This window comes from Streptomyces sp. NPDC000880, from assembly GCF_053599675.1.
Window position 1 is genome coordinate 1 of sequence record NZ_JBSFMS010000029.1, and the last position, 54947, is coordinate 54947.

The window sequence follows — 54947 nt, forward strand, 5'->3', positions numbered from 1 at the left end:
TGACCGGCGAGTCCGCGTGGTTCGCGCTGCTGGGGCGGGCGGCGGAGTTCGAACTGCCGCATGCGGCGCCGCTGCCGGATCTGATCGAGTCGATCAGTCGCGGGCCTCCGCCAGCAGCTTCTGCACCCGCGACACACCCTCGACCAGGTCCTCGTCGCCCAGGGCGTACGACAGTCGCAGATAGCCCGGCGTACCGAACGCCTCGCCCGGTACGACCGCCACCTCGGCCTCGTCCAGGATCAACGCCGCCAGCTCCACCGAGGTCTGCGGGCGCGTGCCGCGGATCTCCTTGCCGAGCAGCGCCTTCACCGAGGGGTACGCGTAGAACGCGCCCTCGGGCTCCGGGCACAGCACGCCGTCGATCTCGTTGAGCATCCGCACGATTGTCTGGCGGCGGCGGTCGAAGGCGGTGCGCATCTCGGCGACCGCGTCCAGCGAACCGGAGACGGCGGCCAGCGCGGCCACCTGCGCCACGTTCGACACATTGGACGTGGCGTGCGACTGCAGGTTGGTCGCGGCCTTCACCACATCCTTCGGGCCGACGATCCACCCCACACGCCAACCGGTCATCGCATAGGTCTTGGCCACACCGTTGACCACGATGCACTTGCCGCGAAGCTCGGGCACGAGCGCCGGCAGCGAGGTGAAGGTGGCGTCGCCGTACACAAGGTGCTCGTAGATCTCATCCGTCAGGACCCACAGCCCGTGCTCGACGGCCCAGCGTCCGATCGCCTCCGCGTCGGCCCGGTTGTAGACCGCGCCGGTCGGGTTGGACGGGGAGACGAAGAGCACGACCTTCGTACGCTCCGTGCGCGCCGCCTCCAGCTGCTCCACGGAGACCCGGTAGCCGGTGGTCTCGTCGGCCACGACCTCGACCGGGACACCGCCCGCGAGGCGGATCGACTCGGGGTACGTCGTCCAGTACGGCGCCGGGACGATGACCTCGTCGCCCGGGTCGAGGATCGCCGCGAACGCCTCGTAGATCGCCTGCTTGCCGCCGTTGGTGACCAGGATCTGGGCGGCATCGACCTCGTAGCCGGAGTCGCGCAGCGTCTTCGCGGCGATGGCGGCCTTGAGTTCGGGGAGCCCGCCGGCCGGGGTGTAGCGGTGGTACTTCGGGGTGCGGCAGGCCTCGATCGCGGCCTCGACGATGTAGTCGGGCGTCGGGAAGTCCGGCTCACCCGCGCCGAAGCCGATCACCGGGCGCCCGGCGGCCTTGAGAGCCTTCGCCTTGGCGTCGACGGCGAGGGTAGCGGACTCGGAGATCGCGCCGATGCGGGCGGAGACCCGGCGCTCGGTGGGAGGGGTTGCAGCGCTCATACCGCCCATGGTCCCAGACGGCTGACGCACCCGGCACACAGGTTTCGAGTAGCGGACAGGAACCGTCCGGGAGCTATCTGTTCGACGCCGGGCCTGCAACCACGTACACTCACTCGTCGTTGGCCCCTCACCAACCACATCTGCGGATGCGGTAGGTTGGGGAAACCACAAAGGGTCGTAGCTCAATTGGTAGAGCACTGGTCTCCAAAACCAGCGGTTGGGGGTTCAAGTCCCTCCGGCCCTGCTACACACACCTTCGCCAGGATGTGTGCGCATGTATGTACGTACTTCATTGCACAGCCGTGCGGCTCAACCGGGCGCGGCACGGCCACGACCCGGAATCAGGTGAGAGATCGTGACGGACGCCGTGGGCTCCATCGACATGCCTGATGCCGATGACGAGGCGCCGGAGTCGAAGAAGAAGACTCGTAAGGGCGGCAAGCGCGGAAAGAAGGGCCCTCTGGGCCGTCTCGCGCTCTTCTACCGCCAGATCATCGCCGAGCTGCGCAAGGTCGTCTGGCCGACTCGCAGTCAGCTGACGACTTACACGACAGTGGTGATTGTCTTCGTAGTCGTCATGATTGGTCTTGTGACCGTGATTGACTATGGGTTCCAGGAAGCCGTCAAGTACGTCTTCGGATGATCCCGCGGAGGGCGTCGGCAGCGGCGCCCCTTTCGCATGTTCCACCCCATCTGTATCCAGGAAGAAGCAGCCACCGTGTCTGACCCGAACCTGAACGACGCCGTCGAGCCCGTGGAGGGCGAAGAGGCTGCGGCGACGGCCGAGGCGGCCGAGGCTGCGCCGGACACGGTCGACGAAGACGCGCTCGACGACGACGCGCTCGACATCATCGAAGGGGCCGACGAGGTCGACCTCGCCGAGGCCGCCGACGCCGCCGTGGGCGAGCCGGCCGAGGAGGCCGCCATCCACATCGAGGACGAGGCCACCGCCCTCGCCGAGGTGGAAGAGGACGAGACCGCCGCGGCCGACGTCGACGAAGTCGAAGAGGCTGCCGACGCCGAGCCGGCCGAGCCCGAGGCCCCGGCCGACCCGATCGCGGCCCTCCGCGAGGAGCTGCGCGGCCTGCCCGGCGAGTGGTACGTCATCCACACGTACGCCGGATACGAGAAGCGCGTGAAGGCCAACCTTGAGCAGCGCGCCGTCTCGCTGAACGTCGAGGACTTCATCTACCAGGCCGAAGTGCCCGAGGAAGAGATCGTCCAGATCAAGAACGGCGAGCGCAAGAACGTCCGCCAGAACAAGCTTCCCGGGTACGTCCTGGTCCGTATGGACCTGACGAACGAGTCCTGGGGCGTCGTCCGCAACACCCCTGGCGTCACCGGCTTCGTGGGCAACGCCTACGACCCGTACCCGCTGACCCTGGACGAGATCGTCAAGATGCTCGCCCCCGAGGCCGAGGAGAAGGCCGCGCGCGAGGCCGCCGAGGCCGAGGGTAAGCCGGCTCCGTCGCGCAAGGTCGAGGTCCAGGTGCTGGACTTCGAGGTCGGCGACTCGGTCACCGTCACCGACGGCCCGTTCGCGACACTGCAGGCGACGATCAACGAGATCAACGCCGACTCGAAGAAGGTCAAGGGCCTCGTCGAGATCTTCGGCCGCGAGACCCCGGTCGAGCTGAGCTTCGACCAGATCCAGAAGAACTGAAGCCTTCTGGAACATACGCCTCCGACCAGGTCAGACCGGCTCTCTCGGCCGCTCTGACCTGCTCGGTTTTTGGCCGCGCAGCTATACCCGTTATCGTTGTGCGGTATGCCTCCATCCGGATGACCGGCTGGAGTGCTGAAAACTCTCACTAGGACCCGGAGAGAGCAATGCCTCCCAAGAAGAAGAAGGTCACGGGGCTTATCAAGCTCCAGATCCAGGCCGGCGCGGCCAACCCGGCTCCGCCGGTCGGCCCCGCGCTCGGTCAGCACGGCGTCAACATCATGGAGTTCTGCAAGGCCTACAACGCCGCGACCGAGTCGCAGCGTGGCATGGTCGTGCCGGTGGAGATCACGGTCTACGAGGACCGTTCCTTCACCTTCGTCACCAAGACTCCGCCGGCCGCCAAGCTGATCCTCAAGGCCGCGGGTGTGGACAAGGGCTCCGGCGAGCCGCACAAGACCAAGGTTGCCAAGCTCACCGGCGCCCAGGTCCGCGAGATCGCCACGGTCAAGATGCCCGACCTGAACGCCAACGACCTGGACGCCGCGTCGAAGATCATCGCCGGCACCGCCCGTTCGATGGGCATCACGGTCGAGGGCTGATCAGTCCCCGCGAGACCTCAGTGGTAGGACCAAGCGCTGGTCCGCACCACGACTCCATACCTGAAACCACACAGGAGCAGAAGTGAAGCGCAGCAAGACTCTCCGCGCTGCGGACGCCAAGATCGACCGGGAGCGCAACTACGCCCCGCTCGAGGCCGTCCGTCTCGCCAAGGACACCACCGCCACCAAGTTCGACGGCACCGTCGAGGTCGCCATGCGTCTGGGTGTTGACCCGCGCAAGGCCGACCAGATGGTCCGTGGCACCGTGAACCTTCCGCACGGCACCGGTAAGACCGCCCGGGTCCTGGTCTTCGCGACCGGTGACCGTGCCGAGGCCGCGCGTGCCGCGGGCGCCGACATCGTCGGCGCCGACGAGCTCATCGACGAGGTTGCGAAGGGCCGTCTGGACTTCGACGCCGTTGTCGCCACCCCGGACCTCATGGGCAAGGTCGGCCGCCTCGGCCGCGTGCTCGGTCCGCGTGGTCTGATGCCGAACCCGAAGACCGGCACCGTCACCCCCGATGTCACCAAGGCTGTGAACGACATCAAGGGCGGCAAGATCGAGTTCCGCGTCGACAAGCACTCGAACCTGCACTTCATCATCGGCAAGGTCTCCTTCGACGAGACGAAGCTGGTCGAGAACTACGCCGCGGCGCTGGAGGAGATCCTCCGTCTGAAGCCGTCCGCCGCGAAGGGCCGCTACATCAAGAAGGCGACCCTGACGACGACGATGGGCCCCGGCATCCCGCTGGACGCCAACCGCACCCGCAACCTCCTCGTCGAGGAGGACCCGGCCGCCGCCTGAATCTGACGGCAGCCGCGGGTCTCGCGTGCTGAGCCGGCCCCCGCACCTCTTCGGAGATGCGGGGGCCGGTTTTCGTTGTCCCTGTGTCGTAGGCGTGCGTTACGGTTCGAGCGTTCGCAACACAACAAGGGGTGGGGAATGACCATGTCCGCATGGACGCGCGCCGGCGTCTCGGTGACGGCTGTGGCCGTCATAGCAGGCTGTCAGGGTGGCACCGCGGAGAAGAAGGCTGCCGGGACGGCCAGGGAGACCGGGACGCAGTCCCGCGCGGCGGTGACCCAGGTCCTCACGGCGGCGTACAAGAAGACCTCGGCCGCGAAGTCGGCGAAGGTCCGTATGACGATGGCGATGCCGGCCGCCATGGACGGCGGCACCATGGAGATGTCCGGAGTCATGGGGTGGGACCCCACGGTGATGGACATGACCATGAAGGGTTCCATGTTCAAGGCTGACCCGGACGCCCCGGAGCAGATCCGCATGGTGTGGCTGAACAACGCCATGTACATGGACATGGGTGCCAAGGCCGCCGAAAACATGGACGGCAAGCGCTGGATGAAGCTCGACCTGGGGGCCGCCGCCGAGGCGTCGGGGGACAAGGCGCTGCAGAAGCAGATGACCGGCAGCCTGGAGAGCATGAACCAGGACCCGGCCCAGCAACTCGCGCTGCTGCTCGAGTCGCCGAACCTCAAGCACATCGGCGCGGAGAAGATCGACGGGGTCGAGGCCCAGCACTACAAGGGCACGCTGACGCTCGACGAGATGGTGGCGTCGAACAAATCGCTCAAGACGCTCAGCGAGAAGGAGCGGGGGGGCCTCCTCGCCAATATGAAGAAGTCCGGCATCAAGGGGTACGACACCGAGGTCTGGGTCAACCAGGACAACTATCCGGTGAAGATGGACATCGGCATGGACAGCCCCGAGGGCAAGGTGAAGATCGTCGCCAACTACTCGGACTACGGCGCCAAGGCCACCGTGCAGGCGCCGCCGGCCGGGGACACCTTCGACCTCATGGAGATGATGATGAAGCTCGGCGAGGGCATGGAGTCCGCGGGACAGAGCTGACGCCGCCCGATTTGCCTGACCGGGACCCGCTCCCGTACTCTTCCCCAGAAGCCAAAGACCGCTGGTCGTTGCCGTGCTCTCGCAAGAGGGTGCGGTGGCCGAAGGATCCGCTAGCTGCGGACGTCCTGCGCAGGTGACTGTGGATAGTTCCCGGATTCGTTCCGGTCGAGCTACGCCCCGTGCGCCTGCGCCGGGGCGTTTCGTTTTGTTCAGCCCCTTCTGAGCGGTCCTCATCACCCGGAAGGAGGCCGACGCTCTATGGCAAGGCCCGACAAGGCTGCCGCGGTAGCCGAGCTCGCGGACCAGTTCCGCAGCTCGAACGCCGCCGTGCTGACCGAGTACCGGGGTCTCACCGTGGCTCAGCTCAAGGAGCTGCGCCGTTCGCTCGGTGAGAACGCCCAGTACGCCGTGGTGAAGAACACGCTGACCAAGATTGCGGCCAACGAGGCCGGGATCAACGCGCTCGACGACCTGTTCGCGGGTCCGACGGCGGTTGCCTTCGTCACCGGTGACCCGGTGGAGTCGGCGAAGGGTCTTCGTGACTTCGCCAAGGACAACCCCAACCTCATCATCAAGGGCGGTGTCCTTGATGGTAAGGCGCTCACCGCTGATGAGATCAAGAAGCTTGCGGACCTCGAGTCCCGCGAGGTTCTGCTCGCCAAGCTGGCGGGCGCCATGAAGGGCAAGCAGTCCCAGGCTGCCGCGCTCTTCCAGGCGCTTCCCTCGAAGTTCGTCCGCACCGCGGAGGCGCTTCGTGCCAAGAAGGCCGAGCAGGGCGGTGCCGAGTAATTCGGCTCGCGCATTGACCGTCGCCGCGTAGTGCGGCCGGTCGCAGCGGGCCGTTGTACGCCCGCCGACACAGACAACCGGCACCAGCCGAATTAGTGGAAGGACCGCCATCATGGCGAAGCTCAGCCAGGACGACCTGCTTGCGCAGTTCGAGGAGATGACCCTCATCGAGCTCTCCGAGTTCGTGAAGGCCTTCGAGGAGAAGTTCGACGTCACCGCCGCGGCCCCCGTTGCCGCTGCAGCCCCCGGCGCCCCCGGTGCCCCGGCCGAGGCCGAGGCCGAGCAGGACGAGTTCGACGTCATCCTCACCGGCGCCGGCGACAAGAAGATCCAGGTCATCAAGGTCGTGCGCGAGCTGACCTCCCTGGGTCTGAAGGAGGCCAAGGACCTCGTCGACGGCGCTCCGAAGCCGGTCCTCGAGAAGGTCGCCAAGGAGGCCGCTGAGAAGGCCGCCGAGTCCCTCAAGGGCGCCGGCGCGTCCGTCGAGGTCAAGTGACTTTCTGAGTCTCTGACTCGTGGTTCCGCAAGGGACCGCTGAAGGCACAGCAGAAGGGCGATCACCCATACGGGTGGTCGCCCTTCGGCGTTGCCGTGGCGGCTGCCTTGCTCTTCCGCCCGCGGCGAGTATCGTGATCTTCGTCGTACGCCTCGCTGTGTCCCAGCAGCCCCGTTTGGCTGGGGGGCCTTGACGAACCGCACGTAGCGCGCAATTCTCAGGACGCGTCGTCACAACGATCCGGATCCGAGGCATGGATCGACGACCGAACGGGCAGTATCGATGTGCGCCACACGGCGCGAGGGTGTCGCGGAGTTGAGAACAACGAGGGTCTCGAAAACCCGCACTGGACATCAGTGTGCCAAATGGCTACACTGACCCTTTGCGCTGCCTGTTAGCTGCCCCCTGCCCGTCACCAGGGGCATCCCCGCGTATGAGCACCGTAGATTGAATCATCCCTGACCTGGGATTTCTATCTCCGTGCCCAACATGGGACCGGTACGCGCGTAGTGAGTCCGAGCCCTCGGAAGGACCCCCTCTTGGCCGCCTCGCGCAACGCCTCGACCGCGAATACGAACAACGGCGCCAGCACCGCACCGCTGCGCATCTCCTTTGCAAAGATCAAGGAGCCCCTCGAGGTTCCGAACCTCCTCGCGCTGCAGACTGAGAGCTTTGACTGGCTGCTCGGCAATGCCGCCTGGAAGGCTCGTGTCGAGGCGGCTCTGGACAGCGGACAGGACGTCCCCACCAAGTCCGGCCTGGAGGAGATCTTCGAGGAGATCTCACCGATCGAGGACTTCTCCGGGTCGATGTCGCTGACCTTCCGCGACCACCGCTTCGAGCCTCCGAAGAACTCCATCGACGAGTGCAAGGAGCGCGACTTCACGTACGCTGCCCCGCTCTTCGTCACTGCCGAGTTCACCAACAACGAGACCGGCGAGATCAAGTCCCAGACGGTCTTCATGGGCGACTTCCCGCTCATGACCAACAAGGGCACCTTCGTCATCAACGGCACCGAGCGTGTCGTGGTGTCGCAGCTGGTCCGCTCGCCGGGTGTCTACTTCGACTCCTCCATCGACAAGACGTCCGACAAGGACATCTTCACGGCCAAGATCATCCCGTCCCGGGGTGCCTGGCTCGAGATGGAGATCGACAAGCGCGACATGGTCGGTGTCCGCATCGACCGCAAGCGCAAGCAGTCCGTCACCGTCCTGCTCAAGGCTCTCGGCTGGACCACCGAGCAGATCCTCGAGGAGTTCGGCGAGTACGAGTCGATGCGCGCCACCCTGGAGAAGGACCACACCCAGGGCCAGGACGACGCACTGCTCGACATCTACCGCAAGCTGCGCCCGGGCGAGCCCCCGACACGCGAGGCTGCTCAGACGCTGCTCGAGAACCTCTACTTCAACCCCAAGCGCTACGACCTCGCCAAGGTCGGCCGCTACAAGGTGAACAAGAAGCTCGGCGCCGACGAGCCGCTGGACGCCGGCGTGCTCACCACCGACGACGTCATCGCGACCATCAAGTACCTGGTCAAGCTGCACGCCGGTGAGACCGAGACGGTCGGCGAGAGCGGCACCCAGATCGTCGTCGAGACCGACGACATCGACCACTTCGGCAACCGTCGTCTGCGTAACGTCGGCGAGCTCATCCAGAACCAGGTCCGCACGGGTCTGGCTCGTATGGAGCGCGTCGTGCGTGAGCGCATGACGACCCAGGACGTCGAGGCGATCACGCCGCAGACCCTGATCAACATCCGGCCGGTCGTCGCCTCCATCAAGGAGTTCTTCGGCACCAGCCAGCTGTCGCAGTTCATGGACCAGAACAACCCGCTGTCGGGTCTCACCCACAAGCGCCGTCTGTCGGCTCTTGGCCCGGGTGGTCTCTCCCGTGAGCGGGCCGGCTTCGAGGTCCGTGACGTTCACCCGTCCCACTACGGCCGCATGTGCCCGATCGAGACCCCTGAAGGCCCGAACATCGGCCTGATCGGCTCGCTCGCCTCGTACGGCCGGGTCAACGCGTTCGGCTTCGTCGAGACGCCGTACCGCAAGGTCCTCGACGACCAGGTGACCGACGAGGTCGACTACCTGACCGCCGACGAGGAGGACCGGTTCGTCATCGCGCAGGCGAACGCCGCGCTCACCGAGGACATGCGGTTCGCCGAGAACCGCGTGCTGGTTCGCCGCCGTGGCGGCGAGGTCGACTACGTGCCCGGCACGGACGTCGACTACATGGACGTCTCGCCGCGCCAGATGGTGTCGGTCGCGACCGCCATGATCCCGTTCCTCGAGCACGACGACGCCAACCGTGCCCTGATGGGCGCGAACATGATGCGCCAGGCCGTTCCGCTGATCACGGCCGAGGCGCCGCTGGTCGGCACCGGCATGGAGTACCGCTGCGCGGTCGACGCCGGTGACGTCATCAAGGCGGAGAAGGAGGGTGTTGTCCAGGAGGTCTCCGCGGACTACATCACCGTCGCCAACGACGACGGCACGTACACCACGTACCGCATCGCCAAGTTCTCCCGGTCGAACCAGGGCACCTCGGTCAACCAGAAGGTTGTCGTGGACGAGGGCGCCCGGGTCGTCGAGGGCCAGGTCCTCGCCGACGGTCCGGCCACCGAGCAGGGCGAGATGGCGCTCGGCAAGAACCTGCTGGTCGCGTTCATGCCATGGGAGGGTCACAACTACGAGGACGCGATCATCCTGTCGCAGCGCCTCGTGCAGGACGACGTCCTCTCCTCGATCCACATCGAGGAGCACGAGGTCGACGCCCGTGACACCAAGCTCGGCCCCGAGGAGATCACCCGGGACATCCCGAACGTCTCCGAGGAGGTCCTCGCGGACCTCGACGAGCGCGGCATCATCCGCATCGGCGCCGAGGTCGTCGCCGGTGACATCCTGGTCGGCAAGGTCACGCCCAAGGGTGAGACCGAGCTGACCCCGGAGGAGCGGCTGCTCCGCGCGATCTTCGGTGAGAAGGCGCGTGAGGTCCGTGACACCTCGCTGAAGGTGCCGCACGGCGAGACCGGCAAGGTCATCGGCGTACGCGTCTTCGACCGCGAAGAGGGCGACGAGCTGCCGCCGGGCGTGAACCAGCTGGTTCGCGTGTACGTCGCGCAGAAGCGCAAGATCACTGATGGTGACAAGCTCGCCGGCCGTCACGGCAACAAGGGCGTCATCTCGAAGATCCTGCCGATCGAGGACATGCCGTTCCTGGAGGACGGCACCCCGGTCGACATCATCCTCAACCCGCTGGGTGTCCCGTCCCGAATGAACCCGGGTCAGGTCCTCGAGATCCACCTCGGCTGGCTCGCCAGCCAGGGCTGGAAGGTCGAGGGCAGCGAGGAGTGGATGGAGCGGCTGAAGACCATCGGCGCGGACGAGGTCCAGCCCGGTACGAATGTCGCCACCCCGGTCTTCGACGGTGCCCGCGAGGACGAGATCGCCGGTCTCTTCGAGTCCACGATCCCGAACCGCGACGGCAACCGGATGGTGCAGCCGTCCGGCAAGGCCAACATGTTCGACGGCCGCTCCGGTGAGCCGTTCCCGGACCCGATCTCGGTCGGGTACATGTACATCCTCAAGCTCCACCACCTGGTCGACGACAAGCTCCACGCCCGTTCGACCGGTCCGTACTCGATGATCACCCAGCAGCCGCTGGGTGGTAAGGCCCAGTTCGGTGGCCAGCGATTCGGCGAGATGGAGGTGTGGGCGCTGGAGGCTTACGGCGCCGCGTACGCCCTCCAGGAGCTGCTGACCATCAAGTCCGACGACGTCACCGGCCGCGTGAAGGTCTACGAGGCCATCGTCAAGGGCGAGAACATCCCGGAGCCCGGCATTCCGGAGTCCTTCAAGGTGCTCATCAAGGAAATGCAGTCGCTCTGTCTCAACGTGGAGGTGCTGTCCTCGGACGGCATGTCCATCGAGATGCGCGACACGGACGAGGACGTCTTCCGCGCTGCGGAGGAGCTCGGTATCGACCTGTCCCGGCGCGAGCCGAGCAGCGTCGAAGAGGTCTGACGGGTCTGGCCGGGACCTCCTTGTGAGGTCCCGGCCCTGCCCCGGACCCGTACAGACCATGATTGAGACACGACCCCGAAAGAGGGATTGACGACAAGTGCTCGACGTCAACTTCTTCGACGAGCTGCGGATCGGCCTGGCCACCGCGGACGACATCCGACAGTGGTCGCACGGCGAGGTCAAGAAGCCGGAGACCATCAACTACCGCACGCTCAAGCCCGAAAAGGACGGACTCTTCTGCGAGAAGATCTTCGGTCCGACCCGGGACTGGGAGTGCTACTGCGGTAAGTACAAGCGTGTCCGCTTCAAGGGCATCATCTGTGAGCGCTGTGGCGTCGAAGTCACCCGCGCCAAGGTGCGCCGTGAGCGGATGGGCCACATTGAGCTGGCCGCGCCTGTCACGCACATCTGGTACTTCAAGGGCGTCCCTTCGCGCCTTGGGTACCTGCTCGACCTCGCGCCGAAGGACCTCGAGAAGGTCATCTACTTCGCCGCGTACATGATCACGTTCGTGGACGAGGAGCGCCGTACGCGCGACCTGCCCTCGCTGGAGGCGCATGTCTCCGTCGAGCGCCAGCAGGTCGAGAACCGCCGCGACGCCGACCTCGAGGCCCGCGCCAAGAAGCTCGAGACCGACCTGGCCGAGCTCGAGGCCGAGGGCGCCAAGGCCGACGTGCGCCGCAAGGTGCGCGAAGGCGCCGAGCGTGAGATGAAGCAGCTGCGCGACCGTGCACAGCGCGAGATCGACCGTCTCGACGAGGTGTGGAACCGCTTCAAGAACCTCAAGGTCCAGGACCTGGAGGGCGACGAGCTGCTCTACCGCGAGCTGCGTGACCGCTTCGGCACGTACTTCGACGGCTCGATGGGTGCCGCGGCGCTGCAGAAGCGCCTGGAGTCCTTCGACCTCGAGGAGGAGGCCGAGCGCCTTCGCGAGATCATCCGTACCGGCAAGGGCCAGAAGAAGACCCGTGCGCTCAAGCGCCTCAAGGTCGTCTCCGCGTTCCTGCAGACCAGCAACAGCCCCAAGGGCATGGTGCTCGACTGCGTGCCGGTCATCCCGCCGGACCTGCGTCCGATGGTGCAGCTGGACGGTGGCCGCTTCGCGACCTCCGACCTGAACGACCTGTACCGCCGTGTGATCAACCGCAACAACCGCCTCAAGCGTCTCCTTGACCTCGGTGCTCCCGAGATCATCGTGAACAACGAGAAGCGGATGCTGCAGGAGGCCGTCGACGCGCTGTTCGACAACGGCCGCCGTGGTCGCCCGGTGACCGGTCCCGGTAACCGCCCGCTGAAGTCCCTGAGCGACATGCTCAAGGGCAAGCAGGGTCGTTTCCGTCAGAACCTGCTCGGTAAGCGAGTCGACTACTCGGCCCGTTCTGTCATCGTCGTCGGCCCGCAGCTCAAGCTGCACCAGTGCGGTCTGCCGAAGGCCATGGCGCTGGAGCTCTTCAAGCCGTTCGTGATGAAGCGTCTGGTCGATCTGAACCACGCGCAGAACATCAAGTCGGCGAAGCGCATGGTCGAGCGCGGCCGCACGGTCGTGTACGACGTGCTGGAAGAGGTCATCGCCGAGCACCCGGTTCTGCTGAACCGTGCGCCGACGCTGCACCGCCTCGGCATCCAGGCCTTCGAGCCGCAGTTGGTCGAGGGCAAGGCCATCCAGATCCACCCGCTCGTCTGCACCGCGTTCAACGCGGACTTCGACGGCGACCAGATGGCCGTCCACCTGCCGCTCTCCGCGGAGGCGCAGGCCGAGGCGCGCATCCTGATGCTGTCCTCGAACAACATCCTGAAGCCGGCCGACGGCCGTCCGGTGACCATGCCGACCCAGGACATGGTGCTGGGCCTGTTCTTCCTCACGACCGATGAGGAAGAGCGCAAGGTCATCGGAGAGGGCCGGTCCTTCGGCTCCACGGCCGAGGCGATCATGGCGTTCGACGCCCGCGAGCTCTCGCTCCAGGCGAAGGTCGACATCCGCTTCCCCGTCGGCACCATTCCGCCGCGCGGCTGGGTTCCCCCCGTCGCCGAGCAGGGTGCTGCAGACATCAGCGGCTCCGCGGGGGAGTGGCAGCAGGGTGACACCTTCCGGCTGCGTACGACTCTGGGCCGCGCGCTCTTCAACGAGCTGCTGCCCGAGGACTACCCCTTCGTCGACTACACGGTGGGCAAGAAGCAGCTCTCCGAGATCGTCAACGACCTGGCCGAGCGCTACCCCAAGGTCATCGTGGCGGCGACGCTCGACAACCTGAAGGCGGCTGGCTTCTACTGGGCGACCCGTTCCGGTGTCACCGTGGCCATCTCGGACATCGTGGTCCCCGACGCCAAGAAGGCGATCGTCGCGGGCTACGAGGCGCAGGACGAGAAGGTCCAGAAGCAGTACGAGCGCGGTCTGATCACCAAGGAAGAGCGCACCCAGGAGCTCATCGCGATCTGGACCAAGGCGACCAACGAGGTTGCCGAGGCGATGAACGCGAACTTCCCGAAGACCAACCCGGTCTCCATGATGGTCAACTCGGGTGCTCGCGGAAACATGATGCAGATGCGCCAGATCGCGGGTATGCGTGGTCTGGTGTCCAACGCCAAGAACGAGACCATCCCGCGTCCGATCAAGGCGTCGTTCCGTGAGGGTCTGTCCGTGCTGGAGTACTTCATCTCCACGCACGGTGCCCGTAAGGGTCTGGCCGACACCGCCCTGCGTACCGCCGACTCGGGTTACCTGACCCGTCGTCTGGTGGACGTCTCGCAGGACGTCATCATCCGCGAAGAGGACTGCGGCACCGACCGCGGCCTCAAGCTGCGGATCGCCGAGCGCGGCGCCGACGGTGTGCTGCGCAAGGCGGAGGACGTCGAGACGTCCGTGTACGCGCGGATGCTCGCCGAGGACGTCGTCGTCGACGGCAAGGTCATCGCGCCGGCCAATGTCGACCTGGGCGATGTGCTCATCGACGCGGTCGTCGCCGCGGGCGTCGAGGAGGTCAAGACCCGTTCGGTCCTGACCTGTGAGTCCGCGGTCGGCACGTGTGCGTACTGCTACGGCCGTTCGCTCGCCACCGGCAAGCTGGTGGACATCGGTGAGGCGGTCGGCATCATCGCCGCCCAGTCCATCGGTGAGCCCGGTACCCAGCTGACGATGCGTACCTTCCACACCGGTGGTGTGGCCGGTGACGACATCACCCAGGGTCTGCCCCGTGTCGTCGAGCTCTTCGAGGCTCGTACGCCCAAGGGTGTCGCCCCGATCTCGGAGGCGGCCGGCCGCGTCCGTATCGAGGAGACCGAGAAGACCAAGAAGATCGTCGTCACCCCGGACGACGGCAGCGACGAGACGGCGTTCCCGATCTCGAAGCGTGCCCGTCTGCTGGTGAGCGAGGGCGACCACGTCGAGGTGGGCCAGAAGCTCACCGTGGGTGCCACCAACCCGCACGACGTGCTGCGGATCCTCGGTCAGCGCGCGGTCCAGGTCCACCTGGTCGGCGAGGTTCAGAAGGTCTACAACTCGCAGGGCGTGTCGATCCACGACAAGCACATCGAGATCATCATCCGGCAGATGCTGCGCCGCGTGACGATCATCGAGTCCGGCGACGCGGAGCTGCTGCCGGGCGAGCTTGTCGAGCGCTCGAAGTTCGAGACCGAGAACCGTCGTGTGGTCACCGAGGGCGGTCACCCCGCCTCCGGCCGTCCGCAGCTGATGGGTATCACCAAGGCCTCGCTCGCCACCGAGTCGTGGCTGTCGGCGGCGTCCTTCCAGGAGACGACCAGGGTTCTGACCGACGCGGCGATCAACGCCAAGTCGGACTCCCTGATCGGCCTCAAGGAGAACGTCATCATCGGTAAGCTCATCCCGGCCGGTACGGGTCTGTCCCGCTACCGCAACATCCGGGTGGAGCCCACCGAGGAGGCCAAGGCCGCGATGTACTCGGCCGTCGGCTACGACGACATCGATTACTCGCCGTTCGGCACCGGCTCCGGCCAGGCCGTTCCGCTGGAGGACTACGACTACGGTCCGTACAACCAGTAAGCGATAGCAACGACCACAGGGCGGTCATCCCTCGCGGGGTGGCCGCCCTGTGCCGTATGTTGCAGGCTGGTGTGTCCTGCGCGTGTGCATTTGTTTTGACCGGAGCCGATGCGGTAGGTACGCTCTGACCTTGTGCCTGGGGTGTGCCTGGGCTCGTGTGCGTGTCCTCAACCGCATGGCGAGTCTGAAAATCGGCCACCGTAATCTGCGCTCTCTTTGCTTTGCGGCGGGAGCCTGCAGTATTCGACACACCCGACCGCGTGGGTCGGCGACGTTCCAGGTTAGCTTCACGAACGGCACACAGAAACCGGAGAAGTAGTGCCTACGATCCAGCAGCTGGTCCGGAAGGGCCGGCAGGACAAGGTCGAGAAGAACAAGACGCCCGCACTCGAGGGTTCCCCTCAGCGTCGTGGTGTCTGCACGCGTGTGTTCACGACCACCCCGAAGAAGCCGAACTCGGCCCTGCGGAAGGTCGCGCGTGTGCGTCTGACCTCCGGCATCGAGGTCACGGCCTACATTCCGGGTGAGGGACACAACCTGCAGGAGCACTCCATCGTGCTCGTGCGTGGTGGCCGTGTGAAGGACCTGCCGGGTGTTCGCTACAAGATCATCCGCGGTTCCCTCGACACCCAGGGTGTCAAGAACCGCAAGCAGGCCCGCAGCCGCTACGGCGCCAAGAAGGAGAAGTAAGAATGCCTCGTAAGGGCCCCGCCCCGAAGCGCCCGGTCATCATCGACCCGGTCTACGGTTCTCCTCTTGTCACGTCGCTGATCAACAAGATCCTGCTCAACGGCAAGCGTTCCACTGCCGAGCGGATCGTCTACGGCGCCATGGAAGGCCTCCGCGAGAAGACCGGCGCTGACCCGGTCATCACGCTGAAGCGCGCTCTCGAGAACGTCAAGCCGTCTCTCGAGGTCAAGTCCCGCCGTGTCGGTGGCGCCACCTACCAGGTGCCGATCGAGGTCAAGCCCGGTCGCGCCTCCACCCTCGCGCTCCGCTGGGTCGTGGGTTACTCCCGCGCCCGTCGCGAGAAGACCATGACCGAGCGCCTCATGAACGAACTGCTCGACGCCTCCAACGGCCTCGGCGCTGCGGTCAAGAAGCGTGAGGACACGCACAAGATGGCCGAGTCCAACAAGGCCTTCGCGCACTACCGCTGGTAGTCGCTACCCACATCGAGACCGAGAGAAGACTGAGCCATATGGCCACCACTTCGCTTGACCTGGCCAAGGTCCGCAACATTGGGATCATGGCCCACATCGACGCGGGCAAGACGACGACCACCGAGCGCATCCTGTTTTACACCGGTGTGAGCTACAAGATCGGTGAGGTCCACGACGGCGCTGCCACGATGGACTGGATGGAGCAGGAGCAGGAGCGCGGCATCACGATTACGTCCGCCGCGACGACCTGTCACTGGCCGCTCGAGGACGTCGATCACACCATCAACATCATCGACACTCCGGGCCACGTCGACTTCACGGTCGAGGTGGAGCGTTCGCTCCGCGTGCTCGACGGTGCCGTCACGGTGTTCGACGGTGTCGCCGGCGTTGAGCCGCAGTCCGAGACCGTGTGGCGTCAGGCGGACCGCTATGGCGTTCCGCGTATCTGCTTCGTCAACAAGCTCGACCGCACCGGCGCGGAGTTCCACCGCTGCGTCGACATGATCGTGGACCGCCTTGGCGCGACCCCGATCGTGATGCAGCTGCCGATCGGTGCCGAGGCGGACTTCAAGGGCGTCGTCGACCTCGTTCGCATGAAGGCTCTTGTCTGGTCCGCCGAGGCCACCAAGGGCGAGATGTACGACGTCGTCGACATCCCGGCCACGCACACCGAGGCCGCCGAGGAGTGGCGCGGCAAGCTGGTCGAGACCGTGGCGGAGAACGACGAAGAGGTCATGGAGCTGTACCTGGAGGGCGTCGAGCCCACCGAGGAGCAGCTGTACGCCGCGATCCGTCGTATCACCATCGCGTCCGGCAAGGGCGGCGGCACCACGGTCACCCCGGTGTTCTGCGGTACCGCCTTCAAGAACAAGGGTGTTCAGCCGCTGCTCGACGCGGTCGTGCGCTACCTGCCTTCTCCCCTGGACGTCGAGGCCATCGAGGGCCACGACGTGAAGGACCCGGAGACGGTTGTCAAGCGCAAGCCGTCCGACGACGAGCCGCTGTCCGCCCTGGCCTTCAAGATCGCGAGCGACCCGCACCTGGGCAAGCTCACCTTCATCCGGGTCTACTCGGGTCGCCTGGAGTCCGGCACCGCTGTGCTGAACCCCACCAAGGGCAAGAAGGAGCGCATCGGCAAGATCTACCGTATGCACGCGAACAAGCGTGAGGAGATCGACTCGGTGGGCGCCGGCGACATCGTCGCCGTCATGGGCCTGAAGCAGACCACCACCGGTGAGACGCTGTGCGACGACAAGAACCCGGTGATCCTGGAGTCCATGGACTTCCCGGCGCCGGTCATCCAGGTCGCGATCGAGCCCAAGTCCAAGGGTGACCAGGAGAAGCTGGGTGTCGCCATCCAGCGTCTCGCGGAGGAGGACCCCTCCTTCCAGGTCCACTCTGACGAGGAGACCGGCCAGACCATCATCGGTGGTATGGGCGAGCTTCACCTCGAGGTGCTCGTCGACCGCATGCGGCGCGAGTTCCGCGTCGAGGCGAACGTCGGCAAGCCGCAGGTCGCGTACCGCGAGACGATCCGCAAGGCCGTCGAGCGTATCGACTACACGCACAAGAAGCAGACCGGTGGTACCGGTCAGTTCGCGAAGGTGCAGATCGCGCTGGAGCCCATCGAGGGCGGCGACGCGACCTACGAGTTCGTGAACAAGGTCACCGGTGGCCGCATCCCCCGTGAGTACATCCCCTCGGTGGACGCGGGCGCGCAGGAAGCCATGCAGTTCGGCATCCTGGCCGGATACGAGATGGTGGGCGTCCGCGTCACCCTTCTCGACGGTGGCTACCACGAGGTCGACTCCTCCGAACTCGCGTTCAAGATCGCCGGTTCGCAGGCGTTCAAGGAGGGTGCTCGCAAGGCGTCCCCCGTGCTTCTCGAGCCGATGATGGCCGTCGAGGTCACCACGCCCGAGGACTACATGGGCGATGTCATCGGCGACCTCAACTCCCGCCGTGGCCAGATTCAGGCCATGGAGGAGCGCAGTGGTGCCCGGGTCGTCAAGGGCCTGGTTCCGCTGTCGGAGATGTTCGGCTACGTCGGAGACCTCCGCAGCAAGACCTCGGGTCGCGCAAGCTACTCGATGCAGTTCGACTCCTACGCCGAGGTTCCGCGGAACGTCGCCGAGGAGATCATCGCGAAGGCCAAGGGCGAGTAACTCTCCCGAGTACACGCTTTAGGCTTGTCACCGGAGCCTGCTGGGGCATTCCATCCGAATCCCGGATGGAATGCCCCGGGCCCCGGCATCCCAGCAAAGATCACCTGGCGCCGATGAGTAAGGCGTACAGAACCACTCCACAGGAGGACCCCAGTGGCGAAGGCGAAGTTCGAGCGGACTAAGCCGCACGTCAACATCGGCACCATCGGTCACATCGACCACGGTAAGACGACCCTCACGGCCGCCATTACCAAGGTGCTGCATGACGCGTACCCGGACCTGAACGAGGCCTCGGCCTTCGACCAGATCGACAAGGCTCCTGAGGAGCGCCAGCGCGGTATCACCATCTCCATCGCGCACGTCGAGTACCAGACGGAGTCGCGCCACTACGCGCACGTCGACTGCCCCGGTCACGCGGACTACATCAAGAACATGATCACGGGTGCGGCGCAGATGGACGGCGCCATCCTCGTGGTCGCCGCCACCGACGGCCCGATGCCGCAGACCAAGGAGCACGTGCTCCTGGCCCGCCAGGTCGGCGTCCCGTACATCGTTGTCGCCCTGAACAAGGCCGACATGGTGGACGACGAGGAGATCATGGAGCTCGTCGAGCTCGAGGTTCGTGAGCTTCTCTCCGAGTACGAGTTCCCGGGCGACGACCTTCCGGTCGTGCGTGTCTCGGCGCTCAAGGCTCTCGAGGGCGACAAGGAATGGGGCCAGTCGGTCCTGAACCTGATGGCCGCCGTCGACGAGGCGATCCCGCAGCCCGAGCGTGACGTCGACAAGCCGTTCCTGATGCCGATCGAGGACGTCTTCACGATCACCGGTCGTGGCACCGTCGTCACCGGTCGTATCGAGCGTGGTGTCCTCAAGGTCAACGAGACCGTCGACATCGTCGGCATCAAGACCGAGAAGACCACCACCACGGTCACCGGCATCGAGATGTTCCGCAAGCTGCTCGACGAGGGCCAGGCAGGTGAGAACGTCGGTCTGCTCCTCCGTGGCATCAAGCGTGAGGACGTCGAGCGCGGCCAGGTCATCATCAAGCCCGGTTCGGTCACGCCGCACACCGAGTTCGAGGCCCAGGCCTACATCCTGTCGAAGGACGAGGGTGGTCGTCACACCCCCTTCTTCAACAACTACCGCCCGCAGTTCTACTTCCGTACCACGGACGTGACCGGCGTTGTGACCCTCCCCGAGGGCACCGAGATGGTCATGCCGGGCGACAACACCACCATGACGGTCTCGCTGATTCAGCCGGTCGCCATGGAGGAGGGCCTGAAGTTCGCCATCCGTGAGGGTGGCCGGACCGTCGGCGCCGGCCAGGTCATCAAGATCAACAAGTAATTGCTGATCTGATCTGGTTGCTCCCCGGAGCATCAGCAAGGGCCCCGCACCATCGGTGCGGGGCCCTTGTTCGCGTCTTGTTCGCGTCTCGCCGGTCTCAGTCGGCCGTTTCCTGCCTCGGGCAGCCAGGTCCAGGGGTGCGCGTCGGCCCCCAGGCCCACGACGGTGGCGCCCGAGCGGCCTATGTGAAGGGCGGGCGCGTCCAGCGACGCGATGCCATGAGTGCGCGTCAGAAGCCGTCTGAGGGTGGGAGTTGGATCCGGCGGTGTCCTTGCCGAGCAGCACGAGGCCGCCGGGGGCCGCGGCCACGCTGAGTGGGCCATAACCGTCGAAGCCCTCCCGGACGCGTCGGTGGCGACGGTGGCGCGGGCGCCGGGGTAGCGGTGGTGAGTGGCGCGGACCCAGCCCTTCCTGTTCTTGAGCGGGCGGATGCCGCCGACGTTGTAGTCGCCGCAGCCGGCCGGGTTGCCGCACTCCCAGTCCGGGGCGCCGCCGTACGGGACCAGGCCCGCGGCCTTCTCCTGGAGCACCGCGGCCGGGAGGTTCTGGCAATGGCGGACAGGCTGCTGGTCAGAGCCGTTCCGCGGGCAGCAAGACGGCTGATGGACACGCGGGGTTGCTTCACCATCGGAAGCTTGTGCGTGAGGCGGAGCGGTGGGGTACTCTCTCCGGCTGCGATTGGCGCGGGCTGCACCCCATATGGCACACTGACCAGGTTGCTCGGTTGAGTGCCGATGCTGCGCGCCTCCCGCCGGGAGGACCGGAAGCGAGTCCCACAGTACTCGTCGCCCCATCTGCCGTAAGGCAGCGCTGGAGCGGACGTACGGGAATCTTCCGGGAAGTGTCAGCGGGGTACCAGCCAGGCACTCGGTGGGTGTTCTTCCCCCGACGCGTGGTCTTTGGCCCGCACCCCCTTGGTTGGGAAATCCTTCGGGAGATCTTCGTAGAGGGAGTGCGACACGCCCGACCGCGGGGGTCGGAGAAAGATCGCAGGACCGACCGAGTTCCAGAGCGTTTCTAGAGACAGGACTACTGAGTAGCCATGGCGGGACAGAAGATCCGCATCCGGCTCAAGGCCTACGACCACGAGGTCATCGACTCATCGGCGAAGAAGATCGTCGAGACGGTGACTCGCACTGGTGCGTCGGTCGCGGGCCCGGTGCCGCTGCCCACTGAGAAGAACGTGTACTGCGTCATCAAGTCGCCGCACAAGTACAAGGACTCGCGCGAGCACTTCGAGATGCGCACTCACAAGCGCCTGATCGACATCCTCGACCCGACGCCCAAGACCGTTGACTCGCTGATGCGCCTGGACCTTCCGGCCGGCGTTGACATCGAGATCAAGCTCTGAGAGGCGCGGAAGAGATGGCTAAGCAGATCAAGGGCATCCTGGGCGAGAAGCTCGGCATGACCCAGGTCTGGGACGAGAACAACCGTGTCGTCCCGGTCACCGTGGTCAAGGCCGGTCCGAACGTTGTGACCCAGGTCCGTACGAATGACTCCGACGGCTACGAGTCGGTCCAGATCGCCTTCGGCGAGATCGACCCGCGCAAGGTGAACAAGCCCCTCAAGGGTCACTTCGCCAAGGCGGACGTGACCCCGCGCCGCCACCTGGTGGAGCTCCGCACCCCTGACGCCAGCGAGTACACGCTGGGCCAGGAGATCACTGCCGAGGTGTTCGAGTCCGGCGTCAAGGTTGACGTCACGGGCAAGAGCAAGGGCAAGGGCTTCGCCGGTGTCATGAAGCGTCACAACTTCAAGGGCCTCGGCGCCGGTCACGGCACCCAGCGCAAGCACCGCTCTCCCGGCTCCATCGGTGGCTGCGCCACCCCGGGCCGTGTGTTCAAGGGCCTCCGTATGGCGGGCCGCATGGGCAACGAGCGGGTCACCACCCAGAACCTGACCGTTCACGCCGTTGACGCGGAGAAGGGCCTGCTCCTGATCAAGGGCGCGGTTCCTGGTCCGAACGGCGGCCTGGTCCTGGTCCGCACTGCGGCCAAGGGGGCCTGAGGACTATGAGCACCATTGACATTCTGTCGCCCGCGGGCGACAAGTCCGGGACCGTTGAGCTCCCGGCCGAGATCTTCGACGCCAAGATCAGCATCCCGCTGATCCACCAGGTCGTCGTCGCGCAGCTGGCCGCCGCCCGTCAGGGCACGCACAAGGTCAAGCGCCGTGGCGAGGTCCGTGGTGGTGGCAAGAAGCCTTACCGCCAGAAGGGCACCGGCCGCGCCCGTCAGGGTTCGACCCGAGCGCCGCAGTTCGCCGGCGGTGGCGTTGTCCACGGCCCCACGCCGCGTGACTACTCGCAGCGGACCCCGAAGAAGATGAAGGCTGCCGCCCTGCGCGGTGCCCTCACCGACCGGGCCCGCAACTCCCGTATCCACGTCGTCACCGGCGTGATCGAGGGCGAGGTCTCCACCAAGGCCGCGAAGACCCTGCTGGGCAAGATCAGTGAGCGCAAGCACGTGCTCCTGGTCGTCGAGCGGGCCGACGAGGCCGCGTGGCTCTCCGCCCGCAACCTGCCCCAGGTGCACCTCCTGGAGCCGGGCCAGCTGAACACGTACGACGTGCTCGTCTCCGACGACGTGGTCTTCACCAAGGCCGCCTTCGAGTCCTTCGTGTCTGGTGCGCCTACTGGCCGGAACGATGAGACCGAAGGGAGCGACGCCTGATGTCTGAGGCGACCGTAACCAGCAAGACCTTCTCGGACCCGCGCGACGTTCTCGTCAAGCCGGTTGTCTCCGAGAAGAGCTACGCCCTGCTCGACGAGAACAAGTACACGTTCATCGTCGCGCCCGGCTCCAACAAGACCCAGATCAAGCAGGCCGTCGAGGCGGTCTTCTCGGTCAAGGTCACCGGGGTCAACACGATCAACCGTCAGGGCAAGCGCAAGCGCACCCGCACCGGTTTCGGCAAGCGCGCCAACACCAAGCGCGCCATCGTGACCCTTGCCGAGGGCGACCGTATCGACATCTTCGGCGGCCCGACCTCCTGACGGAGGTCGAGTCGTCCGGAATCGGACGAGGACTGAGAAATGGGTATCCGCAAGTACAAGCCGACGACCCCGGGCCGTCGTGGCTCCAGCGTCGCCGACTTTGTCGAGATCACGCGGTCCACGCCGGAGAAGTCGCTGGTCCGCCCCCTGCACAGCAAGGGCGGCCGTAACAACACCGGTCGTGTGACCGTCCGTCACCAGGGCGGTGGCCACAAGCGCGCCTACCGCGTGATCGACTTCCGTCGTCACGACAAGGACGGCGTTCCGGCCAAGGTCGCTCACATCGAGTACGACCCGAACCGCACCGCGCGCATCGCGCTCCTGCACTACGCAGACGGCGAGAAGCGCTACATCATCGCGCCGCGTGGCCTGTCGCAGGGTGACCGTGTCGAGAACGGCCCGGCCGCCGACATCAAGCCCGGCAACAACCTGGCGCTGCGCAACATCCCGGTCGGTACGACCATCCACGCCATCGAGCTGCGGCCCGGCGGCGGCGCGAAGTTCGCCCGCTCCGCGGGTGCCTCCGTGCAGCTGCTGGCGAAGGAGGGCTCCATGGCCCACCTTCGTATGCCGTCCGGCGAGATCCGTCTGGTCGACGTCCGCTGCCGCGCCACCATCGGCGAGGTCGGCAACGCCGAGCAGTCGAACATCAACTGGGGCAAGGCCGGCCGTCTGCGCTGGAAGGGCGTTCGCCCGACCGTCCGCGGTGTCGCCATGAACCCGGTCGACCACCCGCACGGTGGTGGTGAGGGCAAGACCTCCGGTGGTCGCCACCCGGTCAGCCCGTGGGGTCAGAAGGAGGGTCGTACTCGCTCGCCGAAGAAGGCGTCCAGCAAGTACATCGTCCGCCGCCGCAAGACGAACAAGAAGCGCTAGGAGCGGGTTTAGATGCCGCGCAGTCTCAAGAAGGGGCCCTTCGTCGACGACCACCTCATCAAGAAGGTGGACGTCCAGAACGAAGCCGGCACCAAGAACGTCATCAAGACCTGGTCCCGTCGCTCGATGATCATCCCGGCCATGCTCGGCCACACGATCGCGGTGCACAACGGCAAGATCCACGTCCCGGTGTTCGTCACCGAGTCGATGGTCGGCCACAAGCTCGGCGAGTTCTCGCCGACTCGCACCTTCCGCGGCCACGTCAAGGACGACCGGAAGTCGAAGCGCCGCTAACGCGGGGTGACTGACTATGACTTACACCGAAGGGACAACCATGGAAGCCAGGGCCCAGGCGCGGTACATCCGCGTCACGCCCATGAAGGCCCGCCGCGTGGTGGACCTCATCCGTGGCATGGATGCCACGGAGGCTCAGGCGGTCCTGCGTTTCGCCCCGCAGGCCGCGAGCGTGCCGGTTGGCAAGGTGCTTGACAGCGCCATCGCCAACGCTGCACACAACTACGACCACACCGACGCCTCTTCGCTGGTCATCAGCGAGGCGTACGTGGACGAGGGCCCGACCCTGAAGCGGTTCCGTCCGCGTGCTCAGGGCCGTGCCTACCGGATCCGTAAGCGGACCAGCCACATCACCGTGGTCGTCAGCAGCAAGGAAGGAACCCGGTAATGGGCCAGAAGGTTAACCCGCATGGGTTCCGGCTCGGCATCACCACGGACTTCAAGTCCCGTTGGTACGCCGACAAGCTGTACAAGGACTACGTCAAGGAAGACGTCGCCATTCGTCGCATGATGACGAAGGGCATGGAGCGAGCCGGTATCTCGAAGGTTGAGATCGAGCGCACCCGCGACCGCGTCCGCGTTGACATCCACACCGCCCGCCCGGGCATCGTCATCGGTCGCCGTGGCGCCGAGGCCGACCGCATCCGCGGCGAGCTCGAGAAGCTGACCGGCAAGCAGGTCCAGCTGAACATCCTCGAGGTCAAGAACCCCGAGGTGGACGCTCAGCTGGTGGCCCAGGCCGTAGCCGAGCAGCTGTCCTCCCGCGTCTCCTTCCGTCGCGCCATGCGTAAAAGCATGCAGGGCACGATGAAGGCCGGCGCCAAGGGCATCAAGATCCAGTGTGGCGGTCGTCTCGGCGGCGCCGAGATGTCCCGCTCGGAGTTCTACCGCGAGGGCCGAGTGCCCCTGCACACGCTCCGCGCGAACGTCGACTACGGCTTCTTCGAGGCCAAGACGACCTTCGGCCGTATCGGCGTGAAGGTCTGGATCTACAAGGGCGACGTCAAGAACATCGCCGAGGTCCGCGCCGAGAACGCCGCTGCGCGCGCCGGTAACCGTCCGGCCCGAGGCGGCACCGACCGCCCGGCCGGCCGCGGTGGCCGTGGTGGCGAGCGTGGTGGCGGTCGCGGCCGCAAGCCGCAGCAGTCTGCGCCGGCAGCCGAGGCCCCCAAGGCCGAGGCTCCCGCCGCTCCCGCTGCTCCGGCTGCTGAGAGCACCGGAACGGAGGCCTGACCGAAATGCTGATCCCCCGTAGGGTCAAGCACCGCAAGCAGCACCACCCGAAGCGCAGCGGTATGTCCAAGGGTGGTACGCAGGTTGCGTTCGGCGAGTATGGCATTCAGGCCCTCACTCCGGCGTACGTGACCAACCGCCAGATCGAGGCGGCTCGTATCGCGATGACCCGCCACATCAAGCGTGGCGGCAAGGTCTGGATCAACATCTACCCGGACCGCCCGCTGACGAAGAAGCCTGCCGAGACCCGCATGGGTTCCGGTAAGGGTTCCCCGGAGTGGTGGATCGCGAACGTCAAGCCCGGTCGGGTGATGTTCGAGCTGTCCTACCCGAACGAGAAGATTGCGCGTGAGGCGCTTACCCGCGCTGCTCACAAGCTTCCGATGAAGTGCCGGATCGTTCGGCGCGAGGCAGGTGAGTCGTGATGTCTACCGGTACCAAGGCGTCCGAGCTGCGTGAGCTGGGCGACGAGGAGCTTGTTGCCAAGCTTCGCGAGGCCAAGGAAGAGCTGTTCAACCTCCGCTTCCAGGCGGCGACCGGTCAGCTCGAGAACCACGGCCGGCTCAAGGCCGTCCGCAAGGACATCGCGCGGATCTACACCCTCATGCGTGAGCGCGAGCTGGGCATCGAGACGGTGGAGAGCGCCTGATGAGCGAGAGCAATGTGACTGAGACCAACACTGACCGCGGTTTCCGCAAGACCCGTGAGGGCCTGGTCGTCAGCGACAAGATGGACAAGACCGTCGTCGTCGCTGTCGAGGACCGTGTGAAGCACGCGCTGTACGGCAAGGTCATCCGCCGTACCAACAAGCTCAAGGCTCACGACGAGCAGAACGCTGCCGGCGTCGGCGACCGCGTCCTCATCATGGAGACGCGTCCGCTGTCGGCGACGAAGCGCTGGCGCATCGTCGAGATCCTCGAGAAGGCCAAGTAATTCTGCGGGGGCTCCGCCCCCGCACGCCCCCCGCTGGGGGCTCCGTCCCCAGGCCCCCGGGCGTGGGCGGCGGGACCTCAGCACTAGTTCCGCCAGGCTCGGCGGGCTCCGCTAGTCAACTGGCGGAGCCCGCCGGGAACCGGCAGACAAACAGGAGATAGACGTGATCCAGCAGGAGTCGCGACTGCGTGTCGCCGACAACACTGGTGCCAAGGAGATCCTTTGCATCCGTGTTCTCGGTGGTTCCGGTCGCCGCTACGCGGGCATCGGTGACGTCATCGTCGCCACCGTCAAGGACGCGATCCCCGGTGGCAACGTGAAGAAGGGTGACGTCGTCAAGGCGGTCATCGTTCGCACCGTCAAGGAGCGCCGCCGCCAGGACGGCTCGTACATCCGCTTCGACGAGAACGCCGCCGTCATTCTGAAGAACGACGGCGACCCCCGCGGCACCCGTATCTTCGGCCCGGTGGGCCGTGAGCTGCGCGAGAAGAAGTTCATGAAGATCGTCTCGCTCGCGCCGGAGGTGCTGTAAGCATGAAGATCAAGAAGGGCGACCTGGTTCAGGTCATCACCGGTAAGGACAAGGGCAAGCAGGGCAAGGTCATCGCGGCCTTCCCCCGCGAGGACCGTGTCCTGGTCGAGGGTGTCAACCGGGTCAAGAAGCACACCAAGGCCGGTCAGACCGCTCGCGGTTCGCAGACCGGTGGCATCGTGACCACCGAAGCCCCTGTCCACGTCAGCAACGTTCAGCTGGTTGTGGAGAAGGACGGCAACAAGGTCGTCACGCGCGTCGGTTACCGCTTCGACGACGAAGGCAACAAGATCCGCGTTGCCAAGCGGACGGGTGAGGACATCTGATGGCTACCACCACCACTCCGCGTCTGAAGACGAAGTACCGCGAGGAGATCGCGGGCAAGCTGCGTGAGGAGTTCTCGTATGAGAACGTCATGCAGATTCCCGGCCTCGTCAAGATCGTGGTCAACATGGGTGTGGGCGACGCCGCCCGCGACTCCAAGCTGATCGATGGCGCCATCCGCGACCTCACCACGATCACCGGCCAGAAGCCTGCCGTCACCAAGGCCCGGAAGTCCATCGCGCAGTTCAAGCTGCGTGAGGGTCAGCCGATCGGCTGCCACGTCACCCTCCGTGGTGACCGCATGTGGGAGTTCCTGGACCGTACGCTGTCGCTCGCGCTGCCGCGTATCCGTGACTTCCGGGGTCTGTCGCCGAAGCAGTTCGACGGCCGTGGCAACTACACCTTCGGTCTCACGGAGCAGGTCATGTTCCACGAGATCGACCAGGACAAGATCGACCGGGTCCGGGGCATGGACATCACCGTGGTCACCACGGCGACCAACGACGCTGAGGGCCGTGCCCTTCTGCGTCACCTCGGCTTCCCGTTCAAGGAGAACTGACCGTGGCGAAGAAGGCTCTGATTGCCAAGGCCGCCCGCAAGCCGAAGTTCGGTGTGCGCGCATACACCCGCTGCCAGCGCTGCGGCCGACCCCACTCCGTCTACCGCAAGTTCGGCCTGTGCCGCGTGTGCCTTCGTGAGATGGCTCACCGTGGCGAGCTGCCGGGCGTGACCAAGAGCTCCTGGTAATTCCCGTACGCCCAAAGGGCAGTACGAGCATTACCGGAGGCTCTCGGTAAGTATCTGGTCGGCGGGAGCCCTCCCTCACATGCCGTAGGCTTGGGGGGTTGGGCGCCTGCCGCCCTGACCGACTTACTACGCCGTAGGTCCCCGCACCGCACCCGTCCCGCCACTGAGTGGGGAGAGGGATGGCGCATACAGGAAACCCCGGCGAGAGAGGCCGAAGGCCAATTCATGACCATGACTGATCCGATCGCGGACATGCTGACTCGTCTGCGTAACGCGAACTCGGCGTACCACGACTCCGTGGCTATGCCACACAGCAAGATCAAGTCGCACATCGCGGAGATCCTCCAGCAGGAGGGCTTCATCACCGGCTGGAAGGTCGAGGACGCCGAGGTCGGCAAGAACCTCGTTCTCGAGCTGAAGTTCGGCCCGAACCGTGAGCGCTCCATCGCGGGCATCAAGCGGATCTCGAAGCCGGGTCTGCGTGTGTACGCGAAGTCCACCAATCTGCCGAAGGTCCTTGGTGGCCTGGGCGTGGCGATCATCTCCACGTCCCACGGTCTTCTGACCGGCCAGCAGGCAGGCAAGAAGGGCGTAGGTGGGGAAGTCCTCGCCTACGTCTGGTAGTCGGGAACGGAGGAAAAGCCAATGTCGCGAATCGGCAAGCTCCCCATCCAGGTTCCCGCCGGTGTGGACGTCACCATCGATGGCCGTACGGTCGCGGTGAAGGGCCCCAAGGGTTCCCTCTCCCACACCGTTGCCGCGCCGATCGAGATCGTTAAGGGCGAGGACGGCGTTCTGAACGTCACCCGTCCCAACGACGAGCGTCAGAACAAGGCTCTGCACGGCCTGTCCCGCACGCTGGTGGCGAACATGATCACCGGCGTAACCCAGGGATACGTCAAGGCGCTCGAGATCAGCGGTGTCGGTTACCGCGTCGCCGCGAAGGGCTCCAACCTGGAGTTCCAGCTCGGCTACAGTCACTCGATCCTGGTGGAGGCGCCCGAGGGCATCTCCTTCAAGGTCGAGTCGCCGACCAAGTTCTCGGTCGAGGGCATCGACAAGCAGAAGGTCGGCGAGGTCGCCGCGAACATCCGCAAGCTGCGCAAGCCCGACCCGTACAAGGCCAAGGGCGTCAAGTACGCGGGCGAGGTTATCCGCCGCAAGGTCGGAAAGGCGGGTAAGTAAGCCATGGCATACGGTGTAAAGATCGCCAAGGGTGACGCGTACAAGCGCGCCGCCATCAAGCGTCGCCACATCCGCGTCCGCAAGCACATCTCCGGTACGCCGGAGCGTCCGCGCCTGGTCGTGACTCGCTCCAACCGCAACATCGTTGCGCAGGTCATCGACGACATCGCGGGCCACACGCTCGCGTCGGCGTCGACCCTGGACACCTCGATCCGCGGTGGCGAGGGCGACAAGAGCGCCCAGGCCAAGCAGGTCGGCGCGCTTGTTGCCGAGCGTGCGAAGGCTGCCGGCGTCGAGGCTGTCGTGTTCGACCGTGGTGGCAACAGGTACGCCGGGCGCATTGCCGCTCTGGCTGACGCCGCCCGCGAAGCCGGGCTGAAGTTCTAAGCCCCGGTTCCGGGACTAACGGACGTAACAGAGAGAGGTAAATCCAATGGCTGGACCCCAGCGCCGCGGAAGCGGTGCCGGTGGCGGCGAGCGGCGGGACCGGAAGGGTCGCGACGGTGGCCCTGCCGCCGAGAAGACCGCTTATGTTGAGCGCGTTGTCGCGATCAACCGCGTCGCCAAGGTTGTCAAGGGTGGTCGCCGCTTCAGCTTCACCGCGCTGGTCGTGGTGGGCGACGGTGACGGCACCGTAGGTGTCGGATACGGCAAGGCCAAGGAAGTTCCCGCGGCCATCGCCAAGGGCGTGGAAGAGGCCAAGAAGAACTTCTTCAAGGTCCCGCGTATCCAGGGCACCATCCCGCACCCGATCCAGGGCGAGAAGGCCGCGGGCGTCGTCCTGCTGAAGCCTGCTTCCCCCGGTACCGGTGTGATCGCCGGTGGCCCGGTGCGCGCGGTGCTCGAGTGCGCCGGCGTCCACGACATCCTGTCGAAGTCGCTCGGCTCCGACAACGCGATCAACATCGTGCACGCGACCGTGGCGGCCCTCAAGGGCCTGCAGCGTCCCGAGGAGATCGCGGCCCGCCGCGGTCTGCCGCTCGAGGACGTCGCCCCCGCGGCTCTGCTCCGTGCGCGTGCGGGAGCGGGTGCGTAATGGCCCGCCTCAAGATCACGCAGACGAAGTCGTACATCGGCAGCAAGCAGAACCACCGCGACACCCTGCGTTCGCTCGGGCTCAAGCGCCTGAACGACGTGGTTGTCAAGGAGGACCGTCCCGAGTTCCGCGGCATGGTGCACACCGTCCGCCACCTCGTCACGGTTGAGGAGGTCGACTGACATGGCGGAGAACAACCCGCTGAAGGTCCACAACCTCCGGCCCGCCCCGGGCGCCAAGACCGCCAAGACCCGTGTGGGTCGTGGTGAGGCGTCCAAGGGTAAGACCGCCGGTCGTGGCACCAAGGGCACCAAGGCCCGCTACCAGGTTCCGGAGCGCTTCGAGGGTGGGCAGATGCCCCTCCACATGCGTCTCCCGAAGCTCAAGGGCTTCAAGAACCCGTTCCGTACCGAGTACCAGGTCGTGAACCTGGACAAGCTGGCCGCGCTCTACCCGCAGGGTGGCGAGGTCACTGTGGCCGATCTGGTCGACAAGGGTGCGGTTCGCAAGAACAGCCTCGTCAAGGTCCTTGGCCAGGGCGAGATCTCCGTGGCGCTGCAGGTGACGGTTGACGCCGTCTCCGGTTCCGCCAAGGAGAAGATTGCCGCTGCCGGCGGCACCGTCACCGAGCTCGTCTGAGACGAGTTCGATGGCTGAAAGCTGAAAACCGACCGGGGATGCCTCTCAAATGGGGCATCCCCGGTCGGTCGTTCCTAGGGGGCACTTCCGCCGGTAAGGTGGCGTGCACTGTTGCTGTAAAAGGGGGTTCTGCCCCCGGCCGCGTGGTCTGTCCGACTAAGATCGTGCGGATTGCCTGTTACGTATTCGTCGATCCTCAATACCGTCACCTCTGACGCAGTAGCGCGGGGGTCGCAGGAGGCACCGTGCTCACCGCGTTCGCCCGGGCGTTCAAGACGCCCGACCTGCGCAAGAAGCTGCTCTTCACGCTCGCCATCATCGTGCTGTACCGGCTGGGGTCCCACATTCCGGTCCCAGGCGTCAGCTACCAGAACGTACAGATCTGTGTGGACGCGGCCCAGAAGGGCAACAACAGCCTGTTCGGCCTGGTGAACATGTTCAGTGGCGGGGCGCTGCTGCAGATCACCATCTTTGCGCTGGGCATCATGCCGTACATCACGGCGAGCATCATCCTGCAGCTGCTGACCGTGGTCATCCCGCGGCTGGAGGCCCTCAAGAAGGAGGGTTCGGCCGGCACAGCGAAGATCACGCAGTACACGCGATACCTGACGGTCGCCCTCGCCGTGCTGCAGGGCACCGGCCTGGTGGCTACGGCTCGCAGCGGTGCGCTCTTCAGCGGCTGCACAGTCGCCGACCAGATCGTTCCGGACCGCTCGATTTACACGACCATCGTCATGGTCGTCACCATGACCGCGGGCACCGCGGCCGTCATGTGGCTCGGTGAGCTCATCACCGACCGCGGCATCGGCAATGGCATGTCGATCCTGATGTTCATCTCGATCGCCGCCGGCTTCCCGGGCGCCCTCTGGGCGATCAAGGAGAGCGGCAAGCTTGCCAAGGGCTGGATCGAGTTCAGCACGGTCATCCTGATCGGCTTTGTGATGGTCGCGCTGGTCGTCTTCGTCGAGCAGGCTCAGCGCCGTATCCCGGTGCAGTACGCGAAGCGCATGATCGGGCGGCGGTCGTACGGCGGTACGTCCACATACATCCCGCTCAAGGTGAACCAGGCCGGTGTGATTCCTGTCATCTTCGCCTCGTCGCTGCTCTACATCCCGGCGCTGGTCGCGCAGTTCAGCAGTGGCACTTCGGGCTGGAAGACATGGATCGAACAGCACTTCGTCAAGGGTGACCACCCGTACTACATCGCCACGTACTTCCTGTTGATCGTGTTCTTCGCCTTCTTCTATGTGGCGATCTCGTTCAACCCCGAGGAAGTCGCGGACAACATGAAGAAGTATGGTGGCTTCATCCCGGGTATCCGGGCCGGTCGACCTACTGCCGAGTATCTGAGCTACGTGCTCAACAGGATCACTTGGCCGGGCTCGCTGTACCTGGGTCTGATTGCTCTTGTTCCGACGATGGCGTTGGCAGGCTTCGGCGGCGCGAACCAGAACTTCCCGTTCGGCGGGACGAGCATCCTCATCATCGTGGGTGTGGGTCTGGAGACCGTGAAGCAGATCGAGAGCCAGCTCCAGCAGCGCAATTACGAAGGGTTCCTCCGCTGATGCGAATCGTCCTCGTCGGGCCGCCCGGTGCCGGCAAGGGAACGCAGGCTGCGTACCTTGCCAAGCACCTGTCGATCCCGCACATCTCCACGGGCGACCTTTTCCGGGCCAACATCAGCCAGGGCACGGAGCTCGGCCTACAGGCCAAGGCCTACATGGACGCGGGAGAACTGGTACCCGACGAGATCACCATCGCCATGGCCAAGGCCCGGATGGAACAGCCGGACGCCCGGAACGGCTTCCTGCTCGACGGCTTCCCGCGCAATGTCTCGCAGGCCGAGGCGCTCGACGCGATGCTGAAGGCCGAGGGCATGACGCTGGACGCGGTGCTCGACCTGGAGGTCCCCGAGGACGAGGTCGTGAAGCGGATCGCGGGCCGCCGCATCTGCCGCAACGACTCGAGCCACGTCTTCCATGTGACGTACTCCCCGCCGAAGACCGAGGGTGTCTGCGACATCTGCGGCGGCGAGCTGTACCAGCGCGACGACGACTCCGAGGAGACAGTGCGCAGGCGGCTCGAGGTGTACCACACGCAGACCGAGCCGATCATCGACTACTACCGGGCCCAGAACCTGGTGGTCACGATCTCCGCGCTGGGCAAGGTCCACGAGGTGACCCAGCGGGCGATGGACGCGCTCAAGAAGTGCGTCAAGAACTGACCAGTACCCCGCAGTACCTTCCGTACGGCCGCGGTGTCCGATGGGCGCCGCGGCCGTACTGTTGAGCAGTGACACGTCAGAGGTGGAAGGCAAGGAAATGGTGCAGATCAAGACCCCGGAGCAGATCGCGAAGATGCGCGAGGCGGGGCTGGTCGTCGCCGCGATTCACGCGGCGACCCGCGAGGCAGCGGTGCCCGGTGCCACCACCAAGGATCTGGACGAGGTCGCCCGCAAGGTGATCGCCGACCACGGTGCGAAGTCGAACTTCCTGGGGTACGGCGGGTTCCCCGCGACCATCTGCACGTCAGTGAACGAGGTCGTCGTGCACGGCATCCCGGACGAGAAGACCGTCCTCAAGGACGGCGACATCATCTCGGTCGACGCCGGCGCGATCATTGACGGCTGGCACGGGGACGCGGCCTTCACCGCGTTCGTGGGCACGGGGCACGCTCCGGAGCTGATCGAGCTCTCCCGGGTCACCGAGGAGTCGATGTGGGCCGGCATCGCCGCAATGAAGAACGGCAACCGGCTGGTGGATGTCTCGCGTGCGATCGAGACGTACATCCGTCGCCAGCCGAAGCCGGGTGGCGGCCGGTACGGGATCATCGAGGAGTACGGCGGCCACGGCATCGGCACCGAGATGCACATGGACCCGCACCTGCTGAACTACGTCACGCGCAAGCGCGGCAAGGGCCCGAAGCTGGTCCCCGGCTTCTGCCTGGCGATCGAGCCGATGGTCTCCCTCGGCACTCCGCACACCGAGGTGCTCCAGGACGACTGGACGGTCATCACGACGGATGGCACCTGGTCCTCGCACTGGGAACACTCGGTGGCGTTGACGGAGGAGGGCCCGCTGGTCCTCACGTCTCCTGACGGTGGCCGGGCGAAGCTGGCGGAGCTGGGCATCACCGCGGCCCCCGACCCGCTGGCGTGACCCCCTGCCTCGGCTTAAGGATCTCCGTCGGTGGGCAAACTTGCCGGATTCGTCTTTTCGAGTGGCCTGTCGTAGACTGATGCGTCGGCTCTCGTGTACCCGTGTGTCTCCATGCGGCCACCCGAGTCGATCAAGGTAGCCGATTCGAAGGGCGAAGCGTGGCCAAGAAGCAAGGTGCCATCGAAATTGAGGGCACCGTGATCGAGTCCCTCCCGAACGCCATGTTCAAGGTGGAACTCCAGAACGGTCACAAAGTCCTCGCGCACATCTCCGGCAAGATGCGGATGCACTACATCCGTATCCTCCCGGACGACAGGGTCGTCGTGGAGCTCTCTCCGTACGACTTGACGCGTGGCCGGATCGTCTACCGGTACAAGTAGATCTTGTCGTCACCCCATTTCGTGGGGTGACGGCACTGACCCGGAGAACCTCACATCCCATGAAGGTCAAGCCGAGCGTCAAGAAGATCTGCGACAAGTGCAAGGTGATCCGCCGTCACGGCCGGGTCATGGTCATCTGCGACAACCTGCGCCACAAGCAGCGCCAGGGCTGACGCACGACCTTTTGCACTCGCAGTTCTTCGGGCGACGCACGTAAGTAAGTACATACGCAGATCCCGCCTGGCTTCGGCTGGCGATACCCCCGGTGGAGGCCGGGGACCTGGTCCGTACCACCCTCCTTTTTCACTAAGGGTCGGCGGCCACGGAATGGCTCTGCGGAAGACCTCCGAAATTAAACAGGAGCCATGAATGGCACGCCTTTCCGGCGTTGACCTCCCGCGCGAAAAGCGCGTCGAGATCGCCCTCACCTACGTCTTCGGCATCGGGCGTACCCGGTCCAAGGAAGCCCTTGCGGCCACCGGTGTCGACCCCAACACCCGCGTTCGTGATCTGCCCGAAGAGGACCTGGTCAAGCTCCGCGAGTACGTGGACGCCAACCTCAAGACCGAGGGTGACCTCCGTCGCGAGGTACAGGCCGATATTCGCCGCAAGATCGAGATCGGCTGCTACCAGGGTCTGCGGCACCGCCGTGGCCTGCCGGTCCACGGTCAGCGCACCAGCACGAACGCTCGTACCCGCAAGGGCCCGCGTCGCGCCATCGCCGGTAAGAAGAAGCCGGGCAAGAAGTAGTCCTCAGCCGGACGCTCATCAGCGGTCTTCGCTGTAGGACCGACCACCTCCCGTAGGAGTAATAGATGCCCCCCAAGGGTCGTCAGGGCGCTGCCAAGAAGGTGCGCCGCAAGGAAAAGAAGAACGTCGCTCACGGGCACGCCCACATCAAGAGCACGTTCAACAACACGATCGTCTCGATCACGGACCCCTCGGGCAACGTGATCTCCTGGGCCTCCGCCGGTCACGTCGGCTTCAAGGGCTCGCGGAAGTCCACCCCCTTCGCCGCGCAGATGGCCGCCGAGTCGGCCGCCCGCCGCGCGCAGGAGCACGGCATGCGCAAGGTCGACGTCTTCGTCAAGGGTCCCGGCTCCGGCCGTGAGACCGCGATCCGCTCCCTCCAGGCCACGGGCCTCGAGGTCGGTTCGATCCAGGACGTCACGCCCACCCCGCACAACGGCTGCCGCCCCCCCAAGCGGAGGCGCGTCTGACCTCAGGTGCGTCACGCATCTGTGGTTTCGGGCGGTACGTTCCTTCCGGGGCGTGCCGCCCGTACCCTTGTTCCGTTGGCATCAAATAGTGGGTGCCAAGACTGGAGGCATTTCTCATGCTTATCGCTCAGCGTCCCTCGCTGACCGAAGAGGTCGTCGACGAGTACCGCTCCCGGTTCGTGATCGAGCCGCTGGAGCCGGGCTTCGGCTACACCCTCGGCAACTCCCTTCGCCGTACGCTCCTCTCCTCGATCCCCGGCGCTGCTGTCACCAGCATCCGGATCGACGGTGTCCTGCACGAGTTCACCACCGTGCCGGGCGTCAAGGAGGACGTCACCGACCTCATCCTGAACATCAAGCAGCTGGTCGTCTCCTCGGAGCACGACGAGCCGGTCGTGATGTACCTGCGCAAGCAGGGTCCCGGCCTGGTCACCGCTGCTGACATCGCCCCGCCGGCCGGCGTGGAGGTCCACAACCCGGACCTCGTTCTCGCGACGCTGAACGGCAAGGGCAAGCTGGAGATGGAGCTGACCGTCGAGCGCGGTCGCGGCTACGTCTCCGCCGTGCAGAACAAGCAGGTGGGCCAGGAGATCGGCCGGATCCCGGTGGACTCCATCTACTCGCCGGTGCTCAAGGTCACGTACAAGGTCGAGGCGACCCGTGTCGAGCAGCGCACCGACTTCGACAAGCTGATCGTCGACGTCGAGACCAAGCAGGCCATGCGTCCGCGTGACGCCATGGCTTCGGCCGGTAAGACCCTGGTCGAGCTGTTCGGTCTGGCGCGCGAGCTCAACATCGACGCCGAGGGCATCGACATGGGTCCGTCCCCGACGGACGCCGCGCTCGCCGCCGATCTGGCGCTGCCGATCGAGGAGCTCGAGCTCACCGTTCGTTCGTACAACTGCCTCAAGCGCGAGGGCATCCACTCCGTGGGTGAGCTCGTGGCGCGTTCCGAGGCCGACCTGCTCGACATCCGCAACTTCGGTGCGAAGTCGATCGACGAGGTCAAGGCGAAGCTGGCCGGCATGGGCCTGGCGCTCAAGGACAGCCCGCCCGGATTCGACCCGACGGCCGCGGCGGACGCGTTCGGCGCGGACGATGACGCGGATGCCGGGTTCGTCGAGACCGAGCAGTACTGAGCCGTGCGCCGGCGGTTGAGGCTCTGTTCTCAACCGCCGGACGGGCTTGATTTTCATACTTCCGGTGGGCGGCCGCCCGCCGGTAACTGACACCGGTACCTGATACGGCCGGTGCAGATCACAAGGAGAAACACCATGCCGCGTCCCACCAAGGGGGCCCGTTTCGGCGGCAGCGCCGCGCACGAGCGTCTGCTTCTCGCGAACCTCGCGAAGTCGCTGTTCGAGCACGGCCGCATCACCACGACCGAGGCCAAGGCCCGCCGCCTGCGTCCGGTCGCCGAGCGCCTGATCACCAAGGCGAAGAAGGGCGACATCCACAACCGTCGCCTGGTGCTGCAGTCGATCACGGACAAGGGCGTCGTCCACACGCTCTTCACCGAGATCGCTCCGCGTTACGCCGAGCGCCCGGGCGGCTACACCCGTATCACCAAGATCGGCAACCGTCGTGGCGACAACGCCCCGATGGCTGTGATCGAGCTGGTCGAGGGTGAGATCGCGAAGAAGGCGACCGTTGCCGAGGCCGAGGCCGCTGCCAAGCGCGCGGTCAAGGAAGACGCCCTCAAGAAGGACGAGGTCGTCGAGGACGCCAAGCCCGAGGGCGACGCCGCTGAGGCGGCCGAGTCCAAGGACGCCTGAGCGTATCGAAGGCTTGACGACGGGCCCGTATCCCTTCGGGGGTGCGGGCCCGTCCGCTTTGAGAGGATCTGTCGCGTGAGCGATGAGGTGGAGCCGGGGTACGTCCGGGTACGGCTGGATCTGTCGTACGACGGCAAGGACTTCTCCGGGTGGGCCAAGCAGGCCGGTGGGCGGCGGACCGTCCAGGGGGAGATCGAGGACGCGCTGCGTACGGTGACGCGGTCCTCGCAGACGTACGAACTGACCGTCGCCGGGCGCACCGATGCCGGAGTGCACGCGCGCGGGCAGGTCGCGCACGTCGATCTGCCCGAGAGCGTCTGGGCCGAGCACCGGGACAAGCTGCTGCGGCGGATGGCGGGGCGGCTCTCGCACGATGTGCGCGTCTGGAAGGTCGAGGAGGCCCCCGTCGGGTTCAACGCGCGTTTCTCGGCGATCTGGCGGCGGTACGCGTACCGGGTGACCGACAACCCTGGGGGCGTCGACCCGCTGCTGCGCGGTCATGTGCTGTGGCACGACTGGCCGTTGGACGTCGAGGCCATGAACGCGGCCGCGGCCGGGCTGGTCGGGGAGCACGACTTCGCGGCGTACTGCAAGAAGCGCGAGGGCGCCACCACCATTCGTGCACTGCAGCGGCTCGCGTGGGAGCGGGACGAGGCGGGGATTGTCACCGCGACCGTGAAAGCTGATGCCTTCTGCCACAACATGGTGCGCTCGCTGGTCGGCGCGCTGCTGTTCGTGGGGGACGGGCACCGGCCGGTGGAGTGGCCGGCGAAGGTGCTGGCCGCGGGGGTGCGGGACTCGGCCGTCCACGTGGTGCGGCCGCACGGCCTCACGCTGGAGGAAGTCGGTTACCCCGCCGACGAGCTGCTGGCCGCCCGGAACCGGGAGGCCCGCAACAAGCGGTCACTGCCGGGGTCACTGTCCGGCGGGAGCGGTGGCTGCTGCTGAGGCCTGGGCCTCGCCGCGGCGCACGATCTGACGGAACGTGAACTCCGCGAGGTCGTCGCCCGTCTGGAAGGCCTTGGTGTCGCCCTTGGTGACGGACTTGGCCTGGGTGTAGCCGGTGGCGGTGAAGTAGGCGTACCGGCCGTAGAAGTTGGCGGTGAACCGGCAGACAGGGCCACCCTTGCAGAAGGCACCGACGCCTGCGCCGGGGAGCGGGGCGACATTGCCCTGCGCCTGCTGGGCGGCCTTCTTGGCCTCAGCCTCGGTGCCGAAGACCGCTACGCCGACAGTGACGGCGATGCCGTCCTTGCTGTACGTGGCGCGGAAGACCTGGTCGCAGCCGTTCTTCTCGAGGACCGAGCCGAGCGCGCCCTGGGTCGCGGAGGGGCAGGTGCCGGTACGGGCGGTGGCGCCCTTGGCGTAGACCCGGTCGCCCATTGTCAGCTTCTTGCCCGGGAAGAGGATCTCCGCGCTCAGCGGCGCCGTGTCCTTCTTCTCGTCGGAGATGAAGTCCTTCGGGTTCGGCGGCGGCAGCGGCGCGACCGAGGAGAAGGACGGTTCGGGCCGGGTGGTGTCGCTGGGCAGGTCGGGGGGTGCGGGCAGCTCGCTCGCGTTCTTGTCCGCGGCCTGGTTGCCCTCACCACTGTTGGAGGAGACGATCGCGGTCGCCACGACGCCGGCGATCAGGGCGGTTGCGAGTGCGCCGCCGCCGACCAGCAGCCACCGCTTGCGGCGGGTGCGGGCGGCGGATGCGTCGGCCAGCGCGGCCCAGTCCGGTGTGTCCGCCTGCGCGCTCGCACGCAGGCCGAACGGGTCGGGTGCGGCCGGCCCGGAGTTGTAAGGGTCTTGTCCCCCGTACGGGTTCTGATTCTGTCCACCGGGACTCCACGGAGGTCCCCCCTGCCCAAAGGTCATGCCGCGCATCCTAAACCGGTTGGGCCAGGGGGACATCGGCGGCGAGAATCGGCGCATGGGACATCTCGAGGCGGCGCATCTGGAGTACTACCTACCGGACGGACGGGTGCTTCTCGGCGACGCCTCGTTCCGGGTGGGGGAGGGCGCGGTGGTCGCCCTGGTCGGGGCCAACGGCGCCGGCAAGACGACGCTGCTGCGGCTGATGGCGGGAGAGCTGCAGCCGCACGGCGGGACGGTGTCGGTCAGCGGCGGGCTCGGCGTGATGCGGCAGTTCGTCGGGTCGGTACGGGACGAGCGGACCGTACGGGATCTGCTGGTGTCGGTGGCGCAGCCGCGGATCAGGGAAGCGGCCGCGGCGGTGGACGCCGCGGAGCACGGGATCATGACGGTCGACGACGAGGCCGCGCAGATGCGGTACGCGCAGGCGCTGAGCGACTGGGCAGAGGCACGGGGGTACGAGGCCGAGACCGTCTGGGACATGTGCACGATGGCGGCGCTGGGTGTCCCGTACGAGAAGGCGCAGTGGCGCGAGCTGAAGACGCTGAGCGGGGGCGAGCAGAAGCGACTGGTGCTGGAGGCGCTGCTGCGGGGGCCTGACGAGGTGCTGCTGCTGGACGAGCCGGACAACTATCTGGACGTGCCGGGCAAGCGGTGGCTGGAGGAGCGGCTGAAGGAGACCCGTAAGACGGTCCTCTTCGTCTCCCACGACCGGGAGCTGCTGTCGCGGGCGGCGGAGCGGATCGTGAGCGTGGAGCCGAGTCCGGCGGGGTCGGACGTGTGGGTGCACGGCGGCGGGTTCGGTACGTATCACGAGGCGCGCAAGGAGCGTTTCGCGCGCTTCGAGGAGCTGAAGCGGCGCTGGGACGAGGAGCATGCGCGGCTGAAGGCGCTGGTGCTGAGGCTGCGGAACCAGGCGGCGATCAGCCCGGACATGGCGTCGCGGTACCGGGCGATGCAGACGCGCTTCAAGAAGTTCGAGGAGGCGGGGCCGCCGCCGGAGCCGCCGCGCGAGCAGGAGATCCGGATGCGGCTGCGGGGCGGGCGGACCGGGGTACGGGCGCTGACGTGTGCCGGTCTTGAGCTGACCGGCCTGATGAAACCGTTCGACCTGGAGGTCTTCTACGGGGAGCGGGTCGCTGTGCTCGGCTCGAACGGGTCGGGGAAGTCGCACTTCCTGCGGCTGCTGGCGGGGGATGCGGTCTCCCACACGGGGGAGTGGAAGCTGGGGGCGCGGGTGGTGCCCGGGCACTTCGCGCAGACGCATGCGCATCCGGAACTGCTGGGGCGGACGCTGGTCGACATCCTGTGGACGGAGCATGCGAAGGACCGGGGCGGTGCGATGAGCGTGCTGCGCCGGTACGAGCTGGAGCGCCAGGGGGACCAGCCCTTCGAGAAGCTGTCGGGCGGGCAGCAGGCGCGCTTCCAGATCCTGCTGCTGGAACTGGAGGGGACTACGGCGCTGCTGCTGGACGAGCCGACGGACAACCTGGACCTGGAGTCGGCTCAGGCGCTGCAGGAGGGGCTTGAGGCGTACGAGGGGACGGTGCTGGCGGTGACGCACGACCGGTGGTTCGCGCGGGCATTCGACCGGTATCTGGTGTTCGGGTCGGACGGGGTGGTGCGGGAGACTGGGGAGCCGGTGTGGGACGAGCGGAGGGTGGATCGGGTGCGATGACCTCGGCGGTCGGCGGTCGGCGGTCCGGGGTGCGGGGGCGCCTGCGGCGGGCTCTTCCCCTCCCCGCCCGTTTCCACAACCGGGGCTCCGCCCGGACCCCGTGGGTGAGAGGGGCACCGGGGGCGCGCCCCCTGACCCCCCGGGGGGTGCGGAAGCTCCGCGCAGGGGGGTCAGGGGGGTCGCGGGCGGCAGCGTCGCCGGGCGGGGATCGGGGGCTTCGCGTCGCATCCCGGCCGCCCGGCCCACGGCGTCCCGGGCCGGCCGGGACGCCGGCACCCCGCCCCGCAAGGCCCCGCCGGCCGCGGGTGCGCACCGGTCGGTGACCCGGGACGCCGGACGCGCCCTGACCGGTACACGTCACCGGTTTTGACCCGCCCGGGGGAGCGCGGGTATTCTTCTGGTTCGTTATGCGTATTGGCTTGCTCTATCTCACGTGAGGGGCCCTTACGCCGGTCCACCGGGCCGATGACCAGCGGCAGGCACACGGGTTGCGTCCCCGAGGTGCCGCCATGGCTGTCGTGATCGTCCGGGTGGCCCTGTCAGGACCCTTCCCCTAAGCCCTGGGGCTTGGGGAGGCCCCATCACTGAAGAAGCGAAGGCTACGACCGTGCGTACGTACAGCCCCAAGCCCGGCGATGTCACGCGCCAGTGGCACATCATCGACGCGCAGGACATTGTCCTGGGCCGTCTGGCGACTACGGCAGCGAACCTCCTCCGGGGCAAGCACAAGCCGATTTACGCCCCCCACATGGACATGGGCGACTTCGTCATCATCATCAACGCCGAGAAGGTTCACCTCTCCGGCAACAAGAAGACCCAGAAGATGGCGTACCGCCACTCCGGGTACCCGGGTGGTCTGCGCTCCGTCCGCTACGACGAGCTGCTTGCCAAGAGCCCGGAGAAGGCTGTGGAGAAGGCCATCAAGGGCATGATCCCCAAGAACACCCTGGGTCGTCAGATGCTCTCGAAGCTGAAGATCTACGCGGGCGAGAACCACCCGCACGCTGCCCAGCAGCCGGTCCCGTTCGAGATCACCCAGGTCGCGCAGTAGTTCCGGCCACCCCCTAAGACGTACAGAAAGATCTGAGGAGAATCGTGGCCGAGACCACTGCAGAGACCCCCGTCGAGGGCACCGAGGCTGAAGAGACCTTCGCCGAGGTGACCACCTTCGAGTCGGAGGTTCCCGTCGAGGGCGAGTACACCAGCGAGTCGCTGGCGTCCCGCTTCGGCGACCCCCAGCCGGCTGCCGGCCTGGGCCGTCGCAAGAACGCCATCGCCCGCGTCCGGATCGTTCCGGGCACCGGCAAGTGGAAGATCAACGGTCGCACCCTTGAGGAGTACTTCCCCAACAAGGTGCACCAGCAGGAAGTCAACGAGCCCTTCAAGGTGCTCGAGCTCGACAACCGCTACGACGTCATCGCCCGTATCTCGGGTGGCGGCGTCTCCGGCCAGGCCGGCGCCCTGCGCCTCGGCGTGGCCCGCGCCCTGAACGAGGCGGACGTGGACAACAACCGCGCCACGCTGAAGAAGGCCGGCTTCCTCTCCCGCGACGACCGTGCGGTCGAGCGTAAGAAGGCCGGTCTCAAGAAGGCCCGCAAGGCCCCGCAGTACAGCAAGCGCTAAATCGCACGCTGGCCTGTACGGCTTTCGTTCGCCCCGGCGGCACTCTCCGTGCTGCCGGGGCGTTCGTTTATCGACAACCTCGGGCGTAATAACGGGCTATGGCGCTCAGAGGCTTGCATTTTCGGAGCATTTTCGGAGGACAGCTGTGGGACGACTCTTCGGCACGGACGGCGTGCGCGGTGTCGCCAATGCGGATCTGACGGCGGAGCTCGCGCTCGGCCTGTCGGTCGCTGCGGCGCATGTGCTCGCCGAGGCTGGGACCTTTGAGGGACATCGGCCGACCGCCGTGGTCGGACGCGATCCGCGTGCGTCGGGAGAGTTTCTGGAGGCCGCCGTCGTGGCAGGCCTCGCAAGCGCGGGCGTGGACGTCCTGCGCGTCGGTGTGCTGCCCACCCCCGCGGTGGCGTACCTCACCGGTGCGCTGGGCGCCGACCTCGGCGTGATGCTTTCCGCGAGCCACAACGCCATGCCGGACAACGGCATCAAGTTCTTCGCGCGCGGCGGGCACAAGCTCGCCGACGAGCTCGAGGACCGTATCGAGACGGTGTACGAGCAGCACCGGACCGGTGAGCCGTGGGAGCGGCCGACCGGCGCCGGCGTCGGACGAGTGACGGACTACGACGAGGGCTTCGACAAGTACGTCGCGCACCTCATCGCCGTACTGCCGAACCGGCTCGACGGGCTGAAGGTCGTCCTCGACGAGGCGCACGGCGCGGCCTCCCGTGTCTCGCCCGAGGCCTTCGTGCGGGCCGGGGCCGAGGTCGTCACCATCGGCGCCCACCCGGACGGGCTCAACATCAACGACGGCTGCGGGTCCACCCACTTGGACCTGCTGAAGGCCGCAGTCGTCGAGCACGGCGCGGACTTCGGCATCGCGCACGACGGCGACGCGGACCGCTGCCTGGCCGTCGACGGCGCGGGGGAGGAAGTCGACGGAGACCAGATCCTGGCTGTGCTCGCCCTCGCTATGCGCGAGGCCGGGACGCTGCGCAAGGACACCGTCGTCGCCACCGTCATGTCCAACCTCGGTTTCAAGCTGGCGATGGAACGTGAGGGTCTGCAGTTGGTGCAGACCGCGGTCGGCGACCGGTACGTCCTGGAGTCGATGAAGGCCGAGGGCTACGCGCTCGGCGGCGAGCAGTCCGGGCATGTCATCGTGCTCGATCACGCCACGACCGGAGACGGCACGCTCACCGGCCTGATGCTGGCGGCGCGCGTCGCAGCGACGGGCCGCTCGCTGGCCGATCTCGCGGGGGTCATGGACCGGCTGCCACAGGTGCTCATCAATGTGCCGGACGTGGACAAGTCGCGGGTCAACACCTCCGCGGAGCTGACGGGCGCCGTCGCCGAGGCGGAGCGCGAGCTGGGCGCCACCGGCCGCGTACTGCTGCGTCCGTCGGGTACGGAGCCGCTCGTACGGGTGATGGTGGAGGCCGCCGACATCGAGCAGGCCCGCTCGGTGGCCGGGCGGCTGGCCGATGCGGTGAAGTCCGCGCTCGGCTGACCCGATCAGGCAACGCGATACGCCGCCCGACCCCTGACGGGGCCGGGCGGCGTATCGCGTATATCGCCTGTCAGAGCAGCGACTTGGCCGCCGTACGCTTCCGCTGCAACGCCCAGAAGTACTTCTGGGCGAGCAGCGTCAGCGTGCCCGCCAGCACAATGCCCAGCAGATTGAGCAGCAGTTGCTCCGTCGAGCCCCACGCCTGCTTGTACTCCTGATAGCTGAAAGCCACCGCCGCGTTCGCCGCCGCCGGGACGGTGGTGACCGAGATCGCCACACCCACCAGCGCACCCGCCTTCGCCGAGGTCAGGGAAAGCGTGCCGGCAGCACCCGCCAGGACCGCGACCACGAACGAGAACCAGTCCGGGCGGTAGATGAAGTTGGTGTTGGGGCGTTCTGCTGAGAGCTTCGCCGCCTCGAAGAGGTTCACCCAGTCCATGAAGTAGCTGAAGACCACCGTGACGAGCATCGCCGCGGCGAAGCCCACGATCAGCGCCAGGAACGAGCGCCACGCGAGGCGCGGGGCGCGCTGCACCAGCGCCGTGCAGAAGCCCGCCAGCGGGCCGAACTCCGGGCCCACCGCCATCGCGCCCACGATCAGGATCGCGTTGTCGAGCACCACGCCGCACGCCGCGATCATCGTCGCCAGCGCCAGGAACGCGATGTACGTGACCGAGAGCGTCGACTCCTCGTGCGTCGCGTCCGTCAGGTGCTCCCACAGCACCGCGTCCGCGCCCTCGCCCGGAGCCTCTTCCTCCGCCTCGTCGGCACGGCTGGACAGCGACAGGTCGATGTTCTCGACGGCGATCGAGCCGGACTCGTCGATGCCGAGCGCCCGCAGACCACCGATCAGTTCGTCGCCCGCCTCGCGCGCGACATCGCACATCACAAGGTCGCCCGGGGGATTGCGGGCGGCGCCGGGGATGACCGCGAGGTGCGCCGTGCCGACGGTCCTCTCGATCAGCCGGACCACTTCGGCGGTGCGGTCGGCCGGGGTGATCAGGCGAAGGTGCAGCACGCAGGCGGCTCCTCGGAGTTGGCGTCGCAGTTGCGTCGGAGTACGCGTCAGAGCTTGCGCAGTGACAGGCGCTGGACCTTGTGGTCCGGGCCCTTGCGCAGCACCAGCGTGGCACGGCCGCGCGTCGGAGCCACGTTCTCCAGCAGATTGGGCTTGTTGATGGTGCGCCACATCGTACGGGCGTAGTCCAGTGCCTCCTCCTCGGAGACCTGGGTGTACTTCCGGAAGTACGAGGAGGGGTTCTGGAACGCCGTCTCGCGCAGCTTGCGGAAGCGGTTGAGGTACCAGGTCTCGATGTCCTCGGGACGGGCGTCGACGTACACACTGAAGTCGAAGTAGTCGGCGAGGCCGACTCGCGTACGGCCGTCCTTCCCGGGCAGGGCCGGCTGCAGGACGTTGATGCCCTCGACGATCAGGATGTCGGGGCGGCGGACGGTGAGGCGCTCGCCCGGCACGATGTCGTAGATCAGGTGGGAGTAGACCGGGGCGGTGACCTCGTCCTTGCCCGCCTTGATGTCGGCGACGAAACGGGTCAGGGCGCGCCGGTCGTACGACTCGGGGAAACCCTTGCGCGACATCAGTCCGCGGTCCTGGAGCTCCCTCATGGGGAGCAGAAAGCCGTCGGTGGTGACGCGCTCGACCCGCGGGTGCTCGGGCCAGCGGGCCAGCAGAGCCTGGAGCAGACGGGCGACGGTGGACTTGCCGACCGCGACGGAGCCGGCGACTCCTATGACGAAGGGGGTGCCGCGCTGCTCGCCGTGGCCGTTGCCGGCGTCGCCCAGGAACGTGTTGAGCGCTCCGCGCAGACCGGCGGAGGCCTGTACGTACAGATTGAGCAGTCGGGACAGCGGGAGGTAGACGTCCCGTACCTCGTCCAGGTCGATGACATCGCCGAGACCGCGCAACCGCTCGACCTCCTCGGCGGTGAGGGGGAGCGGAGTTCTGTCGCGCAGAGCGCTCCACTCCGCGCGGGTCAGGTCGACATACGGCGTCGACGCGTGCTCGGCCCGGCGTTGGGCGCTTCGTGGCGGCGAAGAGATCACACGATCATTGTCGCGGCTTCAAGGACGCCGTGGCGGGTGGGATCGGTCACGCGGGGGAATCGCGGTGGGTGGGCCGGCGCTGCGGCGCTCCTCGCTGGACGAGGTGTTTCTGGCCCTGACCGGAGACCGGGCGGGAGCCCGAGCGACCCGACGACGCCGCCGACGCCGAGCCGGACGAGAGCGAGCTGGAGAAGGCGGTGAGCTCCGCAGGACAGCGACGACGATCACCGCCCCGCTGACCAAATCGGGCCAGGTGCGGCCGCTGGCGGTGCTGTCCGCGTCGAGACGTTGCCGGGCTGGCTCCAAGCATGGGGCGACGTCAATCCGGTCACTCATCTGTCGGACGCGTTCCGAGGTCTGCTGCTGGGCGGCGAGGTGGCCGAGCCGGTGCTCTGGTCGCTGCTGCGGGCCGCCGGGACAGCCGCGGTGTTCTACCCGCTGGCGATGCGGGCGTACCGGGTTAACGCCTGACAGGGCCCGTGCGCGCCTGTCTGCCCGGGACGTGACGGGCGGGGGGTCGTAGGCTGCGGCCATGTGCGGAATCGTGGGTTACGTCGGCGGACAGTCGGCGCTTGATGTGGTCGTCGCGGGCCTCAAGCGGCTCGAGTACCGGGGCTACGACTCGGCCGGCGTGGCGGTACTCGCCGACGGCGGGCTGGCCGCGGCGAAGAAGGCGGGCAAGCTCCTCAACCTGGAGAAGGAGCTGGTGGACCGGCCGCTGCCGACCGGGACCACCGGCATCGGGCACACCCGGTGGGCCACGCACGGCGGGCCGACCGACGCCAACGCCCATCCCCATCTGGACAACGCGGGGCGCGTCGCCGTCGTACACAACGGGATCATCGAGAACTTCGCGGCGCTGCGGGCCGAGTTGGAGACACGCGGGCACGAGCTGGCGTCGGAGACCGACACCGAGGTCGTGGCGCATCTGCTCGCGGAGTCGTTCTCCTCGTGCGGGGATCCGGCCGAGTCGATGCGGCAGGTGTGCCGGCAGCTCCAGGGCGCCTTCACGCTGGTCGCCGTGCACGCGGACGAGCCGGATGTGGTGGTCGGCGCGCGGCGGAACTCCCCACTGGTGGTGGGCGTTGGGGAAGGTGAGTCCTTCCTCGCGTCGGACGTGGCCGCGTTCATCGCCCACACGCGGTCCGCGATCGAGCTGGGGCAGGACCAGGTGGTGGAGCTCCGCCGGGACGGCGTGATGGTCACCGACTTCGACGGTGCGCCCGCTCAGGTGCGGACGTACCACGTGGACTGGGACGCTTCCGCGGCCGAAAAGGGGGGCTATGACTACTTCATGCTCAAGGAGATCGCCGAGCAGCCCAAGGCTGTCGCCGATACCTTGCTGGGGCGGATCGACGCCGGCGGGTCGCTGACGCTCGACGAGATCCGGATCCCGGTGTCCGTGCTGCGGGAGGCCGACAAGGTCGTCATCGTGGCATGCGGCACCGCCTTCCACGCCGGGCTGATCGCCAAGTACGCCATCGAGCACTGGACCCGCATCCCGTGCGAGGTGGAGCTGGCGAGCGAGTTCCGCTACCGGGACCCCATCCTGGACCAGCGGACGCTGGTGATCGCGATCTCCCAGTCCGGCGAGACCATGGACACCCTGATGGCGCTGCGGCACGCGCGTGAGCAGGGCGCGAAGGTGCTGGCCATCTGCAACACGAACGGCTCGACGATTCCGCGCGAGTCCGACGCCGTGCTGTACACGCACGCGGGTCCCGAGGTCGCGGTCGCGTCGACCAAGGCGTTTTTGACGCAGCTGGTGGCGTGTTATCTGGTGGCGCTGTATCTGGGGCAGGTGCGCGGCACCAAATGGGGCGACGAGGTCCAGGCCGTCATCCGGGACTTGGCGCAGATCTCGGGGGCGGTCGAGCGGGTCCTGGAGACGATGGAGCCGGTACGGGAGCTGGCGCGCTCGCTCGCAGACAAGAACACGGTGCTGTTCCTGGGGCGGCATGTGGGCTATCCGGTGGCACTGGAGGGCGCGCTGAAGCTCAAGGAGCTGGCGTACATGCACGCGGAGGGCTTCGCGGCGGGCGAGCTCAAGCACGGGCCGATCGCGCTGATCGAGGAGGATCTGCCGGTGGTGGTTGTGGTGCCGTCGCCGCGTGGGCGTTCGGTGCTGCACGACAAGATCGTCTCCAATATCCAGGAGATCAGGGCGCGCGGGGCGCGGACGATCGTGATCGCGGAGGAGGGGGACGAGACGGTCGTGCCGTACGCGGATCACCTGATCCGGATCCCGGCCACGCCGACGCTGCTGCAACCGCTCGTGTCGACCGTGCCGTTGCAGGTCTTCGCGTGCGAGCTGGCGACGGCGCGCGGCAACGAGGTCGACCAGCCGAGGAACCTCGCGAAGTCTGTCACCGTCGAATGATCATCGGGGTGGGGATCGACGTCGCGGAGATCGACCGGTTCGCCGCGACGATGCGGCGTACGCCGGGCATGGCCGGACGGCTGTTCCTGGAGCGGGAGTTGCTGCTGCCCAGCGGTGAGCAGCGGGGATACGCCTCCTTGGCGGCGCGGTTCGCCGCGAAGGAGGCGGTCGCCAAGGCGCTCGGCGCGCCGGCCGGGCTGCACTGGACGGACGCTGAGGTGTACGTCGAGGACAGCGGGCAGCCGCGGCTGCGGGTGCGCGGGACGGTGGCGGCGCGGGCGGCCGAGCTCGGCGTGCGGTCCTGGCATGTGTCGCTCAGTCACGACGCGGGGGTGGCGTCGGCCGTGGTGATCGCGGAGGGTTGACCGTATGCGTACCGCTTACAGCGTGGAGACCGTACGGGCCGCCGAGGCCGAACTGATGGCGCGCCTGCCGCAGGGCGCGCTCATGGACCGGGCCGCTGCCGGGCTCGCCGCGGCCTGTGCGGATCTGCTGGGCCGGGTGTACGGCGCGCGGGTGGTGCTGCTCGTCGGTAGTGGGGACAACGGCGGCGACGCGCTGTACGCGGGGGCGCGGCTGGCGCGGCGGGGAGCTGGGGTGTCGGCGGTGCCGCTGGGGGCGCGCATCCATGAGGGCGGCCTCGCGGCCCTGCTCGGCGCGGGCGGGCGGGTCGCGGACGACCCCTTCGAGGTGCTGGCCGCCGCGGACCTGGTACTGGACGGCATCACCGGGATCGGCGGGCACGGCGGGCTGCGTCCTGACGCGTTGCCGGTGGCGCGGGCCGCGCGCGGGTCCAGCGCGGTCGTCGTCGCGGTGGATCTGCCGAGTGGCGTGGAGGCGGACACCGGGGAGGTGCGGGGCGAGGCGCTGCGCGCGGATGCGACGGTGACCTTCGGTACGTACAAGCCGGGGCTGCTGATCGACCCGGCCAAGGAGTACGCGGGGACGGTGCGGCTCGTCGGCATCGGTCTGGAGGCGCACCTGCCGTCCGTGCCTGACCTTGAGGCGCTCCAACACGCGGATGTGGCACGGCTGTTGCCGGTGCCGGCAGTGGAGAGCGACAAGTACCGGCGGGGCGTTGTGGGCGTCGTCGCCGGGTCCGCGCGCTACCCGGGCGCGGCGGTGCTCGCGGTCGCGGGCGCGCTGCGCGGCGGCGCGGGGGCGGTGCGGTACGTCGGGCCCGCGACCGAGGCCGTGATCGCCCGGTTCCCGGAGGCCCTGGTCCACAGCGGACCCCCGTCGAAGGCGGGCCGGGTGCAGGCGTGGGTCGTCGGCCCGGGGCTCGGCGACGGACTGGATGTCGTACAGGACGTACTGGGCTCCGACGTGCCGGTCCTGGTCGACGCGGACGGCCTGCGGCCGCTCGACGCGTCGGTGCTGCGGGACCGCGGCGCGCCCACGCTGTTGACCCCGCACGCGGGGGAGGCGGCCGCGCTGCTGGGCGTACCGCGCGAGGAGGTGGAGTCCGCGCGGCTCGCGTCCGTGCGGGAACTTGCCTCGCGCTACGGAGCGACGGTGCTGCTCAAGGGCTCGACGACACTGGTCGCCGAGCCGGACGGCGGCCGTTGCCCGGTCAGGGTGAACCCCATGGGCACGCCCTGGCTGGCGACGGCCGGCAGCGGCGACGTCCTGTCAGGCCTGGCCGGCGCGCTGCTTTCGGCGGGCCTCGACGCGCGGGACGCGGGCTCGGCGGCGGCGTACCTGCACGGCCTGGCGGCCCGCCACGCGATCACGGAGGGCGCGCCGATCACGGCGTACGAGGTGGCGGGGGCGCTGCGGTCGGCGTGGCGCGACGTGCAGGAGTGCAGCAGCGACGTGCAGTAGTGACCTGCATGAGTGACCTTCAGTAGCGACCTGCAGCAATGACGTGCGGTACTGACCTGCAGGAATGACGAGCAGAAGTGACGGGCCCGGCGAGCCGCGACCTCGCCGGAACAGCCCCCGTTCCCCGAAACCGTGATCAACCGCACACGCGCATACTTGTTCAACCCCGCACCGGTTGTACGACCGCTGTCGTACCCCTCTGAGACACTGGGCGCGATGAGCCAGACGCTGCCCCTCCGCGCCCGCGCCGAGATCGACCTCGCGGCCCTGCGCGCCAATGTGCGTGCGCTGCGTGCCCGCGCGCCCCGTGCTGCCCTCATGGCCGTGGTGAAGTCGGACGCGTACGGACACGGCATGGTGCCCTGCGCCAAGGCCGCGCTCGCGGCCGGGGCGACCTGGCTCGGGACCGCCACGCCGCACGAGGCTCTCGCCCTGCGCGCGGCAGGCATCCAGAGCAGGATCATGTGCTGGCTGTGGACGCCCGGCGGGCCCTGGCGCGAGGGCATCGAGGCCGATCTGGACATGTCCGTGAGCGGCCTGTGGGCCCTCACGGAGGTCACCGCCGCCGCCCGTGAGGCCGGGCGACCGGCGCGGATTCAGCTCAAGGCCGACACCGGGCTCGGGCGCAACGGCTGCCAGCCCGCCGACTGGCCCGAGCTCGTATCCGCCGCACTCGCCGCCGAGGCCGAGGGCACCGTCGAGGTCACCGGGCTCTGGTCGCACTTCGCCTGTGCCGACCAGCCCGGGCACCCCTCCATCGCCGCCCAGCTGGACGTGTTCCGCCAGATGGTGGCGTACGCCGAGAAGGCGGGCATCGAGCCCGAGGTCCGGCACATCGCCAACTCCCCGGCGACGCTGACCCTCCCTCAGACGCACTTCGATCTCGTACGGACGGGCATCGCGATGTACGGCGTCTCGCCCAGCCGCGAGCTCGGCACGTCGGCGGACTTGGGGCTGCGGCCCGTGATGACGCTCGCCGCCTCCGTGGCGCTGGTCAAGCAGGTCCCGGCGGGCCACGGCGTCAGCTACGGACATCACTACGTCACGGCGGACGAGACGACGCTCGGCCTCATCCCCCTCGGCTACGCGGACGGCATCCCGCGCCATGCCTCCGGCCGCGGGCCGGTCCTGGTCGGTGGGGAGTGGCGACGAGTGGCCGGCCGGGTCGCCATGGACCAGTTCGTAGTCGATCTTGGCGGGCAGAAGATCCAGGAAGGTGCCGAAGCGCTGTTGTTCGGACCGGGCGACCGGGGCGAGCCGAGCGCGGAGGACTGGGCGCAGGCGGCGGACACCATCGCGTACGAGATCGTCACCCGCATCGGAGCGAGAGTTCCGCGCGTCTTCCTGAACCAGGACCCCGAAGAGTAGGAGCGGCACGGTGAGCGAGACCAGCACGGGGCCCGTTGTGGCCGCCGCGGCGACGGCTGCCACGACGGGCAACTGGCGCCGGGCGGGCATCGCAGGCGCCGCGATAGGCGTGATCGCCACCGGCGCGGCCGCGGGCGTCGCGCTCGAACGCCTCACGGTCGGCCGCGGCATGCGCAAGAAGGCGCGGCTCGCGCTGGACGCGTCGGGCCCGTACGGCTCTCTGCGCGGCCTGCCGGGCAAGGCGATCGCCGACGACGGCACCGAGCTCTACTACGAGGCCGACGACGTGGACCCGGAAGCGGACGCACCGCGCCGCCGCCGGCTCTTCGGCCGCAAGGCGCCCGCCCCGGTCACTGTCGTCTTCAGCCATGGCTACTGCCTGAGCCAGGACTCCTGGCACTTCCAGCGCGCGGCCCTGCGCGGCCTGGTGCGCACCGTGTACTGGGACCAGCGCAGCCACGGCCGGTCGGCCAGGGGAGCGGCCCAGTCCGGCCCGGACGGCGTGCCGGTCACCATCGACCAGCTGGGCCGCGACCTCAAGGCGGTCATCGACGCGGCCGCGCCCGAGGGCCCGCTGGTGCTGGTCGGGCACTCCATGGGCGGGATGACGGTGATGGCGCTCGCCGAGTGCTTCCCCGAGCTGGTACGGGAGCGGGTCTCCGGAGTCGTCTTCGTCGGCACCTCGGCCGGCAAGCTCGGCGAGGTCAACTACGGCCTGCCGGTCGCAGGCGTGAACGTGGTGCGCCGGGTGCTCCCGGGCGTGCTCAAGGCGCTCGGCTCGCAGGCCGAACTGGTCGAGCGGGGCCGCCGCGCCACCGCCGACCTCTTCGCAGGCCTCATCAAGCGGTACTCGTTCTCGTCCAAGGATGTGGACCCGGCGGTGGCCCGGTTCGCGGAGCGGATGATCGAGGGCACGCCGATCGATGTGGTCGCGGAGTTCTACCCGGCGTTCGTGGAGCACGACAAGGCCGAGGCGCTCGACATCTTCCTCGAAGTGCCGGTGCTCGTTCTGGCCGGGGACAAGGATCTGGTGACCCCGAGCACGCACAGCGAGGCAATCGCGGACCTGCTGCCGGACTCGGAGCTGGTGATCGTGCCGGACGGCGGGCATCTGGTGATGCTGGAGCACCCGGAGGTCGTCACGGACCGGCTGGCCGACCTGCTCGCCCGGGTCGGCGCGGTCCCGGCACCGGCTAACGTTGGCCCGTATGGAAGCACCGCACAGCCCGGCGGCTGAGAGCGCCACCCTTTCCACCAGCGCCAACCACTCCACCAGCGTCGCCCGTCTCCCCGTCGAGTCCCCCGAGCAGATGCAGGAGTTGGGTCGCCGGCTCGCGAAGCTGCTGCGCCCCGGCGACCTGGTGATGCTCACCGGCGAGCTCGGCGCGGGCAAGACGACGCTGACCCGTGGGCTGGGCGAGGGCCTCGGCGTCCGTGGCGCCGTCACATCCCCGACCTTCGTCATCGCCCGCGTCCACCCCTCGCTGACCGGCGGCCCTGCCCTCGTGCACGTGGACGCCTACCGGCTGGGCGGCGGCCTCGACGAGATGGAGGACCTCGATCTCGACGTCTCGCTGCCGGAATCGGTGGTGGTCGTGGAGTGGGGCGTCGGCAGGGTCGAGGACCTCTCGGACGACCGGCTGCATGTGCTGATCCACCGGAAGGTCGGCGACACGGACGACGACCGCCGCGAGGTCACCCTGACGGGCTTCGGCGCGCGCTGGGCAACGGTCGACCTGACGGCCGTGGGGGCCTGAGCCGTACTCCACCGGCGTGTGCATGTCGTGGGTGTGTACGTTCCGACAAGACGTCGGCAAAATGTTGCGCGGGATGTGCCGGGCATGGTCACATGGTATCGAGCAGGTTAGGTCTGCCTAACCACGACTGCCCCCGGAGCCCCAGGAGGCGTCCATGTCGGCATCCGAGCGCGAATCCCAGTCACGGCAGCATCCGGAGCGGCCGCAGGCGCTGACGCCGTCGGCCCTGTCGATGCGCGATCTTCTGGCGTCGTGCGCGGCGGCCAGCGCGGTCTCCACTCCGCCCCGTGAGGAACGGCTCCCCGAGGAGCGTGAAACTCGGCGCGACGCCGCGTAGTCCGTACGAGCTAAGCGCTGCCGGCTACCGGCTACGGGACGACGACGACCTTCGAGCCGATCGACGCGAACTCCCACATCGCGTCGCCGTCCGCCCGCTTCATCCGTACGCCGCCGGTCTTCTTCTCCGGGTTCGGGCTCGCCATCGCCCCGTTCACCGCCGCGCTGAAGCCGATGGCCACATCGTTGACGCTCGCGAACCGCACCACATGCTCGATCGGCACTCCGTCCGACCCGGGGACGGTGCCGGACCGCGAGGTCACCGCGTACACACCGGGCGGTGGGCTGACTGTCGACGGCATGACCTCGAAGGTCCGCGTAAGCTTCCCCTTCTCGCCCACCAGCCACACGCGCCGCTCGGACAGCGAGTACACCACGCGTACGCCGGTGCCCGACTTCGCGGGCAGCGCCAGCGGGTTCTTGGACTTGTTCTTTGGGCCGCCGGAGGCGTGCGCGGACGGGACCGCACTGGGGGTCTTGGGCTTGCCGAGCTGGTCCGGGGCGCTCGCCGACGCCTGGAAGGCGAGGAAACCGACGGCGGCCAGAGCGGCCGCCGTGAGCCCGGCCACGAGTCCCGAGCTGCTGCGTGCCACCGTGCCCACCTTTCGAAAGTACGTATCCCGGGTGACGGTAGCAGCAGCCGCACCCTTGGTCGCGGCACCGTGCCCGGGTGCAGGAGCCGTAGGCTGTTTGCGTGCTCTTGCTCGCCGTTGATACCGCCACGCCCGCCGTCACCGCCGCCCTCCACGACGGCAATTCCGTCGTCGCCGAGTCCAGTCGCGTCGACGCCCGCCGGCACGGGGAACTGCTGCTGCCCGCCGTCGACCGGGTCCTGGCCGAGGCCGGGGTGAAGCTCGACGCCGTCACCGCCGTGGTGGCCGGGGTCGGCCCCGGTCCGTACACCGGGCTGCGCGTCGGACTGGTCACGGCCTCGACCTTCGGCTCGGCGCTGGGCGTTCCGGTGTACGGGCTGTGCACGCTGGACGGGCTGGCGTACGCCTCCGGTCTGGAAGAGCCGTTCGTGGTGGCGACGGACGCGCGCCGCAAAGAGGTGTACTGGGCGCGGTACGAATCCGCCCGCGGCCGCGTGAGCGAGCCCGCCGTGGACCGGCCCGCCGACATCGCCGAGCAGGTCGCGGGTCTGCCCGCGGTCGGCGCCGGTGCGCTGCTCTACCCCGAGACGTTCCCGGACGCCCGCGGGCCCGAGCACGTCTCGGCCGGGGCGCTGGCCGCGCTGGCCGCCGAGAGGCTGGCGGCCGGGGATGACTTCTTGCCGCCGCTGCCGCTGTATCTGCGCCGGCCGGACGCCCAGGTGCCGAAGAACTACAAGGTGGTCACGCCGAAGTGACCGAACGAACGACCGACCGACCCACGGCTGTGCTGCGTGAGATGCGCTGGTGGGACCTGGAGCATGTGCTCGCGCTCGAGCACGCGCTGTTCCCGGAGGACGCCTGGTCGGCCGGGATGTTCTGGTCCGAGCTCGCCCATGCGCGTGGCCCGCGCGCCACCCGCCGCTATGTGGTGGCCGAGGCGGACGGGAAGATCGTCGGGTACGCGGGCCTCGCGGCGGCCGGCGGCCTCGCAGACGTACAGACGATCGCCGTCGCCCGCGACCAGTGGGGCACGGGACTCGGCTCCCGGCTCCTGACCGACCTGCTGCAGCACGCCACCGCCTTCGAGTGCGACGAGGTGCTCCTCGAAGTGCGCGTGGACAACACCAGGGCCCAGAAGCTGTACGAGCGCTTCGGCTTCGAGCCCATCGGATTCCGCCGCGGCT

The 54947-nt window shown here is 67.5% G+C and carries 63 protein-coding genes, 1 tRNA gene and 2 pseudogenes (1 of these 66 running past the window's edge); 60 read left to right on the top strand and 6 right to left on the bottom strand.

The window, feature by feature from the left end:
• A pseudogene (locus ACWDO5_RS12585) lies at positions 1 to 95 on the top strand (DsrE family protein); the annotation flags it as partial.
• On the opposite strand, the gene ACWDO5_RS12590 reads toward ACWDO5_RS12585, so the two are convergent.
• Entirely contained in the window at positions 94 to 1320 is a 1227-nt protein-coding gene (locus tag ACWDO5_RS12590; RefSeq protein WP_450530296.1) for a pyridoxal phosphate-dependent aminotransferase, read from the bottom strand. The pseudogene ACWDO5_RS12585 and the gene ACWDO5_RS12590 sit on opposite strands and share 2 nt — an antisense overlap.
• A gap of 171 nt (positions 1321 to 1491) precedes the next feature.
• On the opposite strand from ACWDO5_RS12590, the gene ACWDO5_RS12595 reads away from it, so the two are divergent.
• From ACWDO5_RS12595 to tuf, 14 genes are all read left to right on the top strand, one after another.
• Positions 1492 to 1564: transfer RNA gene (locus ACWDO5_RS12595), tRNA-Trp, on the top strand.
• Positions 1565 to 1675: 111 nt separating this feature from the next.
• Complete coding sequence (gene secE, locus ACWDO5_RS12600; RefSeq protein WP_307661695.1) at positions 1676 to 1963, top strand: preprotein translocase subunit SecE; 288 nt, start codon at positions 1676 to 1678, stop codon at positions 1961 to 1963.
• Between the two features lie 75 nt (positions 1964 to 2038).
• Positions 2039 to 2983, top strand: a complete 945-nt coding sequence (gene nusG, locus ACWDO5_RS12605) for a transcription termination/antitermination protein NusG (RefSeq protein ID WP_450530297.1) — start codon at positions 2039 to 2041, stop codon at positions 2981 to 2983.
• Between the two features lie 167 nt (positions 2984 to 3150).
• The gene (rplK, locus tag ACWDO5_RS12610; RefSeq protein ID WP_450530298.1) at positions 3151 to 3585 is read left to right on the top strand and encodes a 50S ribosomal protein L11; all 435 of its coding nucleotides are present in this window, start codon (positions 3151 to 3153) and stop codon (positions 3583 to 3585) included.
• 82 nt (positions 3586 to 3667) lie between these two features.
• On the top strand, positions 3668 to 4390 hold the full coding sequence (gene rplA / locus ACWDO5_RS12615; protein WP_450530299.1) for a 50S ribosomal protein L1: 723 nt from the start codon (positions 3668 to 3670) through the stop codon (positions 4388 to 4390).
• A 138-nt stretch (positions 4391 to 4528) separates the two neighbouring features.
• Positions 4529 to 5452: a hypothetical protein gene (locus tag ACWDO5_RS12620; RefSeq protein ID WP_450530300.1), complete on the top strand. Its 924-nt coding sequence runs from the start codon at positions 4529 to 4531 to the stop codon at positions 5450 to 5452.
• A 258-nt stretch (positions 5453 to 5710) separates the two neighbouring features.
• Complete coding sequence (rplJ, locus tag ACWDO5_RS12625) at positions 5711 to 6241, top strand: 50S ribosomal protein L10 (RefSeq protein WP_307661690.1); 531 nt, start codon at positions 5711 to 5713, stop codon at positions 6239 to 6241.
• Between the two features lie 112 nt (positions 6242 to 6353).
• Positions 6354 to 6737 (top strand): 50S ribosomal protein L7/L12, encoded by a 384-nt coding sequence (gene rplL / locus ACWDO5_RS12630; protein WP_450530301.1) that lies wholly within the window; start codon positions 6354 to 6356, stop codon positions 6735 to 6737.
• A gap of 539 nt (positions 6738 to 7276) precedes the next feature.
• Positions 7277 to 10759 carry a DNA-directed RNA polymerase subunit beta gene (rpoB, locus tag ACWDO5_RS12635; protein ID WP_450530302.1) on the top strand — a complete coding sequence of 1161 codons (3483 nt, stop codon included), beginning with the start codon at positions 7277 to 7279 and terminating at the stop codon, positions 10757 to 10759.
• Between the two features lie 97 nt (positions 10760 to 10856).
• Positions 10857 to 14777 carry a DNA-directed RNA polymerase subunit beta' gene (locus ACWDO5_RS12640; protein ID WP_450530303.1) on the top strand — a complete coding sequence of 1307 codons (3921 nt, stop codon included), beginning with the start codon at positions 10857 to 10859 and terminating at the stop codon, positions 14775 to 14777.
• 318 nt (positions 14778 to 15095) lie between these two features.
• Positions 15096 to 15467, top strand: coding sequence for a 30S ribosomal protein S12 (gene rpsL, locus ACWDO5_RS12645; protein WP_003948652.1), 372 nt, complete (start codon positions 15096 to 15098; stop codon positions 15465 to 15467).
• 2 nt (positions 15468 to 15469) lie between these two features.
• Positions 15470 to 15940 (top strand): 30S ribosomal protein S7, encoded by a 471-nt coding sequence (rpsG, locus tag ACWDO5_RS12650; RefSeq protein ID WP_262006819.1) that lies wholly within the window; start codon positions 15470 to 15472, stop codon positions 15938 to 15940.
• Positions 15941 to 15978: 38 nt separating this feature from the next.
• Positions 15979 to 18105 (top strand): elongation factor G, encoded by a 2127-nt coding sequence (gene fusA / locus ACWDO5_RS12655; RefSeq protein ID WP_450530304.1) that lies wholly within the window; start codon positions 15979 to 15981, stop codon positions 18103 to 18105.
• A gap of 153 nt (positions 18106 to 18258) precedes the next feature.
• Positions 18259 to 19452 (top strand): elongation factor Tu, encoded by a 1194-nt coding sequence (gene tuf / locus ACWDO5_RS12660; protein WP_307661685.1) that lies wholly within the window; start codon positions 18259 to 18261, stop codon positions 19450 to 19452.
• Positions 19453 to 19787: 335 nt separating this feature from the next.
• Here the strand turns inward: tuf and ACWDO5_RS12665 are convergent.
• Positions 19788 to 20000: pseudogene (locus tag ACWDO5_RS12665) on the bottom strand (PIG-L family deacetylase); the annotation flags it as partial.
• 494 nt (positions 20001 to 20494) lie between these two features.
• On the opposite strand from ACWDO5_RS12665, the gene rpsJ reads away from it, so the two are divergent.
• From rpsJ to truA, 31 genes are all read left to right on the top strand, one after another.
• Positions 20495 to 20803 carry a 30S ribosomal protein S10 gene (gene rpsJ / locus ACWDO5_RS12670; RefSeq protein ID WP_003948644.1) on the top strand — a complete coding sequence of 103 codons (309 nt, stop codon included), beginning with the start codon at positions 20495 to 20497 and terminating at the stop codon, positions 20801 to 20803.
• 14 nt (positions 20804 to 20817) lie between these two features.
• Positions 20818 to 21462: a 50S ribosomal protein L3 gene (rplC, locus tag ACWDO5_RS12675; protein WP_450530305.1), complete on the top strand. Its 645-nt coding sequence runs from the start codon at positions 20818 to 20820 to the stop codon at positions 21460 to 21462.
• 5 nt (positions 21463 to 21467) lie between these two features.
• The gene (rplD, locus tag ACWDO5_RS12680; RefSeq protein WP_450530306.1) at positions 21468 to 22127 is read left to right on the top strand and encodes a 50S ribosomal protein L4; all 660 of its coding nucleotides are present in this window, start codon (positions 21468 to 21470) and stop codon (positions 22125 to 22127) included.
• Positions 22127 to 22450, top strand: coding sequence for a 50S ribosomal protein L23 (gene rplW, locus ACWDO5_RS12685; protein ID WP_398991176.1), 324 nt, complete (start codon positions 22127 to 22129; stop codon positions 22448 to 22450). Before rplD ends, rplW begins: the two co-directional genes overlap by 1 nt.
• 39 nt (positions 22451 to 22489) lie before the next feature.
• Entirely contained in the window at positions 22490 to 23326 is an 837-nt protein-coding gene (gene rplB, locus ACWDO5_RS12690; RefSeq protein ID WP_351498702.1) for a 50S ribosomal protein L2, read from the top strand.
• Positions 23327 to 23338: 12 nt separating this feature from the next.
• The gene (gene rpsS / locus ACWDO5_RS12695) at positions 23339 to 23620 is read left to right on the top strand and encodes a 30S ribosomal protein S19 (RefSeq protein ID WP_127356386.1); all 282 of its coding nucleotides are present in this window, start codon (positions 23339 to 23341) and stop codon (positions 23618 to 23620) included.
• Between the two features lie 40 nt (positions 23621 to 23660).
• Positions 23661 to 24008, top strand: a complete 348-nt coding sequence (gene rplV, locus ACWDO5_RS12700; protein WP_004571827.1) for a 50S ribosomal protein L22 — start codon at positions 23661 to 23663, stop codon at positions 24006 to 24008.
• A complete protein-coding gene (gene rpsC, locus ACWDO5_RS12705; RefSeq protein ID WP_450530307.1) occupies positions 24008 to 24853 on the top strand; it encodes a 30S ribosomal protein S3 in 846 nt (281 codons plus the stop codon). Before rplV ends, rpsC begins: the two co-directional genes overlap by 1 nt.
• Positions 24854 to 24858: 5 nt before the next feature.
• The gene (rplP, locus tag ACWDO5_RS12710; RefSeq protein WP_014047785.1) at positions 24859 to 25278 is read left to right on the top strand and encodes a 50S ribosomal protein L16; all 420 of its coding nucleotides are present in this window, start codon (positions 24859 to 24861) and stop codon (positions 25276 to 25278) included.
• Complete coding sequence (rpmC, locus tag ACWDO5_RS12715; protein WP_307661678.1) at positions 25278 to 25502, top strand: 50S ribosomal protein L29; 225 nt, start codon at positions 25278 to 25280, stop codon at positions 25500 to 25502. Before rplP ends, rpmC begins: the two co-directional genes overlap by 1 nt.
• Positions 25502 to 25786: a 30S ribosomal protein S17 gene (gene rpsQ / locus ACWDO5_RS12720; RefSeq protein ID WP_307661677.1), complete on the top strand. Its 285-nt coding sequence runs from the start codon at positions 25502 to 25504 to the stop codon at positions 25784 to 25786. Before rpmC ends, rpsQ begins: the two co-directional genes overlap by 1 nt.
• Positions 25787 to 25949: 163 nt before the next feature.
• Positions 25950 to 26318 carry a 50S ribosomal protein L14 gene (gene rplN / locus ACWDO5_RS12725; RefSeq protein ID WP_171169722.1) on the top strand — a complete coding sequence of 123 codons (369 nt, stop codon included), beginning with the start codon at positions 25950 to 25952 and terminating at the stop codon, positions 26316 to 26318.
• A gap of 2 nt (positions 26319 to 26320) precedes the next feature.
• Entirely contained in the window at positions 26321 to 26644 is a 324-nt protein-coding gene (gene rplX / locus ACWDO5_RS12730; protein WP_142214201.1) for a 50S ribosomal protein L24, read from the top strand.
• On the top strand, positions 26644 to 27201 hold the full coding sequence (rplE, locus tag ACWDO5_RS12735; RefSeq protein ID WP_450530308.1) for a 50S ribosomal protein L5: 558 nt from the start codon (positions 26644 to 26646) through the stop codon (positions 27199 to 27201). The genes rplX and rplE overlap by 1 nt, the downstream gene beginning before the upstream one ends.
• Positions 27202 to 27203: 2 nt before the next feature.
• Positions 27204 to 27389 (top strand): type Z 30S ribosomal protein S14, encoded by a 186-nt coding sequence (locus tag ACWDO5_RS12740; RefSeq protein ID WP_003956452.1) that lies wholly within the window; start codon positions 27204 to 27206, stop codon positions 27387 to 27389.
• Positions 27390 to 27614: 225 nt separating this feature from the next.
• Positions 27615 to 28013: a 30S ribosomal protein S8 gene (gene rpsH, locus ACWDO5_RS12745; protein ID WP_030359017.1), complete on the top strand. Its 399-nt coding sequence runs from the start codon at positions 27615 to 27617 to the stop codon at positions 28011 to 28013.
• 21 nt (positions 28014 to 28034) lie between these two features.
• Positions 28035 to 28574 (top strand): 50S ribosomal protein L6, encoded by a 540-nt coding sequence (gene rplF / locus ACWDO5_RS12750; RefSeq protein ID WP_266479164.1) that lies wholly within the window; start codon positions 28035 to 28037, stop codon positions 28572 to 28574.
• Positions 28575 to 28577: 3 nt separating this feature from the next.
• Positions 28578 to 28961, top strand: a complete 384-nt coding sequence (gene rplR / locus ACWDO5_RS12755; protein WP_142214198.1) for a 50S ribosomal protein L18 — start codon at positions 28578 to 28580, stop codon at positions 28959 to 28961.
• Between the two features lie 46 nt (positions 28962 to 29007).
• Positions 29008 to 29610, top strand: coding sequence for a 30S ribosomal protein S5 (gene rpsE, locus ACWDO5_RS12760; RefSeq protein ID WP_254372698.1), 603 nt, complete (start codon positions 29008 to 29010; stop codon positions 29608 to 29610).
• Entirely contained in the window at positions 29610 to 29792 is a 183-nt protein-coding gene (rpmD, locus tag ACWDO5_RS12765) for a 50S ribosomal protein L30 (protein WP_005313525.1), read from the top strand. The genes rpsE and rpmD overlap by 1 nt, the downstream gene beginning before the upstream one ends.
• A 1-nt stretch (position 29793) precedes the next feature.
• Positions 29794 to 30249 carry a 50S ribosomal protein L15 gene (rplO, locus tag ACWDO5_RS12770; RefSeq protein ID WP_405999110.1) on the top strand — a complete coding sequence of 152 codons (456 nt, stop codon included), beginning with the start codon at positions 29794 to 29796 and terminating at the stop codon, positions 30247 to 30249.
• A gap of 245 nt (positions 30250 to 30494) precedes the next feature.
• Positions 30495 to 31814, top strand: a complete 1320-nt coding sequence (gene secY, locus ACWDO5_RS12775; protein WP_307661672.1) for a preprotein translocase subunit SecY — start codon at positions 30495 to 30497, stop codon at positions 31812 to 31814.
• The gene (locus tag ACWDO5_RS12780; protein ID WP_450530309.1) at positions 31814 to 32473 is read left to right on the top strand and encodes an adenylate kinase; all 660 of its coding nucleotides are present in this window, start codon (positions 31814 to 31816) and stop codon (positions 32471 to 32473) included. Before secY ends, ACWDO5_RS12780 begins: the two co-directional genes overlap by 1 nt.
• A gap of 97 nt (positions 32474 to 32570) precedes the next feature.
• Positions 32571 to 33407 (top strand): type I methionyl aminopeptidase, encoded by an 837-nt coding sequence (gene map / locus ACWDO5_RS12785; protein ID WP_450530310.1) that lies wholly within the window; start codon positions 32571 to 32573, stop codon positions 33405 to 33407.
• Positions 33408 to 33565: 158 nt separating this feature from the next.
• Positions 33566 to 33787, top strand: a complete 222-nt coding sequence (infA, locus tag ACWDO5_RS12790; protein ID WP_003956442.1) for a translation initiation factor IF-1 — start codon at positions 33566 to 33568, stop codon at positions 33785 to 33787.
• 59 nt (positions 33788 to 33846) lie between these two features.
• Positions 33847 to 33960 carry a 50S ribosomal protein L36 gene (gene rpmJ, locus ACWDO5_RS12795; RefSeq protein WP_003956441.1) on the top strand — a complete coding sequence of 38 codons (114 nt, stop codon included), beginning with the start codon at positions 33847 to 33849 and terminating at the stop codon, positions 33958 to 33960.
• A 196-nt stretch (positions 33961 to 34156) separates the two neighbouring features.
• Positions 34157 to 34537, top strand: a complete 381-nt coding sequence (rpsM, locus tag ACWDO5_RS12800; RefSeq protein ID WP_307661669.1) for a 30S ribosomal protein S13 — start codon at positions 34157 to 34159, stop codon at positions 34535 to 34537.
• Positions 34538 to 34602: 65 nt separating this feature from the next.
• Complete coding sequence (gene rpsK, locus ACWDO5_RS12805; protein WP_003956432.1) at positions 34603 to 35007, top strand: 30S ribosomal protein S11; 405 nt, start codon at positions 34603 to 34605, stop codon at positions 35005 to 35007.
• A gap of 116 nt (positions 35008 to 35123) precedes the next feature.
• Positions 35124 to 36146 carry a DNA-directed RNA polymerase subunit alpha gene (locus ACWDO5_RS12810; protein ID WP_003956430.1) on the top strand — a complete coding sequence of 341 codons (1023 nt, stop codon included), beginning with the start codon at positions 35124 to 35126 and terminating at the stop codon, positions 36144 to 36146.
• 135 nt (positions 36147 to 36281) lie between these two features.
• Entirely contained in the window at positions 36282 to 36782 is a 501-nt protein-coding gene (rplQ, locus tag ACWDO5_RS12815; RefSeq protein WP_450530311.1) for a 50S ribosomal protein L17, read from the top strand.
• Positions 36783 to 36857: 75 nt separating this feature from the next.
• On the top strand, positions 36858 to 37730 hold the full coding sequence (truA, locus tag ACWDO5_RS12820; protein ID WP_450530312.1) for a tRNA pseudouridine(38-40) synthase TruA: 873 nt from the start codon (positions 36858 to 36860) through the stop codon (positions 37728 to 37730).
• On the opposite strand, the gene ACWDO5_RS12825 is transcribed toward truA, so the two are convergent.
• The gene (locus tag ACWDO5_RS12825) at positions 37698 to 38642 is read right to left on the bottom strand and encodes a hypothetical protein (RefSeq protein ID WP_450530313.1); all 945 of its coding nucleotides are present in this window, start codon (positions 38640 to 38642) and stop codon (positions 37698 to 37700) included. The genes truA and ACWDO5_RS12825 overlap by 33 nt on opposite strands.
• Positions 38643 to 38697: 55 nt before the next feature.
• Here ACWDO5_RS12825 and ACWDO5_RS12830 point away from each other — a divergent pair, with 55 nt between their 5' ends.
• The 4 genes from ACWDO5_RS12830 to glmM all read left to right on the top strand — a co-directional run bounded on the left by ACWDO5_RS12830 (position 38698) and on the right by glmM (position 43444).
• Positions 38698 to 40317, top strand: a complete 1620-nt coding sequence (locus tag ACWDO5_RS12830) for an ABC-F family ATP-binding cassette domain-containing protein (RefSeq protein ID WP_450530314.1) — start codon at positions 38698 to 38700, stop codon at positions 40315 to 40317.
• A gap of 607 nt (positions 40318 to 40924) precedes the next feature.
• Positions 40925 to 41368: a 50S ribosomal protein L13 gene (rplM, locus tag ACWDO5_RS12835; protein ID WP_266381617.1), complete on the top strand. Its 444-nt coding sequence runs from the start codon at positions 40925 to 40927 to the stop codon at positions 41366 to 41368.
• A 44-nt stretch (positions 41369 to 41412) separates the two neighbouring features.
• Complete coding sequence (gene rpsI / locus ACWDO5_RS12840) at positions 41413 to 41940, top strand: 30S ribosomal protein S9 (RefSeq protein ID WP_450530315.1); 528 nt, start codon at positions 41413 to 41415, stop codon at positions 41938 to 41940.
• A 145-nt stretch (positions 41941 to 42085) separates the two neighbouring features.
• Positions 42086 to 43444 carry a phosphoglucosamine mutase gene (glmM, locus tag ACWDO5_RS12845; RefSeq protein WP_450530316.1) on the top strand — a complete coding sequence of 453 codons (1359 nt, stop codon included), beginning with the start codon at positions 42086 to 42088 and terminating at the stop codon, positions 43442 to 43444.
• 70 nt (positions 43445 to 43514) lie between these two features.
• Here the strand turns inward: glmM and ACWDO5_RS12850 are convergent, their stop codons facing one another.
• Entirely contained in the window at positions 43515 to 44462 is a 948-nt protein-coding gene (locus ACWDO5_RS12850) for a DUF389 domain-containing protein (RefSeq protein ID WP_450530317.1), read from the bottom strand.
• 47 nt (positions 44463 to 44509) lie between these two features.
• Entirely contained in the window at positions 44510 to 45505 is a 996-nt protein-coding gene (coaA, locus tag ACWDO5_RS12855) for a type I pantothenate kinase (RefSeq protein WP_450530318.1), read from the bottom strand.
• Positions 45506 to 45793: 288 nt separating this feature from the next.
• On the opposite strand from coaA, the gene ACWDO5_RS12860 reads away from it, so the two are divergent.
• The 8 genes from ACWDO5_RS12860 to ACWDO5_RS12895 all read left to right on the top strand — a co-directional run bounded on the left by ACWDO5_RS12860 (position 45794) and on the right by ACWDO5_RS12895 (position 53171).
• Positions 45794 to 45976: a hypothetical protein gene (locus tag ACWDO5_RS12860; protein ID WP_450530319.1), complete on the top strand. Its 183-nt coding sequence runs from the start codon at positions 45794 to 45796 to the stop codon at positions 45974 to 45976.
• A gap of 61 nt (positions 45977 to 46037) precedes the next feature.
• The gene (glmS, locus tag ACWDO5_RS12865) at positions 46038 to 47885 is read left to right on the top strand and encodes a glutamine--fructose-6-phosphate transaminase (isomerizing) (RefSeq protein WP_450530320.1); all 1848 of its coding nucleotides are present in this window, start codon (positions 46038 to 46040) and stop codon (positions 47883 to 47885) included.
• Positions 47882 to 48250: a holo-ACP synthase gene (locus tag ACWDO5_RS12870; RefSeq protein ID WP_450530321.1), complete on the top strand. Its 369-nt coding sequence runs from the start codon at positions 47882 to 47884 to the stop codon at positions 48248 to 48250. Before glmS ends, ACWDO5_RS12870 begins: the two co-directional genes overlap by 4 nt.
• A gap of 4 nt (positions 48251 to 48254) precedes the next feature.
• Complete coding sequence (locus ACWDO5_RS12875; RefSeq protein ID WP_450530322.1) at positions 48255 to 49709, top strand: NAD(P)H-hydrate dehydratase; 1455 nt, start codon at positions 48255 to 48257, stop codon at positions 49707 to 49709.
• Positions 49710 to 49925: 216 nt separating this feature from the next.
• Complete coding sequence (gene alr, locus ACWDO5_RS12880) at positions 49926 to 51077, top strand: alanine racemase (RefSeq protein ID WP_450530323.1); 1152 nt, start codon at positions 49926 to 49928, stop codon at positions 51075 to 51077.
• 10 nt (positions 51078 to 51087) lie between these two features.
• On the top strand, positions 51088 to 52314 hold the full coding sequence (locus ACWDO5_RS12885) for an alpha/beta fold hydrolase (RefSeq protein WP_450530324.1): 1227 nt from the start codon (positions 51088 to 51090) through the stop codon (positions 52312 to 52314).
• Positions 52286 to 52834, top strand: a complete 549-nt coding sequence (gene tsaE, locus ACWDO5_RS12890; RefSeq protein WP_450530325.1) for a tRNA (adenosine(37)-N6)-threonylcarbamoyltransferase complex ATPase subunit type 1 TsaE — start codon at positions 52286 to 52288, stop codon at positions 52832 to 52834. The genes ACWDO5_RS12885 and tsaE overlap by 29 nt, the downstream gene beginning before the upstream one ends.
• A gap of 154 nt (positions 52835 to 52988) precedes the next feature.
• Positions 52989 to 53171 (top strand): hypothetical protein, encoded by a 183-nt coding sequence (locus ACWDO5_RS12895; RefSeq protein ID WP_450530326.1) that lies wholly within the window; start codon positions 52989 to 52991, stop codon positions 53169 to 53171.
• A gap of 31 nt (positions 53172 to 53202) precedes the next feature.
• Here ACWDO5_RS12895 and ACWDO5_RS12900 read toward each other — a convergent pair whose 3' ends face one another.
• Positions 53203 to 53763: a L,D-transpeptidase gene (locus tag ACWDO5_RS12900; protein WP_450530327.1), complete on the bottom strand. Its 561-nt coding sequence runs from the start codon at positions 53761 to 53763 to the stop codon at positions 53203 to 53205.
• Positions 53764 to 53864: 101 nt separating this feature from the next.
• Between ACWDO5_RS12900 and tsaB the strand changes: the two genes are divergently transcribed.
• Positions 53865 to 54518: a tRNA (adenosine(37)-N6)-threonylcarbamoyltransferase complex dimerization subunit type 1 TsaB gene (gene tsaB / locus ACWDO5_RS12905; protein WP_450530328.1), complete on the top strand. Its 654-nt coding sequence runs from the start codon at positions 53865 to 53867 to the stop codon at positions 54516 to 54518.
• A 41-nt stretch (positions 54519 to 54559) separates the two neighbouring features.
• Positions 54560 to 54947, top strand: partial view of a ribosomal protein S18-alanine N-acetyltransferase gene (gene rimI / locus ACWDO5_RS12910; RefSeq protein WP_450530336.1) — the 5' portion only. Its footprint extends 65 nt past the window's final position; the window shows 388 of its 453 coding nt (coding positions 1–388); it begins with the start codon at positions 54560 to 54562; the stop codon falls past the right edge of the window.

Excerpts from the sequence above, each read along its gene's own strand:
- ACWDO5_RS12590 (WP_450530296.1), bottom strand. The coding sequence starts at position 1,320 with ATGAGCGCTGCAACCCCTCCCACCGAGCGCCGGGTCTCCGCCCGCATC.
- rplK (WP_450530298.1), top strand. The coding sequence starts at position 3,151 with ATGCCTCCCAAGAAGAAGAAGGTCACGGGGCTTATCAAGCTCCAGATC.
- ACWDO5_RS12620 (WP_450530300.1), top strand. The coding sequence starts at position 4,529 with ATGACCATGTCCGCATGGACGCGCGCCGGCGTCTCGGTGACGGCTGTG.
- rplJ (WP_307661690.1), top strand. The coding sequence starts at position 5,711 with ATGGCAAGGCCCGACAAGGCTGCCGCGGTAGCCGAGCTCGCGGACCAG.
- rplL (WP_450530301.1), top strand. The coding sequence starts at position 6,354 with ATGGCGAAGCTCAGCCAGGACGACCTGCTTGCGCAGTTCGAGGAGATG.
- rpsG (WP_262006819.1), top strand. The coding sequence starts at position 15,470 with ATGCCTCGTAAGGGCCCCGCCCCGAAGCGCCCGGTCATCATCGACCCG.
- fusA (WP_450530304.1), top strand. The coding sequence starts at position 15,979 with ATGGCCACCACTTCGCTTGACCTGGCCAAGGTCCGCAACATTGGGATC.
- rpsJ (WP_003948644.1), top strand. The coding sequence starts at position 20,495 with ATGGCGGGACAGAAGATCCGCATCCGGCTCAAGGCCTACGACCACGAG.
- rplC (WP_450530305.1), top strand. The coding sequence starts at position 20,818 with ATGGCTAAGCAGATCAAGGGCATCCTGGGCGAGAAGCTCGGCATGACC.
- rplD (WP_450530306.1), top strand. The coding sequence starts at position 21,468 with ATGAGCACCATTGACATTCTGTCGCCCGCGGGCGACAAGTCCGGGACC.
- rplW (WP_398991176.1), top strand. The coding sequence starts at position 22,127 with ATGTCTGAGGCGACCGTAACCAGCAAGACCTTCTCGGACCCGCGCGAC.
- rplB (WP_351498702.1), top strand. The coding sequence starts at position 22,490 with ATGGGTATCCGCAAGTACAAGCCGACGACCCCGGGCCGTCGTGGCTCC.
- rpsS (WP_127356386.1), top strand. The coding sequence starts at position 23,339 with ATGCCGCGCAGTCTCAAGAAGGGGCCCTTCGTCGACGACCACCTCATC.
- rplV (WP_004571827.1), top strand. The coding sequence starts at position 23,661 with ATGGAAGCCAGGGCCCAGGCGCGGTACATCCGCGTCACGCCCATGAAG.
- rpsC (WP_450530307.1), top strand. The coding sequence starts at position 24,008 with ATGGGCCAGAAGGTTAACCCGCATGGGTTCCGGCTCGGCATCACCACG.
- rplP (WP_014047785.1), top strand. The coding sequence starts at position 24,859 with ATGCTGATCCCCCGTAGGGTCAAGCACCGCAAGCAGCACCACCCGAAG.
- rpmC (WP_307661678.1), top strand. The coding sequence starts at position 25,278 with ATGTCTACCGGTACCAAGGCGTCCGAGCTGCGTGAGCTGGGCGACGAG.
- rpsQ (WP_307661677.1), top strand. The coding sequence starts at position 25,502 with ATGAGCGAGAGCAATGTGACTGAGACCAACACTGACCGCGGTTTCCGC.
- rplX (WP_142214201.1), top strand. The coding sequence starts at position 26,321 with ATGAAGATCAAGAAGGGCGACCTGGTTCAGGTCATCACCGGTAAGGAC.
- rplE (WP_450530308.1), top strand. The coding sequence starts at position 26,644 with ATGGCTACCACCACCACTCCGCGTCTGAAGACGAAGTACCGCGAGGAG.
- rpsH (WP_030359017.1), top strand. The coding sequence starts at position 27,615 with ATGACCATGACTGATCCGATCGCGGACATGCTGACTCGTCTGCGTAAC.
- rplF (WP_266479164.1), top strand. The coding sequence starts at position 28,035 with ATGTCGCGAATCGGCAAGCTCCCCATCCAGGTTCCCGCCGGTGTGGAC.
- rplR (WP_142214198.1), top strand. The coding sequence starts at position 28,578 with ATGGCATACGGTGTAAAGATCGCCAAGGGTGACGCGTACAAGCGCGCC.
- rpsE (WP_254372698.1), top strand. The coding sequence starts at position 29,008 with ATGGCTGGACCCCAGCGCCGCGGAAGCGGTGCCGGTGGCGGCGAGCGG.
- rpmD (WP_005313525.1), top strand. The coding sequence starts at position 29,610 with ATGGCCCGCCTCAAGATCACGCAGACGAAGTCGTACATCGGCAGCAAG.
- rplO (WP_405999110.1), top strand. The coding sequence starts at position 29,794 with ATGGCGGAGAACAACCCGCTGAAGGTCCACAACCTCCGGCCCGCCCCG.
- ACWDO5_RS12780 (WP_450530309.1), top strand. The coding sequence starts at position 31,814 with ATGCGAATCGTCCTCGTCGGGCCGCCCGGTGCCGGCAAGGGAACGCAG.
- map (WP_450530310.1), top strand. The coding sequence starts at position 32,571 with ATGGTGCAGATCAAGACCCCGGAGCAGATCGCGAAGATGCGCGAGGCG.
- rpmJ (WP_003956441.1), top strand. The coding sequence starts at position 33,847 with ATGAAGGTCAAGCCGAGCGTCAAGAAGATCTGCGACAAGTGCAAGGTG.
- rpsM (WP_307661669.1), top strand. The coding sequence starts at position 34,157 with ATGGCACGCCTTTCCGGCGTTGACCTCCCGCGCGAAAAGCGCGTCGAG.
- rpsK (WP_003956432.1), top strand. The coding sequence starts at position 34,603 with ATGCCCCCCAAGGGTCGTCAGGGCGCTGCCAAGAAGGTGCGCCGCAAG.
- ACWDO5_RS12810 (WP_003956430.1), top strand. The coding sequence starts at position 35,124 with ATGCTTATCGCTCAGCGTCCCTCGCTGACCGAAGAGGTCGTCGACGAG.
- rplQ (WP_450530311.1), top strand. The coding sequence starts at position 36,282 with ATGCCGCGTCCCACCAAGGGGGCCCGTTTCGGCGGCAGCGCCGCGCAC.
- ACWDO5_RS12825 (WP_450530313.1), bottom strand. The coding sequence starts at position 38,642 with ATGACCTTTGGGCAGGGGGGACCTCCGTGGAGTCCCGGTGGACAGAAT.
- ACWDO5_RS12830 (WP_450530314.1), top strand. The coding sequence starts at position 38,698 with ATGGGACATCTCGAGGCGGCGCATCTGGAGTACTACCTACCGGACGGA.
- glmS (WP_450530320.1), top strand. The coding sequence starts at position 46,038 with ATGTGCGGAATCGTGGGTTACGTCGGCGGACAGTCGGCGCTTGATGTG.
- ACWDO5_RS12870 (WP_450530321.1), top strand. The coding sequence starts at position 47,882 with ATGATCATCGGGGTGGGGATCGACGTCGCGGAGATCGACCGGTTCGCC.
- ACWDO5_RS12875 (WP_450530322.1), top strand. The coding sequence starts at position 48,255 with ATGCGTACCGCTTACAGCGTGGAGACCGTACGGGCCGCCGAGGCCGAA.
- alr (WP_450530323.1), top strand. The coding sequence starts at position 49,926 with ATGAGCCAGACGCTGCCCCTCCGCGCCCGCGCCGAGATCGACCTCGCG.
- tsaE (WP_450530325.1), top strand. The coding sequence starts at position 52,286 with ATGGAAGCACCGCACAGCCCGGCGGCTGAGAGCGCCACCCTTTCCACC.
- ACWDO5_RS12895 (WP_450530326.1), top strand. The coding sequence starts at position 52,989 with ATGTCGGCATCCGAGCGCGAATCCCAGTCACGGCAGCATCCGGAGCGG.